Source organism: Rhizobium sp. YJ-22, from assembly GCF_029601685.1.
GTDB lineage: Bacteria > Pseudomonadota > Alphaproteobacteria > Rhizobiales > Rhizobiaceae > Metarhizobium.
Genome location: NZ_JARRIR010000005.1, coordinates 318524 through 375137 on the forward strand (window position 1 = coordinate 318524; position 56614 = coordinate 375137).

At 63.2% G+C, this 56614-nt stretch carries 54 protein-coding genes (1 of these 54 only partly in view); 25 read left to right on the forward strand and 29 right to left on the reverse strand.

The window, feature by feature from the left end; genetic code table 11:
- Positions 1-51 precede the first annotated feature (51 nt).
- The 7 genes from P7F60_RS14610 to P7F60_RS14640 form a co-directional block, all read right to left on the reverse strand.
- Positions 52-672, reverse strand: coding sequence for a 16S rRNA (guanine(527)-N(7))-methyltransferase RsmG (locus tag P7F60_RS14610; protein ID WP_277918462.1), 621 nt, complete (start codon positions 670-672; stop codon positions 52-54).
- Entirely contained in the window at positions 673-2538 is a 1866-nt protein-coding gene (mnmG, locus tag P7F60_RS14615) for a tRNA uridine-5-carboxymethylaminomethyl(34) synthesis enzyme MnmG (protein WP_277918463.1), read from the reverse strand.
- Positions 2539-2605: 67 nt separating this feature from the next.
- Positions 2606-3910 carry a tRNA uridine-5-carboxymethylaminomethyl(34) synthesis GTPase MnmE gene (gene mnmE, locus P7F60_RS14620; protein ID WP_277918464.1) on the reverse strand — a complete coding sequence of 435 codons (1305 nt, stop codon included), beginning with the start codon at positions 3908-3910 and terminating at the stop codon, positions 2606-2608.
- Positions 3911-3980: 70 nt separating this feature from the next.
- Positions 3981-5246 carry a transcription termination factor Rho gene (rho, locus tag P7F60_RS14625; protein WP_277918465.1) on the reverse strand — a complete coding sequence of 422 codons (1266 nt, stop codon included), beginning with the start codon at positions 5244-5246 and terminating at the stop codon, positions 3981-3983.
- Between the two features lie 187 nt (positions 5247-5433).
- A complete protein-coding gene (hemJ, locus tag P7F60_RS14630) occupies positions 5434-5970 on the reverse strand; it encodes a protoporphyrinogen oxidase HemJ (RefSeq protein WP_277918466.1) in 537 nt (178 codons plus the stop codon).
- On the reverse strand, positions 5967-6986 hold the full coding sequence (hemE, locus tag P7F60_RS14635; protein WP_277918532.1) for a uroporphyrinogen decarboxylase: 1020 nt from the start codon (positions 6984-6986) through the stop codon (positions 5967-5969). The genes hemJ and hemE overlap by 4 nt, the downstream gene beginning before the upstream one ends.
- A gap of 83 nt (positions 6987-7069) precedes the next feature.
- Complete coding sequence (locus tag P7F60_RS14640; protein WP_277918467.1) at positions 7070-7429, reverse strand: hypothetical protein; 360 nt, start codon at positions 7427-7429, stop codon at positions 7070-7072.
- Between P7F60_RS14640 and P7F60_RS14645 the strand changes: the two genes are divergently transcribed.
- From P7F60_RS14645 to dnaQ, 5 genes are read left to right on the forward strand one after another with little or no spacing between them, the layout of a single operon-like run.
- Positions 7403-8224: a pyruvate, water dikinase regulatory protein gene (locus P7F60_RS14645; RefSeq protein ID WP_277918468.1), complete on the forward strand. Its 822-nt coding sequence runs from the start codon at positions 7403-7405 to the stop codon at positions 8222-8224. The genes P7F60_RS14640 and P7F60_RS14645 overlap by 27 nt on opposite strands.
- 36 nt (positions 8225-8260) lie before the next feature.
- Positions 8261-8863 carry a Maf-like protein gene (locus tag P7F60_RS14650; RefSeq protein WP_277918469.1) on the forward strand — a complete coding sequence of 201 codons (603 nt, stop codon included), beginning with the start codon at positions 8261-8263 and terminating at the stop codon, positions 8861-8863.
- Positions 8856-9710 (forward strand): shikimate dehydrogenase, encoded by an 855-nt coding sequence (locus P7F60_RS14655; RefSeq protein WP_277918470.1) that lies wholly within the window; start codon positions 8856-8858, stop codon positions 9708-9710. Before P7F60_RS14650 ends, P7F60_RS14655 begins: the two co-directional genes overlap by 8 nt.
- Complete coding sequence (gene coaE, locus P7F60_RS14660; RefSeq protein ID WP_277918471.1) at positions 9707-10309, forward strand: dephospho-CoA kinase; 603 nt, start codon at positions 9707-9709, stop codon at positions 10307-10309. The genes P7F60_RS14655 and coaE overlap by 4 nt, the downstream gene beginning before the upstream one ends.
- 1 nt (position 10310) lies before the next feature.
- Complete coding sequence (gene dnaQ / locus P7F60_RS14665; RefSeq protein ID WP_277918472.1) at positions 10311-11012, forward strand: DNA polymerase III subunit epsilon; 702 nt, start codon at positions 10311-10313, stop codon at positions 11010-11012.
- Between the two features lie 71 nt (positions 11013-11083).
- Here dnaQ and secB read toward each other — a convergent pair whose 3' ends face one another.
- Both secB and P7F60_RS14675 read right to left on the reverse strand, forming a co-directional pair.
- The gene (gene secB / locus P7F60_RS14670) at positions 11084-11542 is read right to left on the reverse strand and encodes a protein-export chaperone SecB (protein ID WP_277918473.1); all 459 of its coding nucleotides are present in this window, start codon (positions 11540-11542) and stop codon (positions 11084-11086) included.
- 114 nt (positions 11543-11656) lie between these two features.
- Positions 11657-12163, reverse strand: coding sequence for an FxsA family protein (locus tag P7F60_RS14675; RefSeq protein WP_277918474.1), 507 nt, complete (start codon positions 12161-12163; stop codon positions 11657-11659).
- Positions 12164-12296: 133 nt separating this feature from the next.
- On the opposite strand from P7F60_RS14675, the gene P7F60_RS14680 reads away from it, so the two are divergent.
- From P7F60_RS14680 to gyrB, 5 genes are all read left to right on the forward strand, one after another.
- Positions 12297-13004 (forward strand): Tim44/TimA family putative adaptor protein, encoded by a 708-nt coding sequence (locus P7F60_RS14680; RefSeq protein WP_277918475.1) that lies wholly within the window; start codon positions 12297-12299, stop codon positions 13002-13004.
- Positions 13001-14119: a murein transglycosylase A gene (locus P7F60_RS14685; RefSeq protein ID WP_277918476.1), complete on the forward strand. Its 1119-nt coding sequence runs from the start codon at positions 13001-13003 to the stop codon at positions 14117-14119. Before P7F60_RS14680 ends, P7F60_RS14685 begins: the two co-directional genes overlap by 4 nt.
- A 4-nt stretch (positions 14120-14123) precedes the next feature.
- Complete coding sequence (locus P7F60_RS14690) at positions 14124-14675, forward strand: Smr/MutS family protein (RefSeq protein ID WP_277918477.1); 552 nt, start codon at positions 14124-14126, stop codon at positions 14673-14675.
- Complete coding sequence (locus P7F60_RS14695) at positions 14672-15037, forward strand: helix-turn-helix domain-containing protein (RefSeq protein ID WP_277918478.1); 366 nt, start codon at positions 14672-14674, stop codon at positions 15035-15037. The genes P7F60_RS14690 and P7F60_RS14695 overlap by 4 nt, the downstream gene beginning before the upstream one ends.
- A 149-nt stretch (positions 15038-15186) precedes the next feature.
- Positions 15187-17622, forward strand: a complete 2436-nt coding sequence (gyrB, locus tag P7F60_RS14700; protein WP_277918479.1) for a DNA topoisomerase (ATP-hydrolyzing) subunit B — start codon at positions 15187-15189, stop codon at positions 17620-17622.
- 125 nt (positions 17623-17747) lie between these two features.
- Here gyrB and P7F60_RS14705 read toward each other — a convergent pair whose 3' ends face one another.
- Positions 17748-18347 (reverse strand): nitroreductase family protein, encoded by a 600-nt coding sequence (locus P7F60_RS14705; protein WP_277918480.1) that lies wholly within the window; start codon positions 18345-18347, stop codon positions 17748-17750.
- 220 nt (positions 18348-18567) lie between these two features.
- On the opposite strand from P7F60_RS14705, the gene P7F60_RS14710 reads away from it, so the two are divergent.
- The 10 genes from P7F60_RS14710 (at position 18568) to P7F60_RS14755 (ending at position 29254) form a co-directional block, all read left to right on the forward strand.
- The gene (locus P7F60_RS14710) at positions 18568-19521 is read left to right on the forward strand and encodes a glutathione S-transferase family protein (protein WP_277918481.1); all 954 of its coding nucleotides are present in this window, start codon (positions 18568-18570) and stop codon (positions 19519-19521) included.
- Positions 19522-19612: 91 nt separating this feature from the next.
- On the forward strand, positions 19613-21022 hold the full coding sequence (locus P7F60_RS14715; RefSeq protein ID WP_277918482.1) for a pyridoxal-dependent decarboxylase: 1410 nt from the start codon (positions 19613-19615) through the stop codon (positions 21020-21022).
- A 248-nt stretch (positions 21023-21270) separates the two neighbouring features.
- Positions 21271-22551 (forward strand): polyhydroxyalkanoate depolymerase, encoded by a 1281-nt coding sequence (locus P7F60_RS14720; RefSeq protein WP_277918483.1) that lies wholly within the window; start codon positions 21271-21273, stop codon positions 22549-22551.
- A 162-nt stretch (positions 22552-22713) separates the two neighbouring features.
- A complete protein-coding gene (locus P7F60_RS14725; protein WP_277918484.1) occupies positions 22714-23157 on the forward strand; it encodes a DUF2852 domain-containing protein in 444 nt (147 codons plus the stop codon).
- Positions 23158-23258: 101 nt separating this feature from the next.
- Positions 23259-24020: a M48 family metallopeptidase gene (locus tag P7F60_RS14730; RefSeq protein ID WP_277918485.1), complete on the forward strand. Its 762-nt coding sequence runs from the start codon at positions 23259-23261 to the stop codon at positions 24018-24020.
- 67 nt (positions 24021-24087) lie between these two features.
- Positions 24088-24762: a phosphoribosylanthranilate isomerase gene (locus P7F60_RS14735; RefSeq protein WP_277918486.1), complete on the forward strand. Its 675-nt coding sequence runs from the start codon at positions 24088-24090 to the stop codon at positions 24760-24762.
- Entirely contained in the window at positions 24759-25979 is a 1221-nt protein-coding gene (gene trpB, locus P7F60_RS14740) for a tryptophan synthase subunit beta (protein WP_277918487.1), read from the forward strand. The genes P7F60_RS14735 and trpB overlap by 4 nt, the downstream gene beginning before the upstream one ends.
- 4 nt (positions 25980-25983) lie before the next feature.
- A complete protein-coding gene (gene trpA / locus P7F60_RS14745) occupies positions 25984-26823 on the forward strand; it encodes a tryptophan synthase subunit alpha (protein ID WP_277918488.1) in 840 nt (279 codons plus the stop codon).
- Positions 26824-26877: 54 nt separating this feature from the next.
- Positions 26878-27807: an acetyl-CoA carboxylase, carboxyltransferase subunit beta gene (gene accD, locus P7F60_RS14750; protein ID WP_277918489.1), complete on the forward strand. Its 930-nt coding sequence runs from the start codon at positions 26878-26880 to the stop codon at positions 27805-27807.
- Between the two features lie 118 nt (positions 27808-27925).
- Complete coding sequence (locus tag P7F60_RS14755) at positions 27926-29254, forward strand: folylpolyglutamate synthase/dihydrofolate synthase family protein (RefSeq protein ID WP_277918533.1); 1329 nt, start codon at positions 27926-27928, stop codon at positions 29252-29254.
- A 59-nt stretch (positions 29255-29313) separates the two neighbouring features.
- On the opposite strand, the gene trxA is transcribed toward P7F60_RS14755, so the two are convergent.
- From trxA to P7F60_RS14815, 12 genes are all read right to left on the reverse strand, one after another.
- A complete protein-coding gene (gene trxA / locus P7F60_RS14760; protein WP_277918490.1) occupies positions 29314-29634 on the reverse strand; it encodes a thioredoxin in 321 nt (106 codons plus the stop codon).
- Positions 29635-29713: 79 nt separating this feature from the next.
- Positions 29714-33259 carry a double-strand break repair helicase AddA gene (gene addA / locus P7F60_RS14765; RefSeq protein WP_277918491.1) on the reverse strand — a complete coding sequence of 1182 codons (3546 nt, stop codon included), beginning with the start codon at positions 33257-33259 and terminating at the stop codon, positions 29714-29716.
- Positions 33252-36446, reverse strand: a complete 3195-nt coding sequence (gene addB / locus P7F60_RS14770) for a double-strand break repair protein AddB (protein WP_277918492.1) — start codon at positions 36444-36446, stop codon at positions 33252-33254. Before addB ends, addA begins: the two co-directional genes overlap by 8 nt.
- Positions 36446-37177 carry a nucleotidyltransferase family protein gene (locus P7F60_RS14775; protein ID WP_277918493.1) on the reverse strand — a complete coding sequence of 244 codons (732 nt, stop codon included), beginning with the start codon at positions 37175-37177 and terminating at the stop codon, positions 36446-36448. The genes addB and P7F60_RS14775 overlap by 1 nt, the downstream gene beginning before the upstream one ends.
- 9 nt (positions 37178-37186) lie before the next feature.
- Entirely contained in the window at positions 37187-38698 is a 1512-nt protein-coding gene (gene tsaE, locus P7F60_RS14780) for a tRNA (adenosine(37)-N6)-threonylcarbamoyltransferase complex ATPase subunit type 1 TsaE (protein WP_277918494.1), read from the reverse strand.
- Positions 38695-41193, reverse strand: coding sequence for a PAS domain-containing sensor histidine kinase (locus tag P7F60_RS14785; protein ID WP_277918495.1), 2499 nt, complete (start codon positions 41191-41193; stop codon positions 38695-38697). Before P7F60_RS14785 ends, tsaE begins: the two co-directional genes overlap by 4 nt.
- Before the next feature lie 302 nt (positions 41194-41495).
- The gene (ahcY, locus tag P7F60_RS14790) at positions 41496-42896 is read right to left on the reverse strand and encodes an adenosylhomocysteinase (RefSeq protein ID WP_277918496.1); all 1401 of its coding nucleotides are present in this window, start codon (positions 42894-42896) and stop codon (positions 41496-41498) included.
- Positions 42897-43053: 157 nt separating this feature from the next.
- The gene (locus P7F60_RS14795) at positions 43054-43326 is read right to left on the reverse strand and encodes an HPr family phosphocarrier protein (protein WP_277918497.1); all 273 of its coding nucleotides are present in this window, start codon (positions 43324-43326) and stop codon (positions 43054-43056) included.
- 20 nt (positions 43327-43346) lie between these two features.
- Positions 43347-43748 (reverse strand): PTS sugar transporter subunit IIA, encoded by a 402-nt coding sequence (locus P7F60_RS14800; protein WP_277918498.1) that lies wholly within the window; start codon positions 43746-43748, stop codon positions 43347-43349.
- Positions 43749-43889: 141 nt separating this feature from the next.
- Positions 43890-44345 (reverse strand): HPr kinase/phosphorylase, encoded by a 456-nt coding sequence (locus P7F60_RS14805; protein WP_277918499.1) that lies wholly within the window; start codon positions 44343-44345, stop codon positions 43890-43892.
- Position 44346: 1 nt separating this feature from the next.
- Entirely contained in the window at positions 44347-46125 is a 1779-nt protein-coding gene (locus tag P7F60_RS14810) for a sensor histidine kinase (protein WP_277918534.1), read from the reverse strand.
- 76 nt (positions 46126-46201) lie between these two features.
- Positions 46202-46927: a response regulator transcription factor gene (locus tag P7F60_RS14815; protein WP_277918500.1), complete on the reverse strand. Its 726-nt coding sequence runs from the start codon at positions 46925-46927 to the stop codon at positions 46202-46204.
- Between the two features lie 336 nt (positions 46928-47263).
- Here P7F60_RS14815 and P7F60_RS14820 point away from each other — a divergent pair, with 336 nt between their 5' ends.
- The 3 genes from P7F60_RS14820 (at position 47264) to P7F60_RS14830 (ending at position 50166) form a co-directional block, all read left to right on the forward strand.
- Positions 47264-48874, forward strand: coding sequence for a phosphoenolpyruvate carboxykinase (locus tag P7F60_RS14820; RefSeq protein WP_277918501.1), 1611 nt, complete (start codon positions 47264-47266; stop codon positions 48872-48874).
- A 145-nt stretch (positions 48875-49019) separates the two neighbouring features.
- Positions 49020-49457, forward strand: coding sequence for an alternative ribosome rescue aminoacyl-tRNA hydrolase ArfB (gene arfB / locus P7F60_RS14825; protein ID WP_277918535.1), 438 nt, complete (start codon positions 49020-49022; stop codon positions 49455-49457).
- 91 nt (positions 49458-49548) lie between these two features.
- On the forward strand, positions 49549-50166 hold the full coding sequence (locus P7F60_RS14830) for an alpha-ketoglutarate-dependent dioxygenase AlkB (protein WP_277918536.1): 618 nt from the start codon (positions 49549-49551) through the stop codon (positions 50164-50166).
- Between the two features lie 54 nt (positions 50167-50220).
- On the opposite strand, the gene coaA is transcribed toward P7F60_RS14830, so the two are convergent.
- From coaA to hisB, 7 genes are all read right to left on the reverse strand, one after another.
- A complete protein-coding gene (gene coaA, locus P7F60_RS14835) occupies positions 50221-51216 on the reverse strand; it encodes a type I pantothenate kinase (protein ID WP_277918502.1) in 996 nt (331 codons plus the stop codon).
- Positions 51213-51536 (reverse strand): phosphoribosyl-ATP diphosphatase, encoded by a 324-nt coding sequence (locus P7F60_RS14840; protein ID WP_277918503.1) that lies wholly within the window; start codon positions 51534-51536, stop codon positions 51213-51215. The genes coaA and P7F60_RS14840 overlap by 4 nt, the downstream gene beginning before the upstream one ends.
- A 9-nt stretch (positions 51537-51545) precedes the next feature.
- A complete protein-coding gene (gene hisF, locus P7F60_RS14845; RefSeq protein WP_277918504.1) occupies positions 51546-52322 on the reverse strand; it encodes an imidazole glycerol phosphate synthase subunit HisF in 777 nt (258 codons plus the stop codon).
- Positions 52323-53063: a 1-(5-phosphoribosyl)-5-[(5-phosphoribosylamino)methylideneamino]imidazole-4-carboxamide isomerase gene (hisA, locus tag P7F60_RS14850; RefSeq protein ID WP_277918505.1), complete on the reverse strand. Its 741-nt coding sequence runs from the start codon at positions 53061-53063 to the stop codon at positions 52323-52325.
- 115 nt (positions 53064-53178) lie between these two features.
- Positions 53179-53829, reverse strand: coding sequence for an imidazole glycerol phosphate synthase subunit HisH (hisH, locus tag P7F60_RS14855; RefSeq protein ID WP_277918506.1), 651 nt, complete (start codon positions 53827-53829; stop codon positions 53179-53181).
- A complete protein-coding gene (locus tag P7F60_RS14860) occupies positions 53829-54308 on the reverse strand; it encodes a DUF2628 domain-containing protein (protein ID WP_277918507.1) in 480 nt (159 codons plus the stop codon). The genes hisH and P7F60_RS14860 overlap by 1 nt, the downstream gene beginning before the upstream one ends.
- Before the next feature lie 33 nt (positions 54309-54341).
- The gene (gene hisB / locus P7F60_RS14865; RefSeq protein WP_277918508.1) at positions 54342-54950 is read right to left on the reverse strand and encodes an imidazoleglycerol-phosphate dehydratase HisB; all 609 of its coding nucleotides are present in this window, start codon (positions 54948-54950) and stop codon (positions 54342-54344) included.
- Between the two features lie 213 nt (positions 54951-55163).
- On the opposite strand from hisB, the gene hslV reads away from it, so the two are divergent.
- Together hslV and hslU are read left to right on the forward strand one after the other, a co-directional pair.
- The gene (gene hslV / locus P7F60_RS14870; RefSeq protein WP_277918509.1) at positions 55164-55688 is read left to right on the forward strand and encodes an ATP-dependent protease subunit HslV; all 525 of its coding nucleotides are present in this window, start codon (positions 55164-55166) and stop codon (positions 55686-55688) included.
- Positions 55689-55739: 51 nt separating this feature from the next.
- Positions 55740-56614, forward strand: the 5' portion of a protein-coding gene (hslU, locus tag P7F60_RS14875; RefSeq protein WP_277918510.1) for an ATP-dependent protease ATPase subunit HslU. Its footprint extends 433 nt past the window's final position; 875 of the gene's 1308 nt are visible here — the first part of the coding sequence; the start codon lies at positions 55740-55742; its stop codon lies off the right edge, out of view.

Below are 56614 nucleotides of genomic sequence, written 5' to 3' on the forward strand. Positions count from 1 at the left end.
AATTGTGATTATCCGGTTCTTCTCATAGGCCATATGCCGCACCTGAAATCGCTATAAACGCCGCAAATTGGAAATTTCGAGGATTTTCGAGTCGGTCTCGACAACACTCTGGTGTTCTACCAGATCGAATCTCCAACTTCCATGTGCATTGCGCAGCTCCTCGCGATATTCCCGTCCTTTGTGGAGAAAAGCGCGACACTGAGGATTGTTTTCAAACCAGGGCGCCGCATAGCCCAGCAACTTATCGACATCGGCCAGCGCCCGCGCAGAAATCCGGTCGCAACCCGGAATCTCCCTTACCGCCTCTTCAATACGGATCGGATGAACACTGCCCCGCGCGCCTGTTTCTTGCAAAGCGATGCGCAAGAAGCCGGCTTTCTTATTATTGCTCTCGACCAGATGCACCCAGCCTTCACCGATTTCCACCAGCCGGATCGCTGTAACGATCCCCGGAAAGCCACCGCCGCTGCCCAGATCGACCCAGCGATGAGGCCCTGGCGCGAGATCATAGAGCTGGTTGCTATCCACGACGTGCCGACGCCAGACATCGACCAAGGTTGATGGCGCGACCAGATTGATGACTTTAGCCCATTTGACAAACAATTCGACGAAATGCGCCAACCGATCGGACGTTTCACGTGAAACGTTCAAGGTCTGGGGATCGAATGCCATTTACGCCGCTTTCCCTTCCAATGACCGCTTGCGCAGGTGAACCAACAGCAACGACACCGCCGCCGGCGTCATGCCATCGACCATCGCAGCTTGGGCGAGATTGTTTGGCCGGAATCTGGATAACTTCTGCTTCAGTTCATTCGACAGGCCGGGCAAGGGGGCATAATCGAAGTCATCCGGAATAACCATCGATTCATCCCGCCGCAGATCCGCGATGTCGCGTGCCTGCTTGTCCATATAGACCGCATACATCGCTTCGATTTCGAGAGCTTCCCCGAGCTTGCGCGGTATCTCTGCCAACTCCGACCAGATTCGCGACAGGCCGACAAGAGACTGATCTGGATATGCCAACAGCTCGTAAGCGGACCGCCTCTGTCCATCCTGGTTCAGCCGCAACCCATGGCGCCCGGCTTCGGAAGGTGTCAGGCCTTTGTTCTTTAGAACGGCTCGATAACGATCAAGATCGTTCTTGAAGCAAGAGAAGGCTTCGCGTCGCGTTGCTCCTACGCAACCGATTTCCACGCCGAGTTCGGTCAGGCGCATATCGGCGTTGTCGGCACGCAGGGAAAGGCGATACTCGGCGCGGGAGGTGAACATACGGTAGGGTTCTGTGATCCCCCGCGATGTCAGGTCATCAATCATGACGCCGATATAGGAGTCGGTCCGGCTGAAGACATAGGCTTCAGAACCACCTGCGGACCGGGCTGCATTCAAACCTGCGACGAGACCTTGTGCGCCAGCTTCTTCATATCCCGTAGTGCCATTGATCTGCCCGGCCAAGAAAAGGCCGGGAACCGCCTTGACTTCGAGGGAAGGGCGCAGTTCGCGCGGATCGATGTGGTCATATTCAATAGCATATCCGGGCTGAAGAATGCGAACATTCTCGAGGCCAGGGATCGAGCGGATAAAGGCGTCCTGCACATCCTCCGGCAGCGACGTCGAGATGCCGTTTGGATAGACTGTATCGTCATCCAGCCCTTCAGGTTCCAGAAAAATCTGATGCCCATCGCGTTCGCCAAAACGAACGATCTTATCCTCGATAGAGGGGCAGTAGCGCGGGCCGATGCCCTCAATCTGTCCGGAATACATCGCTGAGCGATGAATATTATCTTTGATGATCTGATGGGTTTTCGTGACCGTCCGCGTTACACCGCATTCGATCTGCGGGTTCGAGATCGTTTCGGTCAGGAAAGAAAAGGGGCTCGGATCGCTATCCGCCGCTTGTGAGCCAATTTCGGACCAAGCAATGGTTTTGCCGTCGAGCCTTGCGGGTGTGCCAGTCTTCAGACGTCCGAGAGTTATTCCGGTAGATTGCAAGGTTTTGGAGAGACCTGTCGAGGGTTCTTCCCCCATGCGCCCCGCCGGAAACTTTCGGTTACCAATATGGATAAGGCCACGCAAAAATGTACCGGTCGTAAGAACCGCGGCGCCACAAAAATAGACCTCACCGGTGCTGAGAACGACGGCACGGACGGAACCGTTTTCCAGTTGCAAATCGGCGACATCGCCTTCAATCACGGTGAGATTGGCGTAATTATCGATCTCGGCCTGCATGGCTTGGCGATAGAGCTTGCGGTCCGCCTGGGTGCGCGGGCCGCGAACGGCCGGCCCCTTTTTGCGGTTCAGCAGGCGAAACTGGATGCCGGCGGCATCAGCGATGCGCCCCATCAATCCGTCCAGCGCATCGATTTCGCGGACAAGGTGGCCTTTGCCCAAACCACCGATAGCGGGGTTGCAAGACATCACGCCGATGGTGGCGTGCTTATGGGTTATCAATGCCGTCTCGGCACCCATGCGTGCCGACGCAGCCGCCGCCTCGCAGCCGGCATGGCCACCGCCAATGACAATGACGTCAAATTTGGTCATGATCGGTTCTACTGTTTCACGTGAAACATCTGGAAGGACTCGCTCAGGTGGAAGTGTTTCACGTGAGTCATTTCCCGATGCAAAATTGAGAGAAGATTACGTCAAGCAGCTGCTCGACGTCAACACGACCGGTAATCCTGCCAAGCTCATTGCCAGCTTGACGAAGCATCTCAGCTCGCAGATCAAGCGGAAGATGAGGGGAGATACAGGCTTCATCGATGCGTTCTTGAGTCGTACGCAGAGCCGTGAGTTGGCGCTGCCGAGACGCGAGAACCAAGCCGTTCGCGGTCAAGGCTTTAGCATCTTTAACGATTAAGGTTTTCAGCGCTTCCAATCCTTGGCCGGTCTCGGCTGAGATCGCGATTTCAAAATCATCCGGTTTGATGTGAACGTCGGATTTCGCCCAAATATTGATGATGCGGCCTGCCGTTTGGATTGGGGTATTGTCCACCTCCAACTCAGCGCTATGGAGACGCAGAACGACGTCAGCACTCTCTGTTGCAGTTCGTGCACGTTGGACGCCCAGTTGTTCTACGACGTCATCGGTTTCACGCAAACCGGCGGTATCGGTCAGGCGGACAGGAAAGCCGTCGATGACGATATCGGTCTGGAGGATGTCTCGCGTGGTTCCGGGAATGCTGGTGACGATGGCGGCGTCTCGCTGCACAAGCGCGTTGAACAAGGTCGATTTGCCGGCATTGGGTGGGCCGGAGATAACGACCTTGAGACCATCGCGGATGATTTCGCCGCCTTTGCTACGGGTCAGGTGGTCGCCGATCTCGAACGCGAGTTGACGCATATCGTGCCAGACGCGATCCGAAACGGATCCTGGAACGTCTTCCTCGTCAGGGAAATCGAGTTCGGCTTCGATCATGGCGCGGGCGAATTTCAAGCGTTCGGCCCAGCCATCGTAGATCGCGCTGACATGCCCGGCCATCTGCTCCAGCGCAAGGCGACGTTGCATTTCGGTTTCGGCATTGATGAGGTCGGAGAGGCCTTCGACTTCAACCAGATCGATTCGGCCGTTTTCGAAGGCCCGGCGAGAGAATTCACCGGCTTCTGCAAGACGGGCGCCGGGAAATGTCCCGAGTTCGTCCAGCACGGCGGAGACAACCGCCTTGCCGCCGTGGATCTGCAGCTCGATGCAATCTTCGCCGGTAAAGGACGCCGGGGCGGGGAAAAGGAGGACGAGGCCTCGGTCCAGCGGTTGGCCATCGCGCCGGTGCAGCGTGCGCAAAGCGGCTTTTCGTGGCTCCGGTATCGAGTCGACGATTTGTCGACAAATATCGAACGCCGCCGGCCCGCTGAGACGGATGACTGCCACGCCGGACGGAAGACCGCCGCTGGATAAGGCAAAAATCGTGTCGTTCATTTCCTTGCTCGGCTAAAACAAAAAGGTGGGCGAGGCCCACCTTTTCGACTCTGGCTAAGAGAACGGTCTACTATGTGTTCATCGAGTCGAAGAAATCGCCATTGTTCTTCGTCTGTTTGAGCTTGTCGATGAGGAATTCGATTGCGTCGGTGGTGCCCATCGGCGCCAGGATACGGCGCAGCACGAAAATCTTCTGCAGATCCTGGCGCGGCACGAGCAGGTCTTCCTTACGCGTACCGGATTTGAGAATGTCCATCGCCGGGAAGATGCGCTTGTCGGCGACCTTGCGGTCGAGGACGATTTCCGAATTGCCGGTGCCCTTGAATTCTTCGAAGATGACTTCGTCCATACGGCTGCCGGTATCGATCAGGGCGGTGGCGATGATCGTCAGCGAACCGCCTTCCTCGATGTTACGCGCCGCGCCGAAGAAGCGCTTCGGGCGCTGCAGGGCGTTGGCGTCGACACCGCCGGTCAGAACCTTGCCGGAAGACGGCACGACGGTGTTGTAGGCGCGGCCGAGACGGGTGATCGAATCGAGCAGAATGACGACGTCACGACCATGCTCGACCAGACGCTTGGCCTTTTCGATGACCATTTCGGCGACCTGAACGTGGCGCACGGCCGGCTCGTCGAAAGTGGAGGACACGACTTCGCCGCGCACCGAGCGCTGCATGTCGGTGACTTCTTCCGGGCGTTCGTCGATCAGCAGGACGATCAGGTAGCATTCCGGATGGTTTGCGGTGATCGAATGGGCGATGTTCTGCAACAGTACCGTCTTACCGGTGCGCGGCGGCGCGACGATCAGGGCGCGCTGACCCTTTCCAAGCGGCGCCACGAGATCGATGACGCGCGGCGACAAATCCTTCGAGGTGGGAACGTCGAGTTCCATCTTGAAGCGCTCGTTCGGATAGAGCGGCGTCAGATTGTCGAAATGGACCTTGTGGCGGATTTTTTCCGGGTCGTCGAAATTGATCGTGTTGACCTTGAGCAGGGCGAAATAGCGCTCGCCTTCTTTGGGTCCGCGAATCGGCCCTTCAACGGTATCGCCGGTCTTCAGGGAGAAGCGGCGGATCTGCGAGGGAGAAATGTAGATATCATCGGGGCCGGGCAGATAGTTGGCATTGGCGGAACGCAGGAAACCGAAACCGTCCTGCAGCACTTCGACCACGCCTTCGCCGATGATTTCCACGTCCTGGTTGGCAAGAACCTTCAGGATCGCAAACATCAGCTCCTGCTTGCGCATGGTGCTGGCGTTTTCGACTTCCAGTGATTCGGCGAAGGCCAGGAGATCGGTGGGAGTCTTGTTCTTGAGTTCCTGAAGCTTCATTTCAGCCATGAAGAGAGACCATGTCGTATTGTCGAGGGGAAGGCGTGGGATCGTCTGCGATGCTGCGGAAGGGCTCCGCGATCGACGCAATGCTTACACATGCCACGAAGATGAGATGCGCGGAAAATAGCGACTGAAACGGCAAGCCGCAAGGGGGCAGGGAAAAAACCCTGACGAATTCGAAAAATAGTCTGTTTCAGAAGGGTTTGACGATGACGAGGATGACGATGGCGAGCATCAGCAGCGTCGGAACCTCGTTCATCAGTCGCCAGAAGCGCGGGGATTTTTCGCGCCGGTCGGCAGCGAAATCCTTGACCGCCTTCCCCAGGAACTCGTGATAACCCGTCAGAAGCACGACCAGCAGCAGTTTTGCATGCAGCCAGCCGCCGTGGAAACCGTAAATCGTCCAGGCGATGTAGAGCCCGAGCAGCCAGGCAGCCGCCATGGCCGGACGCATGATGACCGACAACAGCCGCTGTTCCATCACCTTGAAGGTTTCCGACTGCTTTGAACCCGGCTCGGAATCGAAGTGATAGATGAAAAGCCGAGGCATGTAGAGCAGGCCGGCCATCCAGGAGATGACGGCGACGACGTGCAGCGCCTTGGCCCAGAGATAGAAATTATCCGGGTCCCAAAGATAAAGACTGCTGAGGATGAGGACGGCGACGGCAAGGGCCGTCATCGCCCTGAGGCGCGCCCGGCGGCCGAGACCGGGATCGGTCTGCTCGATCATGCCGAGCTTCCCTGACGGCCGCGCACGCGGGCGACGAGGGCGGTGACATGCTCGGGATCGGCCTGCGGCGTGATGCCATGGCCGAGATTGAAGATCAGCGGTCCGTTTCCGAGGGCCTGCAGGATAGCGTCGATGCCGTCCTCCAGCGCCTTGCCGCCGGCGACGACCCGCATCGGGTCGAGATTGCCCTGCACCGGCCCGTCCTTCTGCAATTCAGTGGCAAAGGCCAGCGGCACCGACCAGTCGAGGCCAATGGCGTCGGCGCCGGTCTTCTGGCGATAGGATTTGAGCTGATAACCGGCGCCCTTGGCGAAGGCGATGATTTTGGCCTGTGGCCGCCGCGCCTTGACCGACTGGATGATGCGCCGCACCGGCGCGATCGCGAAGGCTTCGAATTCCGCCTCGCCGAGCACCCCGGCCCAGGAGTCGAAGATCTGCACGGCATCGGCGCCGGCATCGATCTGCTCGACGAGATAATCGGCCGAAACCTCGGCGAGGAAGGCGAGCAGATACTCGAAAGCCTCGCGATGGCGATAGGCGAAGAGGCGAGCAGGGGCCTGGTCGGGCGTGCCGTGGCCGGCGATCATATAAGTCGCCACCGTCCAGGGCGCGCCGCAGAAGCCGAGCAGGGTAGTCTTCTCAGGCAGCTCCCGGCGCAGGTTGCGCACCGTCTCGAAGACAGGGGCCAGGTGGGAGATGACGCCATCCGGCTTCAGGGCGTGAATGCCGTCCGCATCGATCGGCGTCATCTGCGGGCCATGTCCCTCGGTGAAGCGCACGTCGCGCTTCAGTGCATCGGGAATGACGAGGATATCGGAGAACAGGATCGCCGCATCGAAGCCGTAGCGGCGGATCGGCTGCAGCGTCACTTCCGTCGCGAATTCCGGCGAATAACAGAGATCGAGAAAGCTCCCCGCCTTGGCGCGGGTTGCCCGATACTCCGGCAGGTAACGGCCGGCCTGACGCATCAGCCACAGGGGAGGCGGCGACAGCGTTTCGCCGTCAAGGACTTTCATGACTGCGCGTTCGACGCTCACGGTTCCATCCATTTAATAAAAGAGATCTTGAAAGGGTTTCTATTTCTTAGAGTCGGTGACTATCAAGGATTAAAGTCAATCCCCAGACGGTACAAATTGCCGCGCGGGTAATCCCTGACAAGGATAAAACCCTGACTTGATGGCGGGAATACGGAAAAACCCTGAAAATCATTGAAAAACAGCAATTTATGAAATTTCCGTATGGAGTTGACCGGTGGACGCGCTGTGGATAAAGCTTGGCGCGCAAACCTTGTCCACAGAACCCACAGGCCAGGAGAGGCAAGAGCCACACGATCGCGCGGTGTGGAAAACCCGGGACTTTTCCCAGCCGCCGCGCCGGTCGCCGGGGAAACCGGTTGCTTATCCCAATTCATCAACAGGCGAGGGAAATTAGCGTGGAGAACCGCAAAAATTTCTTCCATCTGCACCTGATTTCTGACTCCACGGGCGAGACGCTGATGTCGGCGGGCCGCGCGGCCTCGGCGCAATTCAAGCTCAGCCATCCCATCGAGCATGTCTATCCGCTGATCCGTAATCGCCGGCAGTTGATGCCGGTGCTGGAGGCCATCGACCGTGAGCCCGGCATCGTGCTCTATACGGTGGTCGACCAGGAACTGGCGGCGATCGTTCGCGAGCGATGCGCCGAAATGCAGGTGCCCTCGGTCAATGTGCTCGAACCGGTGATGGATATTTTCCAGAACTATCTCGGGGCGCCGTCACGGCGGCGAGTGGGGGCGCAGCATCGCATGGATGCGGATTACTTCGCCCGCATCGAGGCGATGAACTTTGCCATGGACCATGACGACGGCCAGGCGCCGGACGGCTACGAGGACGCCGATGTGGTCATCATCGGCATCAGCCGAACCTCGAAAACCCCGACCAGCATCTATCTCGCCAATCGCGGCATCAAGACCGCCAATGTGCCGATCGTTGTCGGCATGCCCCTGCCGGAAGCGCTGCTGAAGGTGGTGAAACCGCTTGTCGTCTGCCTGATCGCCACATCGGATCGCATCTCGCAGGTGCGCGAAAACCGTATTCTCGGTGCCAGCGGCGATTACAGCAACAGCCAATATACCGACCGGGCGACGATTGCCGAGGAGCTGAAATATGCCCGCGCCGTCTGCGCCCACAACAACTGGCCGGTCATCGACGTCACCCGCCGCTCCATCGAGGAGACGGCGGCGGCCATCGTTGCGCTGCGGCCGAAGCTGCGTTAGAGCGGTCTCATGAAACCTCCGGCGCGACGAGGCGGCATGCAAAACACCTCCCTGATCCTGGCATCCTCCAGCCCGTTCCGGCGCATGCTGATGGACAATGCCGGGTTGACCTTCGAAGCCTATCCGGCAAACATTGACGAGCGCGCCATCGAGGCGCCGCTGGCGGAAAATGGCGCGAGTCCGCAGGAGGTGGCGCTGGCGCTGGCGCAGGCCAAGGCGCTGGATGTGGCCGGGCGTCACCCGGATGCCATCGTGCTCGGCTCCGACCAGACCATGTCCCTTGGCGACCGGGTCTATCACAAGCCGGCTCATCGCGATGAAGCAAAAAGCCATCTCTTGTCCTTGTCCGGCAAAACGCATCAGCTCAACAGCGCCATGGTTCTGGCCCGCGGCGCAGACGTCCTGTGGCGGCATGTTTCCGAGGCGCGGCTGACGGTGCGCGATCTCTCGGAAAATTTTGTCGAGGCCTATCTCGGCCGTGTCGGCGACAAGGCGCTGCAAAGCGTTGGCGCCTATCAGCTCGAAGGCGAGGGGGTTCAACTCTTCACGGCAATCGAGGGCGATTATTTCACCATTATCGGCCTGCCGCTTTTGCCGCTGCTGGCGCAGCTGCGCCGTCTCGGAGTCATCGATGGTTGATTCACGTGAAACAAGACGCGCCTTCGTCTGCGGCCATCCGATCAGGCATTCACGCTCGCCGCTGATACACGGCCATTGGCTGGAGCAGTTCGGCATCGCGGGGCGCTATACGGCCGAGGATGTCGCACCGGAAAACTTTGCCGGCTTCATCGAAGGCCTGCGCTCCGGCGAAGCCGGCTTCGTCGGCGGCAATGTCACCATTCCGCACAAGGAAGCCGCCTGCCGTTTGGTGGATACGCCGGATGAACTGGCGAAGGAACTCGGCGCCGCCAACACGCTCTGGGTCGAGGACGGCAAGGTGCGGGCGACCAATACCGACGGTTACGGTTTCACCGCCAATCTCGATGCCTGCCATCCCGGCTGGGACAAGGGCTTGCGTGCGGTGATCTTTGGGGCAGGTGGTGCTGCGCGCGCCATCGTCCAGGCAGTGCGCGATCGTGGTTTTTCGGAAGTGCATATCGTCAACCGCACCGTCGCGCGGGCGCAGGAACTGGCGGACCGGTTTGGCCCGAAAATTTTCGCGCATCCGCAAGGCGCGCTCGGCGAGGTGATGCGCGGCGCCGATCTCTTCGTCAACACCACCTCGGTTGGCATGGATGGCGAGAATGCCATCGACATCGATTTTACGCCGCTGGTATCCGGTGCGGTCGTCACCGATATCGTCTATGTGCCGTTGATGACGCCGATGCTGATCAAGGCGCAGGCGCAAGGCTTTGCGATTGTCGATGGGCTCGGTATGTTGCTGCATCAGGCGGTGCCCGGTTTTGAAAAATGGTTTGGCCGGCGGCCGGCCGTCGATGAGGCGCTACGGGCATTGATCGTCGCCGATATGGAGCGCCACGCATGATCGTCATCGGTCTCACCGGCTCCATCGGTATGGGCAAGTCGACGACGGCGGCAATGTTTGCCGAAGCCGGCGTGCCGGTCAACGACGCCGATGCCGTTGTTCACGACCTCTATCGCGGCGAGGCGGTGGCGCCGGTCGGTGCCGCCTTTCCCGGCAGCGTTCGTGACGGCGCGGTAGATCGCGTTGAGCTTGCCCGGAAATTGAAGGAGAATCCGGCTAAGTTTGCCGTGCTTGAGGCTATCGTCCACCCGTTGGTGCGGGCGCGCGAACAGGCCTTCCTCGGCCGCCATCGCGCGGCTGGAACGGAGATGGTGCTGCTTGATATTCCCCTGCTGTTTGAAACGGGAGGGGAGAACCGGGTGGATAGGATCGTCGTCGTCACTTGCGATGCGGCGATCCAGCGCCAGCGTGTCCTGTCGCGGCCAGGCATGACGGACGAAAAATTCGAGCTGATCCTGTCGCGGCAGATGCCGGATCGTGAAAAACGCGAACGCGCCGATTATATCGTCGATACCGGCCACGGCATCGAGGCGGCGCGCGAGCGTGTATCCGCCATTATTGCCGATATCCGCAGCCGGCAAACGAAACACGAGGACTGAGATGCGCGAGATCATTTTCGATACGGAAACCACCGGCCTCGACAATAAGACAGATCGGGTCATCGAAATCGGTGGCATCGAGCTGTTCAATCATTTCCCGACCGGCAACACGCTGCATCTCTATATCAGCCCCGGCGAGACCAAGGTCCATCCCGATGCGCTGGCGATCCACGGCATCACAGACGAGTTCCTGAAGGACAAGCCGCCCTTCGCGGATGTGGCCCAGCAGATCGTCGACTTCTTCGCCGGCGCCAAGTGGATCGCTCACAACGCCACCTTCGACATCGGCTTCATCAATGCCGAATTCGGCCGTCTCGGCCTGCCGCCGATCCTGCCGGATCAGGTGATCGACACGCTGTCGATGGCGCGGCGCAAGCATCCGATGGGACCGAATTCGCTGGACGCGCTCTGCCGTCGCTACGCCATCGACAATTCGCACCGCACCAAGCACGGCGCGCTGCTCGACTCCGAGCTGCTCGCCGAAGTCTATATCGAGATGATCGGCGGCCGCCAGGCCGCCCTCGGTCTGGCGCCGGCCGGCAGCGAAGAGGTGATTGTCGGCATCCAGGAAGAAGTGACGGTCACCATTGTGCGCGAACGGCCGCGTCCGTTGGCGGCGCGCGTCAGCGTCGCGGAAGCGGAAGCCCATGCGGCGCTGGTCGCCAAGCTTGGAGACAAGGCGTTGTGGAAGCAATATTCCTGATCCCGCCAAACGATAGACAACAAAAAACCCGGACGCGAAGCTCCGGGTTTTTTGTCGGACATTTCTGCCGATCAGTTCGTGGTCTCGACCTTGGCGCGGGCCTGTTCCTCGGCCATGCGCTGCGTAAACATCTGCGTGAAGTCGATCGGGTCGATCATCAGCGGCGGGAAGCCGCCGTTGCGGGTGGCGTCGGCGACGATCTGGCGCGCGAAGGGGAACAACAGGCGCGGGCATTCGATGAACAGCAGCGGCAGCATGTGCTCCTGCGGGAAGCCGGAGATGCGGAACACGCCGCCATAGACCAGTTCGCAGTTGAACACGACCTTGTCGCCGTCGCGGGCTTCGGTGTTCAGCGTCAGCACGACGTCGAAATCCGTATCCGACAGCGGATTGGCATTGACGTTGACATTGATGTTGATCGCCGGGGCCTGGTCGCGGGACTGCAGGGAGCGCGGCGCGCCCGGATTTTCAAAGGAAAGATCCTTGATGTACTGGGCAAGGATATTGAGGCTCGGGCTGGCATCGGTCATCGGTGGTTTCCTCGCGAAACGATAAAGGCCTGGTGCGCAGACAGGCGACATCAGTGTCGCGCCACTTATCATTTCAGCGGTTTGCTTACAACCCTTCGCCTTTGGCGCCCGATATCACCGGCCGATGCGTGGGCCGTTCGACCAGGGCGAATCCGGATCGTTGTCGCGCTTGAAATCCTCGGCGTCGAGATCGACCACCGGCCCGCCGTTGCGGCGCGGGGCGCCGGAGAAGGGCGAACCCTGCTGGCCAAACCCGCCGGTCGTCACCACCATGCGCGCGCCGATCAGCTTCCAGGCGAGATCGCGCACCGCCGGGATGAAGAACAGCAGGCCGATGATGTCGGTGACGAAGCCGGGCAAAAGCAGCAGGAAGCCGGCGACGACGATCATCGCTCCATGCACCAGCTCGCGGCCGGGCACGACGCCGTTGCGGCCCTCGGCCTGCAGGCGCTTCAAAAGCCCGGTGCCCTGGCGGCGCAGAAGCACGATGCCGAGCAGCGAACTCGCCACCACCAGCCCCAGCGTCGCCAGCACGCCGATGGCCTTGCCGACAACGATAAAGCCGGCGATTTCGATAAACGGCAGCAGGAGGACGAAAAGCGGAAGAACCGAGGGGCGCATGATGATATACCGTTAAAGGTTGGCGGCGCCGTCAGGATCAGGGCCGGATTGCAGTTTGACTATTTGAATGATCGGCGGCTGCGGACTATATGGGGTTTGAAGCGGCGAATTTTAACAGCGGTTCTGGGATAATATGGGCTCTAGCGATTTCGTGACACTGTTTTTTCTGGTAGCGGCGGTACTCATCTTCCTGCAGCTTCGCAGCGTGCTGGGCCGGCGGACCGGAAACGAAAAGCCGCCCTTCGATCCATTCTCTGCGCGCGACAAGGCCGGCAACCCGGATGCGAGCGCCGATAACGGCAAGGTCGTCACCCTGCCGCGACGCGAGCCGGGTGAGGGCGGTGAGGATGCTTTCGCGCCAATCGATGCCGTGGCCCCGGCCGGCAGCGCCTTGAACGCAGCCTTGCGCGATATTGTCCGCACCGATCCCTCCTTCAATCCGAAGGAGTTTTTGAACGGCGCCCGCATGGCCTATGAAATGATCGTCATGGCCTTTGCCGATGGCGACCGCAAGACGCTGAAGGGCCTGCTGTCGCGCGAAGTCTATGAAGGCTTTGACGCTGCGATCACCGAGCGCGAGAAGAACGGCGAAACGGTGAAATCCACCTTCGTCGGTATCGACAAATGCGATTTCACCCATGCCGAGATGCAGGGATCGGAAGCGCAGTTGACCTTGCGCATCGCCAGCCAGCTGATATCCGCCACCTATGACCGCGCCGGGGCGCTGGTCGATGGCGATGCGGAAAATGTCGCCGAGGTCAACGACGTCTGGACCTTTGCCCGCGACACCCGTTCGCGCGATCCGAACTGGAAGCTGATCGCCACCGAATCCGAACAATGAGCGCCGGCCCGATCGATTTCGCGCTTCGGCCGCAAAGTTTTGCCGATCTGCCGGGGTGGGGGGATGACGATCCCTCCGCCCTGTTTGCCGCTTTGCGGGCCTGTCGCCGGCATATTCTTCAGGTGAAACCTTACAAGACGGGATCGCTCGGCCTGACGGTCGGCGATCTGATGCCGCTTCTGGATGCCGCCGAAGCCGCCGAACCCGACAATGCCGCCGAGGCGCGCGCCTTTTTCGAAGTCCATTGCCAGCCTTTCAAGGTCGAGCGCGCCGATGGCGAGCCCGGCTTCGTCACCGCCTTCTACGAGCCGGAAATCGACGTCAGCCCCACACCCGGCGGCGAATGGAGATTCCCCTTCTATCGCCGTCCGGACGATCTGGTCGATCTGGACGACGGCAATCGCCCGTCCTTCCTCGACCCGTCCTATGCCTTCGCCCGGCAGACCGAAAACGGCATCGAGCCCTATGCCGACCGCCTCGCCATCGATAACGGCCATCTCGACGGGCGGGGGCTGGAGATCGCCTGGGCGAAATCCCGCATCGATGTGTTTTTCGTGCACGTGCAGGGCGCGGCGCGGCTGCGCTATCCCGATGGCAGCCTCAGGCGCATCACCTATGCCGCCAAGGCCGGGCATCCTTTTTCGCCCATCGGCCGGCTGCTGATCGATCGCGGCGAGATCGCGCCCGCCGATATTTCCATGCAGTCGATCCGCGCCTGGCTGCGCGCCCATCCCGATGAAGCGGATGCGGTGATGGCGCATAACCGATCCTACATCTTCTTCCGCGAGGCAGCGGTGGAGGACGAGGCGCTGGGGCCGGTGGCGGCGGCCAAGGTGCCGCTGGTGCCGGGACGGGCGCTCGCCGTCGACCGGAGGATTCATACCTTCGGCTTTCCCTTCTATATCCATTCGCGATCTCTAACCCATCTCGACGCCGGCCAACCCTTCCAGCGGCTGATGCTGGCGCTGGAAACCGGCACGGCCATCGTTGGTCCGGCGCGCGGCGATATTTTTACCGGCTCCGGCGATGAGGCCGGCGAACTGGCCGGCACCGTGCGCAACGCCGCCGATTTCCATATCCTCATTCCCCGCCGGGCGGCCGAAAGGTTCCGCTGAGCCGATGGCCAAGGATCGCAAGCTCGATGCCGAAGATCGCATCCTTTGGGGCAAGGTGGCTCGCAGCGTACGCGCCCTGCCGGGCCGGATGCAGGATCTGCTGGCAATCGAGGAAAGCCTGAAGCCGGCCGAGCCGGAACCGATCGCGGCCAAGGCGGAACAGACGCAACCGCCGGCACCGCAGCCGCCGGTGCTGAAATCGAAGGACCATCGCCACCACCCGCTGGAACAGCCGACCAAGAAGAAGCTGGCCAAGGGCCGCCTTGCGCTCGAAGCGCGCATCGACCTGCATGGCATGGTGCAGAGCGAGGCGCATTTCCTGCTGCTCGATTTCCTGATCCGCGCCCATGGGCGGGGCCTGCGCCATGTGCTGGTCATCACCGGCAAGGGCAGTTCGATGGGCAGCGACGGGGCGTTGAAGCGCGTCGTGCCGATGTGGTTTTCCAAGCCGGAATTCCGCCACCTGATTTCCTCGCACGAGCCGGCGGCGCGCCAGCATGGCGGCGAGGGCGCGCTGTATGTGCGGCTGTCGCGCGTGCGGGGCGGCGGCGAATGACGCCGTTCGGCGAAGCGGTGCGGGCGCTGCGGCAGCGCAAAGGCGTGTCGCAGAAGGAGATGGCGGCGGCCATCGGCGTTTCGCCGGCCTATCTCTCGGCGTTGGAGCATGGCCGGCGCGGCACGCCGACCTTCGACCTGCTGCAGAGGATCGCCGGCTATTTCAACATCATCTGGGACGAGGCCGAGGATCTGTTTGCGCTGGCCGGCTTTTCCGCGCCGCGCGTCAGCCTCGATACGTCAGGCCTGCCGGCCCAATACACGGCCTTCGCCAATCGTCTCGCGCGGATGATTCGCCAACTCGATCCCGACGTGATAGAGGAAATGGACAGGCTTCTGACGAAAGCCGCCAATACGCCGTGAATTCGGGCGTTAATCCCCGATTTTCTTGAAGGTTTCATGGCTCGAAATTTGGAAAAATGCCTGTGAAACCTTATATTCATGGGCAAGACTGCGGCTGATTCGCCGCCGGGAAAACGCTGTCTTCTCTGACACATCTGGAAAGACTTTTCATGACCGAAACACCTGAAACCGCCAGCGGCGCGAATGCCGAATACGGCGCCGATTCGATCAAGGTTCTGAAGGGCCTGGATGCCGTGCGCAAACGGCCCGGCATGTATATCGGCGATACCGACGACGGTTCCGGTCTGCACCACATGGTCTACGAAGTCGTCGACAATGCCATCGACGAGGCGCTGGCCGGCCATGCCGACCTGGTGACGGTGACGCTCAATCCCGACGGTTCGGTGACGGTGACCGACAACGGCCGCGGCATCCCCACCGACATCCACAGCGGCGAAGGCGTCTCGGCGGCCGAGGTCATCATGACCCAGCTGCATGCCGGCGGCAAGTTCGACCAGAATTCCTACAAGGTGTCCGGCGGCCTGCACGGCGTTGGCGTCTCGGTGGTCAATGCGCTGTCCACATGGTTGAAGCTGCGCATTCGCCGCAATGGCAAGCTGCACGAGATCGCCTTCACCCATGGCGTCGCCGATGGGCCGCTGGCGGTGATCGGCGAATATGAGGGCCGCTCGGGCACGGAAGTCACCTTCCTCGCCAGCCCCCAGACCTTCACCATGACCGAATTCGACTACGGCACGTTGGAGCATCGCCTGCGCGAGCTTGCCTTCCTGAATTCCGGCGTGCGCATCCTCCTGACCGACAAGCGCCATTCCGACGTCCGCCAAGAAGAGATGTTGTATGACGGCGGCCTCGAAGCCTTCGTGCGATATCTCGACCGCGCCAAGAAGCCGCTGGTCACCCAGCCGATCGCCATCAAGAGCGAGAAGGACGGCATCACTGTCGAAGTCGCCATGTGGTGGAACGACAGCTACCACGAAAACGTGCTGTGCTTCACCAACAACATTCCCCAGCGCGACGGCGGCACGCATATGGCCGGTTTCCGCGGGGCGCTGACCCGGCAGATCACCTCCTATGGCGAAAGCTCCGGCATCACCAAGAAGGAAAAGGTCTCGCTGACCGGCGACGACTGCCGCGAAGGCCTGACAGCCGTTCTCTCGGTCAAGGTGCCGGACCCGAAATTCTCGTCGCAGACCAAGGACAAGCTGGTCTCCTCGGAAGTGCGCCCGGTGGTCGAAAGCCTGGTCAACGAGGCGCTGGCCAACTGGCTGGAAGAACATCCAACGGAAGCCAGGACGCTGGTCGGCAAGGTGGTGGAAGCCGCCGCCGCCCGCGAAGCCGCCCGCAAGGCGCGCGAGCTGACGCGGCGCAAGGGCGCCCTTGACATCGCCTCCTTGCCCGGCAAGCTCGCCGATTGTTCAGAACGGGATCCGGCTAAGTCCGAACTGTTCCTCGTCGAGGGTGACTCGGCAGGCGGTTCCGCCAAGCAGGGCCGCTCGCGCGAAAGCCAAGCCATCCTGCCGCTGCGCGGCAAGATCCTCAACGTCGAGCGCGCCCGTTTCGACAAGATGCTGTCCAGCCAGGAAATCGGCACGCTGATCACCGCGCTCGGCACCTCGATCGGTAAGGACGAGTTCAATCCGGACAAGCTGCGCTACCACAAGATCATCATCATGACGGATGCCGATGTCGACGGCGCCCATATCCGCACCCTGCTGCTGACCTTCTTCTTCCGCCAGATGCCTGAACTGATCGAGCGCGGCCATCTCTTCATCGCCCAGCCGCCGCTTTACAAGGTGACGCGCGGCAAGTCGGTGCAATATGTCAAGGACGAGAAGGGTCTCGAAGACTATCTGATCAGCATGGGCCTCGACGATGCCGCGCTGGAACTGGGCACCGGCGAAGTCCGCACCGGCCAGGATCTGCGCGAAGTGGTGCAGGATGCGCTGCGCCTGCGCGCCCTGGTCGACAGTCTGCATTCGCGCTACAGCCGTTCGCTGGTCGAGCAGGCGGCGATTTCGGGCGCGATGAATGTCGAGCTGGCCGCCGATCCCTCGCGTGCGGAACAGATCGCGACCGACGTCGCCCATCGACTCGACCTGATCGCCGAGGAAACCGAGCGCGGCTGGGTGGGTCATGTCGCCGGCGACGGCGGCCTGCGCTTCGAGCGCATGGTGCGCGGAGTCAAGGAAGTCACCTTCCTCGATATGGCGCTGATCGGTTCTTCCGATGCCCGCCATATCGACCAGATGACGGCGCGGCTGAAGGATATCTATGCCATTCCGCCGAAGCTGCGCCGCAAGGACGGGGTGCAGGAACTCTCCGGCCCGCGCGCGCTTCTCGACGCCATCTTCGCCGCCGGCCGCAAGGGCCTGTCGATGCAGCGCTACAAGGGTCTCGGCGAGATGAATGCCGAGCAGCTCTGGGAAACGACGCTCGATCCGAATGTCCGCTCGCTGCTGCAGGTCCGCGTCGCCGATGCCACCAATGCCGATGGCCTGTTCTCGCGCCTGATGGGCGACGAGGTCGAGCCGCGCCGCGAGTTCATCCAGGAAAATGCGCTGAGCGTCGCCAACCTCGATATCTGATCGAGCCCGGCGATTCACGGCAAAAAAGCCCGCTTCCTTGGGAGGCGGGCTTTTTTCATGGTTAGCCGAAAACCGGGTTTCACGTGAATCATGGTTAATGTGATTCACGTGAAACATCGCGGCCGTTAACCGGCAAACTTTCCTTCGAAAGCCAGTTCCGAAAGCGGCTTGCGCTGGCTCGGCATTTCGCGCGCCTTGAGATCGTCGGGCAGGGTGTCCCTGTCCGCGAGACGGCCGATGGCGACGGCGGCTTCGACGCGGTAATCGTCGGCGGGAATGCCGAGTTCCGCCATCGCTCTGTTGCGGTCGAGGCCGCCCATGCCATGGGCGTGCAGGCCGAGCTTCATAGTCTGCATCGCCAGCGCCATCCAGGCCGCCCCTGTATCGAAGGCATGGGTGTAGATGGCGCGGCGCTCGCCGGTGCTGGTCGAGAGCGAATGGGTGCGAGACACAAGGATGATCAGTGCGCCGGCGTTCTGCGCCCAGCGCTGGTTGCCTTCGTCGAGCAGTTGCAGCAGTGCCGGCCATGCCTCCGTGCCGCGCCGGGCATAGATGAAACGCCAGGGCTGGCCGTTGCCGGCCGAGGGCGCCCAGCGGGCGGCGTCGAGGATGGTCAGCAGCGTTTCGTCGGAAATCGCTTCGCCGGTGAAGGCGCGCGGCGACCAGCGGTCGAGAAACAGCGGATCGATCGGCAGATCGGTGTGGCGGTGGTTGCTGTTGGTCATGGGACGGCCCTGTTTGTTGGAGCATTTCCAGGAAAGGTGGAAACCGGTTTTCCGTTCGGAAATGCGATGAAACAATTGAGAGGAGCGGACCATAATCGCTCGGGCGAAGACTGTGAAACGGTTTGTCGTGTCCGTTTGACACTGTGTCCAGAGATTGGGGTCTGCCGTCGCGCGCGCGAATGGATAGGATGGCCGCCATCGATGAATGACGGAGCACATCATGCTGGTGAATGGAAAATGGTCGGCGGACTGGCATCCGGTGCAGGCCAAGGATGAGAAGGGCGGCTTCGTCCGCCAGGTCTCCGGCTTTCGCAACTGGGTGACCCCGGATGGGTCTGCCGGCCCGACGGGCGAGGGCGGCTTCAAGGCCGAGACCGGGCGCTATCATCTCTATGTGGCCCTGATCTGCCCTTGGGCCTCGCGCACCCTGATCGGCCGCGCCCTCAAGGGGCTGAAGGACGTGCTGAGTGTTTCCATCGTCGAGCCGGTGCTGACCAGGGAAGGCTGGGCCTTCGGCGATTTTCCGGGCGCCACCCGCGACGAGGTCAACGGCGCCACCTATATGCACGAGATCTACACGAAGGCCGATCCGCTCTATACCGGCCGCGCCACCGTGCCGGCGCTATGGGACAAGACGCGGCAGACCATCGTCAACAATGAATCCGCCGATATCCTGCGCATGATGAATGACGGTTTCGGCAGCCTCGCAACGGCAAGGATCGACCTCTATCCGGCAGGGCAGCGCGAGGCGATCGATGCCTTCAACGCTCGTATCTATCCGGCGCTGAACAATGGCGTCTACCGCGCCGGCTTCGCCACCACGCAAGTCGCCTATGAAGAAGCCTTTGCCGATGTCTTCACCTGCCTCGACGATGTGGACGCCGCGCTGGACGGGAAAAAGTTCCTGTTCGCCGATCATCCGACCGAGGCCGATATCCGGCTGTTCGTGACGCTGATCCGCTTCGACGCCGCCTATTACGGCCTGTTCAAATGCAACCTGCGCCGGGTCGCCGATTATCGCAACTTGCGGCCTTTCCTGCGGCGGATGCTGGACTGGCCGGGCATCGCCCCGACCGTCGACATCGACCACATCAAGCGCGGCTATTATTCCATCGCGGCGCTCAATCCCAATGGCATCGTGCCGGTCGGACCGAAACTGGAGGAAATTCTGTAGCGCATGGCCCGACCAGGCAAAAAGCGGAGCTAGCCCCGCTCATGCTTCATGCATTACCCTTCCCCCTCTGAAATGAGGAGGAGCATGAACCATGGACGAGGAGCAATTCCGCCACTGGTCGAAACAGGCCGCGGAGTGGGGTGTCGACTATCGCAACGGCCTGCGCGACAAGCCGGTGCGCGCCCAGACGGCGCCCGGCGAAATCGCGGCGCAGATCGCCGCCACGCCGCCGGAAACCGGTGAAGCAATGGAGACGGTGTTTGCCGATTTCGAGAAGATCGTCGTGCCGGGCATGACCCATTGGCAGCATCCGCGTTTCTTCGCCTATTTCCCGGCCAATGCCGCGCCGGCCTCGGTGGTCGCCGAATATCTGGTCAGCGCCATGGCGGCGCAATGCATGTTGTGGCAGACCTCGCCGGCCGCGACGGAACTGGAAACCCGCATGGTCGACTGGTTGCGCCAGGCGCTCGGCCTGCCCGAAAACTTTTCCGGCGTCATCCAGGATTCGGCCTCGACCGCGACGCTCGCCGCCGTGCTGGTGATGCGTGAAAAGGCGCTGGCCTGGCGGGGCAATGCAGAGGGCCTGTCCGGTCAGGCAAAGCTGCGCATCTATGCCTCGGACCAAGTGCATACGTCCATCGACCGCGCCATCTGGATCGCCGGCATCGGCGAGGCCAATCTGGTGCGCATCCCGACATCAGGCCCGGAGAGGGCGATGGATATCGCCGCCCTGGAAACCGCAATCGCGAAGGACCGTGCGGCGGGCCTGTTGCCCGCCGGCATTATCGCCTGCGTCGGCGGCACGTCCACGGGTGCCTGCGACGACATCGCCGCCACCGTGGCTGTGGCGCGAAAGGAAAATCTCTACCTGCATGTCGACGCCGCCTGGGCCGGCTCGGCGATGATCTGCCCGGAATTCCGCGCTTTATGGGCCGGCGTCGAGGGCGCCGATTCCATCGTCTTCAATCCGCACAAATGGCTGGGCGCACAGTTCGACTGCTCCGTGCAGTTCATCCGCGATCCCGAAGCTTTGGTGCGCACGCTCGCCATCCGCCCCGAATATCTGAAGACGCAGGGGCGTGACGGCATCGTCAATTATTCGGAATGGAGCGTGCCCTTGGGGCGCCGCTTCCGGGCGCTGAAATTGTGGTTCCTGCTGCGCTGCCATGGGTTGGAGGATCTGCGCCGCCGCATCCGCAACCATGTCGACTGGGCGCGCCTCGTCTGCGAGCGGCTGCGGACGGAGCAGGATTTCGAGATCGTCACCGAGCCCTTTCTGTCGCTGTTCTCGTTCCGCCACCGCAGCGCCGCCGAGCCCGACGCACACAATCTGGCGCTCCTGAAGCGGATCAACGATGACGGCCGTATCTATCTGACGCAGACCCGCGTCGATGGGGCGGTCGCCATCCGCTTCCAGGCCGGTCAGTTCGACATGGAAAAGGAGGATGCCGAAGCGGCGATCCGGGTCATTTTGGAGCTTGCCCGGAGCAATAGATCTTGAAAGAGGGTCGGTATTCGATGCAATGCAACAAATGGACAGGGAACGTTAACGCGTTAAGTCCATTATAACAATCGACGGAGAGGCGGGCCAATCAGCCGCCTCCGGGCAACTGCCACGCGTCAATTCTGTTGCTCTGCGGCAGAAACGGTGCTTATCCTTCCTCATTTCGCAGTGCAGCGAGACGGAAGGAAGCGCCGGATTGGGAGCGGCTTTCCCGACAGTCTGTCTCAAGAGAGGTAGCGTGTCCGATGTTTTATCAGTTTTATGAAATGAATCATGCGGCAATGGCGCCGTTCCGGATGTTGGCGGAATTGTCGCTTCTGGCCTATCGCAATCCGCTCAATCCCTTGTCGCATACGGTCATCGGCCGGTCCGTCGCCGCCGGTCTCGAAGTGTTCGAGCGCTCGACGCGCCGCTATGGCAAGCCGGCCTTCAACCTGCCGCAGACGGTAGTCAACGGCCAGAGCGTGCCGGTGGTGGAAAAGATCGTCTGGTCGAAGCCGTTCTGCAATCTCCTGCATTTCCAGCGCATCCTGCCGCCCGGCCATGCGCCCGACCCGAAAATCCTGATCGTCGCGCCGATGTCCGGCCATTATGCCACGTTGCTGCGCGGCACGGTCGAGGCGCTGCTGCCGAACGCCGACGTCTACATCACCGACTGGATCGATGCCCGCATGGTGCCGGTGTCGGAAGGAAGCTTCGATTTCAACGATTATGTCGATTACGTCATCGAGATGATCCATCACCTCGGCGAGCGCACCAACGTGATTGCCGTCTGTCAGCCGTCCGTGCCGGTGCTGGCCGCGGTGGCGCTGATGGAAGCCGATAACGATCCGCTGGCGCCTGCCTCGATGACGCTGATGGGCGGCCCGATCGATACCCGCATCAACCCCACCGCCGTCAACGAACTCGCCAAGAGCAAGTCGCTCGACTGGTTCCGCGACAATGTCGTCATGCCGGTGCCGTGGCCGCAGCCGGGCTTCATGCGTCAGGTCTATCCCGGCTTCCTGCAACTCTCCGGCTTCATGTCGATGAACCTCGACCGCCACATGATCGCCCAGAAGGATTTCTTCTGGCATCTTGTCAAGAACGACGGCGAGCCGGCGGAAAAGCACCGCGATTTCTACGACGAATATCTGGCGGTCATGGATTTGACGGCGGAATTCTACCTGCAGACCGTCGATCTCGTCTTCATGCGCCATGCGCTGCCCAAGGGCGAGATGATGCATCGCGGCAAGCGGGTCGATACTTCGGCCATCCGCCGCGTGGCGTTGCTGACGGTGGAAGGCGAGAACGACGATATCTCCGGCGTCGGCCAGACCCATGCGGCCCAGACGATCTGCACCAATATTCCCGAGGCCATGCGCATGCATTACATGCAGCCGGATGTCGGGCATTATGGTGTATTCAACGGTTCGCGCTTCCGCCGTGAGATCGCCCCGCGCATTGTCGCCTTCGCCCGGGAGCATTCGAAGACCGAAGCCAAGACCGGCATTCAGCAGGTCATCCAGGGCGGCAAGTCTGCCTGACGCCGGGCCGGATTGCCGCCTCGCAGAGCCGTGAAGGCGCTGCCTGTCAAGGTCTGTTTTTCCAATTTCGGTACGCCTGCCGCTTGAAGCGGCGGGCCGGCGTAACCACATGGCGATCAGGGGCAGGCATCCGGCCAGCCTCGGCAGAAAGGGTTACGAACGATGAATCAGTCAGCATTGCTCCGTCCCGACTGGACCCCGGCGACGGTTGCCCTCATGGTTCTGGGCTTCGTGGTGTTCTGGCCGCTCGGCCTTGCCATGCTCGCCTATATCCTGTTCGGCGAACGCTTCAGGGGTTTCAAGCGCGACGTCAACCAGGCGACCGACGGCTTCTTTGCCGGCTGCCGCCGCGGCCGCCATCGTCGCGGCTGGGAACGCGACACCGGTAACGTCGCCTTTGACGACTGGCGCAAGGCCGAACTCGACCGTCTGGAAGAGGAGCGCCGCAAGCTCGACGAAATGCGCGCCGATTTCGACAGCTACATGCGCGAATTGCGCCGCGCCAAGGACCAGGAAGAATTCGACCGCTTCATGCGCGAGCGCCGCAGCAAGCCGCCGGCGACCGGTGACGACAAGGGCCCGGGCGCTCCTTATGAAATGGCATGAACCGGCCAGCCTCATGAATCCTGACACCGGCATCCGCGAGGATGCCGGTTTTCGTTTGCCGTCGATTCCCATTCGGCCGCGCATCGGCTAAAACACGGCTCATGTTCGCGCTTCTGAAAAAGACCCGGAAAAGCCCAAAGCCACTGCCGCCGCCGCTCGAGCGGATGCTCGATGTCGCCGGACGCGCCATGCCGCTGACCATCCGCCAGAACCGCCGCGCCACCCGTATCACCCTGCGCATCGAGCCGGGTGGACGGGCGCTGAAGATGACCATTCCTTCCGGGCTCGCGCAGCGCGAGGTCGATGCCTTCCTCGACCGTCACCAGGGCTGGCTGATGACCAAGCTCGCCCGCTTTCCGCAAAATGCCGGCCTGAAGCCCGGTGCTACCATTCCCCTGCGCGGCATCAGGCATCGCATCGTCCACACCGGAAAGCTGCGCGGCTTGACCGAGGCGCTGGTGCTGGAGGGTGAACCTGTCATCCGCGTTTCCGGCATGGAGGAACATCTTGGCCGCCGCCTCGCCGATTTCCTCAAGAAGGAGGCGCGCGGCGATCTGGAAGCGCTGGTCAGGCGCCATGCCGGCGCGATCCGCAAGCCCTATGCCTCGATCGCGATGAAGGATACCCGCAGCCGCTGGGGCTCCTGTTCCTATGAGGGCAATCTGAGCTTCTCCTGGCGCATCGTCATGGCGCCGCCGCTGGTCATCGATTATCTCGCCGCCCATGAGGTGGCGCATCTGAAAGAGATGAATCACGGGCCGGACTTCTGGGCGCTGTGCCGGAAACTCTGCCCGCAGATGGACGAGGCCAAGGGCTGGCTGAAACGCCATGGCTCGATGCTGCATGCCATCGATTTCGACTGACGCGCGCCCCACCGCGGGTGGCGATTTATCTCGACTCCGCACTGTTTTTCTGTCACTTGGGCAGGCCATGAAGCCCGATATCAAGATTTGCGGACTGAAGACGCCGGAAGCGGTGGAACGCGCGGTGGCGCGCGGCGCCAGCCATATCGGTTTCATCTTCTTCGCCAAAAGCCCGCGCAACATCGAGCCCGATCTGGCCGGCCAGCTTGCCGATGCCGTGCGCGGTCGGGCAAAAATCGTCGCCGTCACCGTCGATGCCGATCCCGATGATCTCGACGAGATCGTCGCCCTGCTACGCCCCGATATCCTGCAACTGCATGGCAAGGAAAGCCCCGAACGGGTGCTGGAAGTCCGCGCCATGTACGGCCTGCCGGTGATGAAGGCATTTTCCGTGCGCGAAGCTGCTGATCTCGAACGCATCGATCCCTATATCGGGATTGTCGAGCGTTTCCTGTTCGACGCCAAGCCGCCTGTCGGTTCCGAGCTTCCGGGCGGCAATGGTGTGTCCTTCGACTGGCGGCTGATGCAATCGCTTGACGCAAGCGTGGATTACATGCTTTCCGGGGGATTGAACAAGGACAATGTCGACGAGGCGCTGCGGGTGACGCGCGCCCCCGGCCTCGATGTGTCCTCGGGGGTCGAAAGCGCGCCGGGTGTCAAGGATCTGGCGATGATCGACGCCTTTTTCGATGCTGTTAGAGAGGCGACTGGCGCTAGCGCGGTTGCAGGGAGCAAGAAGTGAACGAGACGCCCAAACCCAATTCGTTTCGCGCCGGGCCGGATGAAGACGGCCGTTTCGGCATTTTCGGCGGCCGCTTCGTCGCCGAAACCCTGATGCCGCTGATTCTCGACCTGCAGGACGAGTGGAACAAGGCCAAGACCGATCCCGAATTCCAGGCGGAACTGAAGCAGCTCGGGGCCCATTACATCGGCCGCCCCAGCCCGCTCTATTTCGCCGAGCGCCTGACGGAGCATCTCGGCGGCGCAAAAATCTACTTCAAGCGCGAGGAGTTGAACCACACCGGCTCCCACAAGATCAACAATTGCATCGGCCAGATCCTGCTGGCCAAGCGCATGGGCAAGACGCGCATCATCGCCGAGACGGGTGCGGGTCAGCATGGCGTCGCCTCCGCGACCGTCGCGGCGCGCTTCGGTTTCCCTTGCGTCGTCTACATGGGCGCGACCGACGTGCAGCGCCAGGCGCCGAACGTTTTCCGCATGAAGCTGCTTGGCGCCGAGGTGCGCCCGGTCACCTCCGGCAGCGGCACGCTGAAGGACGCGATGAACGAGGCGCTGCGCGACTGGGTCACGAATGTCGACGACACCTATTATCTGATCGGTACCGCCGCCGGCCCGCATCCCTATCCGGAACTGGTACGCGATTTCCAGGCCGTCATCGGCCAGGAAGCCCGCGAACAGATTCTCGAAGCCGAGGGACGTTTGCCGGATCTGGTGGTTGCGGCTGTCGGTGGCGGTTCGAACGCCATCGGCATCTTCCATCCCTTCCTTGATGACGAGGGCGTGCAGATCGTCGGCGTCGAAGCCGGTGGCAAGGGCCTGCAGGGCGAGGAGCATTGCGCCTCGATCACCGCCGGTTCGCCCGGCGTGCTGCATGGCAACCGCACCTATCTGCTGCAGGACGGTGACGGCCAGATCAAGGAAGGACATTCGATTTCCGCCGGTCTCGATTATCCCGGCATCGGCCCGGAGCATTCCTGGCTGCACGATATCGGCCGCGTCGAATACGTGCCGATCATGGACGAGGAAGCGCTGGAAGCTTTCCAGCTGCTGACGAAGCTCGAAGGCATCATCCCGGCGCTGGAGCCCTCCCACGCGATTGCCGAAGTGATCAAGCGTGCGCCGAAAATGCGCAAGGACCAGATCATCGTGATGAACCTCTCCGGCCGCGGCGACAAGGATATTTTTACCGTCGGCAAGATCCTCGGTATGGAGCTTTAAGATCATGACCGCACGTATGGACAAGCGTTTCGCCGAGCTGAAGGCCGAGAACCGCCCGGCGCTGGTCACCTATTTCATGGGCGGCGATCCCGATTACGAGACCTCGCTGCAGATCCTGAAAGCCTTGCCGGCTGCCGGCGCCGATGTGATCGAGCTCGGCATGCCCTTCTCCGATCCGATGGCCGACGGCCCGGCGATCCAGCTCGCCGCGCAGCGCGCGCTGAAGGGGGGCCAGACGCTGGCCCGCACGCTCGATCTGGCGCGCCAGTTCCGTGAAGGGAACCAGACGACCCCGATCGTTTTGATGGGCTACTACAACCCGATCTACATCTACGGCGTCGAACGTTTCCTTGACGACGCGCTGGCTGCCGGCATCGACGGCCTGATCGTCGTCGACCTGCCGCCGGAAATGGATGACGAGCTGTGCATCCCGGCGCTCGCCAAGGGCATCAACTTCATCCGCCTGTCGACGCCGACCACCGACGACAAGCGCCTGCCGACGGTGCTGAAGAACACCTCCGGTTTCGTCTATTACGTCTCGATGAACGGCATCACCGGCTCGGCCTTGCCCGATCCGTCGCTGATTGGCGGCGCGGTCGAGCGCATCAAGGCGCATACGCCGCTGCCCGTTTGCGTCGGCTTCGGCGTCAAGACGGCCGAGCATGCCCGCCTGATCGGCGCGTCCGCCGATGGCGTCGTCGTCGGCACGGCCATCGTCGCCCAGATCGCCGGCAGCCTGACGGCGGACGGCAAGGCATCGGCCGATACGGTCAATGCCGTCGTCACCCTCGTGCGCGGGCTTGCCAGCGGCGTACACGCCGCTCGCCTCGTTGCTGCCGAATAATCCTGCCAAGAACCAAGACAGCCGATTCGGCCTGACCAATCAGGAGTGTAAATCGTGAACTGGATCACCAATTATGTGCGGCCGCGGATCAACTCCATGCTCGGCCGCCGCGAAGTGCCGGAAAACCTCTGGATCAAATGCCCGGAGACCGGCGAGATGGTCTTCCACAAGGATCTGGAAGACAACAAATGGGTTATTCCTGCCTCCGGCTATCACATGAAGATGCCCGGCAAGGCGCGTCTGGAAGACCTGTTCGACGACGGCGTCTACGAAGCCTTGCCGCAGCCGAAGGTGGCGCAGGATCCGCTTAAATTCCGCGATTCCAAGCGCTATATCGACCGCCTCAAGGATAGCCGGCTCAAGACCGAGCAGGAGGATACGATCCTCGCCGGTCTCGGCAAGGTGCAGGGGCTGAAGCTCGTCGCCGTCGTGCATGAGTTCAACTTTATCGGCGGCTCGCTCGGCATGGCCGCCGGCGAGGCGATCGTGAAGGCCTTCGAGCGGGCGATCGCCGAGAAATGCCCGCTGGTGATGTTCCCTGCCTCCGGCGGCGCGCGCATGCAGGAAGGCATCCTGTCGCTGATGCAGCTGCCGCGCACCACGGTCGCCGTCGACCTGCTCAAGGAAGCCGGCCTTCCCTATGTCGTTGTGCTGACCAACCCGACCACCGGCGGCGTCACCGCATCCTATGCGATGCTGGGCGATATTCACCTGGCCGAGCCGGGTGCGGAGATCGGCTTTGCCGGCAAGCGCGTCATCGAGCAGACCCTGCGCGAAAAGCTGCCCGAAGGTTTCCAGACCTCGGAATATCTGCTCGAACATGGTATGGTCGATATGGTGGTCAAGCGCCATGATCTCGCCGATACGCTGGCGCGGCTCCTGAAAATCCTGATGCGCGTTCCCGCCGAAACCATGCCTGTCGCAAACGGCGCTGTACCCAAGGCGCTGAACGGCGCAAAATCGGAAGCCCAGGCCGCCGTCTGACGGCCTGAAGCGATCGGACTTTTTGTTTGACGCAATTCCCGACACGAAACCGCTCCACACTTTCGCTGGAATTGCCTTAAGGAGACGCGGGATGCTGCCCACGAACCACCCCGCATCGATGAGCGAGGCCGCCCGCGAAATCGAGGCGCTGCTGGCGCTGCACCCCAAGGGTTTCGACCTGTCGCTGGAGCGCGTCACGCGGCTGCTCGAAACGCTTGGCAATCCGCAGGACAGGCTGCCGCCGGTGATCCATGTCGCCGGCACCAACGGCAAGGGCTCGGTCACTGCCTTCTGCCGGGCGCTCCTGGAGGCGGCGGGCCTTTCCGTGCATGTCCACACTTCGCCGCATCTGGTCAACTGGCATGAGCGATACCGGATCGGCCGCAAGGGCGAACCCGGCCAACTTGTCGAGGACGCCGTCTTCGCCGATGCCGTGCGCCGCGTCGCCGCTGCCAATGGCGGCCAGCAGATCACCGTCTTCGAGATCCTCACCGCCGTCACCTTCCTGCTGTTTTCCGAACAGCCGGCCGATGTCGCGATCATCGAGGTCGGGCTCGGTGGCCGTTTCGACGCCACCAATGTCATGAAGTCCCCGGCGGTGTCGGTCATCATGCCGATCTCGCTCGACCACCAGGCCTATCTCGGCGACAGTGTCGAGCTGATCGCCGCCGAAAAGGCCGGCATCATGAAGCGCGGCGTGCCCGTGGTCATCGGCCAGCAGGAATTCGAAGCGGCGCGTGCGGTGCTGATCGAGACCGCCGAACGCCTCGGCTGCCCGCTGCAGGTTTTCGGGCAGGACTTTTTGGCCTTCGAACAATATGGCCGCCTCGTCTATCAGGACGAGAGCAGGCTGTCCGACTTGCCGCTGCCGCGCCTGCCCGGCCGGCATCAATATGCCAATGCCGCCGCCGCCATCCGCGCCGTGCGCTCGGCTGGCTTCTCGCTCACCGATACCGAGATCGAGGCGGCGATGCGCTCGGTCGAATGGCCGGCGCGGCTGCAGCGGCTGACCGACGGCGCTCTGGTCGCGGAAGCGCCCGAAGGCGCCGAAGTCTGGCTCGACGGCGGGCACAATCCCGGCGCCGGCGAGGTCATTGCCGAGGCACTGGCCGGCTTCGAGGAAAAGCAGTCGCGGCCGCTGTTCCTGATCGTCGGCATGATCAACACCAAGGACCCCATCGGCTACCTGCGCGCCTTTGTCGGATTGGCCGAATATGTCTTCACCGTGCCGATCCGTAATAGCGATGTCGGCATCGATCCGGTGGCGCTGGCCAGTTCCGCCTATGACGCCGGCCTCGTCGCCGAGCCGGTGTCGAGCGTGGCCGAAGCGCTCGCTGGCATTCGTCGGCTCAGCAAGCCGGACAAGGCGGCGCCGCGTATCCTCATCGGCGGCTCGCTCTATCTTGCGGGCGATGTGCTCGCCGACAACGGCACGCCGCCGACCTGAAACCGATACAAAAAAGCCCGGCAGAGACCGGGCTTTTTCATGCGGTAATGTCGGCGGTATCAGGCGGCGCCGGAAATCCAGCTCGTCAGCGCGGTCTTCGGTGCGGCGCCGACCTTGATGTCGGCGACTTCGCCGCCCTTGAAGATGGCGAGCGTCGGGATCGAGCGCACGCCGAACTTGGCGGCCAGATCCGGGTTCTCGTCGATGTTCAGCTTGGCGATCTTGACCTTGCCGGCAAGCTCGGACGAGATTTCCTCAAGGCTGGGGGCGATCATCTTGCACGGGCCGCACCATTCGGCCCAGAAATCCACGACAACCGGTTCGGCGGAGTCGAGGACTTCGGATTGGAAATTGGCGCTGTCGACTTTTACGGTAGCCATGTGAGGGCTGCTCCTTTGCGGAAGAATAGGGTCGGGTACTATGTGATCGCGGAAGCCGCGGATTTCAATGCCCTAGATGTCACTTTGTCTTGATGGCGGCAAGGCTGTCGTCCAGCAGTTCCGCCGGCAGCCGGATCGCCGCTGCCGTCTCGGTATAGACCAGCACGCAGTCGAATTGTTTTCCGGGATAAAGCGGCTTCAGGATCTCACGATAGATGGCGAGCTGCGCCTTGTGCGACAGCGATACCGCCTCGGCATTGGCCGGCGGCACCCGGTTGGTCTTGAAATCGACGAGAATGACACGATCCTCCGCGACCGCCAGCCGGTCGATGCGGCCGGAGACGGCATAATCCTGCCCGTTCAGCCTCAGCGTGCCCATTACCGAGACTTCGGCGCGGCTGGCCGGCGAAAACACTGCCTCTAACCCGGGATGATCGAGCACGGAAAGCACTGCCCGCGCCAGGCTGTCGCGCTCGGCCGCGGGCCAGTAGCGCGCCGCCCGCTCCAGATAACGCTGTGCCGCCGCCTGCCGTTCTTCCGGCGGCATGCCGGGCAGGCTCTGCAACATACGGTGCGTCAGCCGCCCGCGCTCCAGCGAGCGGTCGCTGGCCTTCTTTTCGGAAAACAGCGCCGAAGGTACGATCAGGTCGTCGGCCTCGTCATCGAGAACGAGGGCGGCACCGGAAGGGCTGAGCGGGCGCGGCAGGTAGCGCTGCGGCGGCAGCGGCCGGCCGAGCGCCTCGGGCAGGCTTTCTTCTGCGCGTTGGATGTCGATACCGTCATGCTTTGCAATCGGCTTGCCGACGGTCGGCACGCGCCATGCATAACCCTGCCATTCGCCGTCCGGCCCGGAAAAGACCTTTGGCTTGCAATGTTCGGTGTCGGCGGTCAGCGCCGTCTCGACCATCCGGTGCCAAGTGGTGCCGGGATCGCGGCTGCCGCGATAGCCGCAGACGATCAGCCGGTCGGCGGCGCGCGTCAGGCCGACATAGAGCAGGCGGCGATATTCTTCCTCCGCCTGCGCCCGGATATGGGCGGTATCGGCCTCGGTCAGCGGATTGGACAGCGCCTTGATCGGCACCCAGACGGGCACCGGGCCATCCTCCCCACCGATCATGCGGAATTTCGGCAGGTGGCTGTGGTTGAACGGCTTGCCGCCGCCATCGACGAGGAAGACGACCGGCGCCTCCAGCCCCTTGGCGGCATGCACGGTCATGATGCGCACCTCGTTTCGGCCCTTGTCCTGCTCGCGCTTGACCTCGGGCGCCTCCAGCTCCAGCGTCGAGACGAAGGATTGCAGGCCGGGCAGGCCGGATTTTTCGTGGTCGAGCGCGAAGGTCAGGAATTCGTCGAGGATGTCGCTCGCCTCGCTGCCGAGCCGGGCCAAAAACTGTCGCCGCCCGCCAAGACTGCCGAGAATCCGCGCATAGAGATCATGCACCGACAGCGTCCGCGACAGCGTCAGGAAGGTTTTCAGCCGCTCGACGGCGGCGGCAATCGCGGCATCACCCTCCGCCAGCCGTTGCAGATGCGCCCAGACGCCTTCGTTCTCCTCGCGCCGCGCGGCAATCTCGAAAATCGTCTCTTCGGACAGATTGAACAACGGGCTTTTCAGCACCGCCGACAGCGACAGGTCGTCAGCCGGCAACAGTAAAAAGCGCCCGAGCGCCAAAAGATCCTGAACGGCGATATGGCTGGTGAGTTTCAGCCGGTCGGCACCGGCGACGGGGATATTGTCGCGCCGCTTCAGCGCCCGCGTCAGCGCATTGACGAAATTGTCGCGCTTGCGCACCAGCACCAGAATATCGCCGGCTTCGATCCGCCGTTCGACATCCTTCTCGATGACGGTGCCGGTCTTGATCATCGTCTCGATGGTCGAGGCGATGCGCCGCGCGAGAATCGCGGCTGGGGCGCTTTCGGGCGTGGCGTCGAAGGGGGCGGTCCAGTCCTCTTCGGGGGCGGCCGGTTCCGGCACGATGGTCTCCCAGAGATCGACGGCGCCGGGATGGCCGATGCGGCTGGAGCGATGCACCACCGGCTCGGCCCGGGCGCTCAGGCCCCGCGCATTGTCCTCCAGCGTGAACACCTGGTCGACGGCGGCCAGCACATCCGCCGTCGAGCGGAAGGAAAGCGGCAGGCGCACCGGCGAAAATGTCTGGCCGCCGGCCCGCACCCGCTTAGCCGTCGCCTCGCTTTCCTGTGAGAAGCGCTCGGGGCGGGCGCCTTGAAAGGAGTAGATCGACTGCTTTTCATCGCCGACCGCAAACAGCGTGCGCCGGCCGCCCCGCGCACTGGCGCCGGAGAAAAAGTCCTCGGCCAACGACTGGATCACCGTCCATTGCACCGGGCTGGTATCCTGTGCCTCGTCGACAAGGATATGGTCGATGCCCTGGTCGAGCTTGTAATGCACCCACGGGCCGACGCCGCTGCGGGTCAAGAGCGTTGCGGCGCGGTCGATCAGATCTTCGAAATCGAGTTGGCTGCGCACCTTCTTCAGATCGTCGTAATCCTGGTTCAGCCGCTGCGCCAACGTCAGCGCCGCGCGCGTGGCGGCGAACATGCGGATGAGGCGCAGGCGGTCGCGGCAGTTTACCACATGGCGGCGCGCCGCATCGACGGCCTCGACCAGCTCCGGCGCCGCATCCTTCATCGCCTTGGCGACCAGCGATGAATCGGCCTTCGGCTCGCCCGCCTTGGTCAGGAAAACGCCCTCCAGCAGCTCCAGCCGTCTGGCCGGATCGCGCTCTTGCGCCACCAGCCGCAGGCCATAGGCGACTTCCTGTACCTTGACACCGCCCTTTTCGGTGGCGAGCGTCAGATAGAGATCGAGCGTCAGCCCGGACAATCCCGGCAGCGGCCAGCAGCCGGCCAGCGCCGAGGCCTCGTCCTCATCGTCTTCCAGCCCGAAGCGATCGCGCAACACCGCCTCCAGCGAACCGCCGCTCTGCTCGACGCCTTGCAAAAAGTGGCGCACGGCGTTGCGATTGGCGACGATATCGCCGAGCAGGGTTTCGAGGCCGGTATCGTCGGCGAGGTCGAGCACATGTGCGAAGGCTTCGGCGAGATCCGTGTCGTTCTCCGCCGAGGTGGCGGTCAGTAGCGAGCGGCGGGCATCGGCCAGCAGGGTTGCGGCCGCGCGGTCGTCGAGCACCGAAAAATGCCCGGCGACATTGGCCTCTAGCGGAAACTGGTGCAGCAGCGCCTCGCAGAAGGCGTGGATGGTCTGGATCTTCAGCCCGCCCGGCGTTTCCAGCGCGCGCGCGAACAGCCGCCGCGCCTCCGCCAGCTTGAAGAGATCGGGGGCGACGCCTTCGATGACCTCGATGCGCTTTGCCAGCTCCTCGTCCGGCAGCGTCGCCCAGTCGGCAAGCCGCTGGAAGACGCGGTTCGACATTTCCGACGCCGCCGCCTTGGTATAGGTGAGGCAGAGGATCGCCGAGGGCCGGGCGCCCGAGAGCAGCAGGCGGATGACGCGCTGGGTCAGCACATGCGTCTTGCCGGAGCCGGCATTGGCCGAGACCCAGGCGGAACGGGCGGGATCGGAGGCCAGCGCCTGCTGGCGGGTGGTCCAGCCGATCCAGACGCCGGGATCGTCGCCCTCGGGCAGAAGCGCGGCATCACTCATCGCCGTCCTCCTCCTGTGCTTCGGCCGTCGCCCATTCGGCGACGCGGGCCAGATGATCGTATTCGCCGCCGTAATCCTGCTCGCGCATCGGCACCAGGCGCGAGACGAAGCCGCGCTCGCCGCTCTGCAACAGGCTCACGAATTTGACGAACTGGTCCATTGCCTCCTCGGCAAGATCGATAGCCGACTTTGCATTGTTCTTGTCGCGGGCCGAGAATTCGTTGTTGACCGTCTCGACATGGAAACGGTCGCCGGGGCGCAGGCGGATATAGGTAAGCTTATCCGGCGTCAGTGCGCCGGTGTTGCGGAAGGCGCCGGCGCGCAAGGCGGCGGCTTCCAGCGCCAGTTGCGGGTCGAGCAGGGTGCGTGCCTGTTTTGGCGAGGGGTTGGAGCCGGTCTTGTAGTCGAGGATATCGGCGCTGTCGGGACCGGTGACGTCGATGCGGTCAGCGATGCCGGTGATGTCGATGCCGACGGGCGCCACCGCCAGCCGGGCCGGAACCTCGGTGAAGGTCTTGCGGATCTCCGGCCTCCGCGCCGCTTCCCAGCGCAGGAAGGCGCGGGCAACCTCGCGAAAGCGCGGCCGCCAGACGGTATCGATATGCGCCAGCAGCTTTTCGGCGTCGAAAAGGTCGTTGAGGATGGTTTCCATGGCCCGGATGCCCTCCGGCGTGCCGGCGTCATGACCCTCGCGCACGAAGCGGTCGACGATGGCATGGTAGAGCGTGCCGCGCTCGGAGGCGCCGGGATCGCTGTTGAAGGCATCGACGGGATCGAGCTTCAGCACGCGCCTCGCATAAACGGAATAGGGGTCGCGCCGCAGCCGCCCGACCTCGCTGAAGGAATATTTGACCGGCTGCAACTCTTTCGGCGGCTTCGGATCGGGGCGTTTCGCCAGTGTCTGGCGCTCGCCGCGGTCGATCAGCCCGGCCCATTGGCCATAGCGCTCGCCGCGTTGCGTCAGCGTCTCGGCAAACTCCTGGCCGGTCAGCGCCAGCAGCCGTTGCAGCCAGCGCGAGGCAACGGTTGGCGTCGAGCCCTGGCGCAGCGCCCGGCTGTAGATCAGTTTTCGCGTGCCGTTGGCCATCTCGAAGTCGTGGGCGAGCTGGCCGATGCGCTGCTCCGGCGGCGGCAGGCCGATTTCGGTTTTCATGGTGCGCGAAATGAACGGGTTGTTGGAGGCCTGATCCGGCCACGACCCCTCGTTCAACCCGCCGAGGATCAGCGTATCGACGCTTTGCAGGCGCGCTTCCAGCGTGCCGAAGATGAAGACGCGCGGGTGGCTCATCGCCTTGGGTTTCACCGCCTGTCCGGTGGTGAAGGCGGCCATGATGTCGATCCATTGCGGCCCGTCCGCCTCGATCTGGCCGTCGGTCTCGACGATGCCCTTCAAAAGCTCGGCCAGCGCATCGCCGGCTTCGCCGGACCAGAGTGCGGCGAGATCGCCACGCGCATCGGCGGCGACGGCCTCGAGAACGCGCCCGGTGCGCAAGGCCCATTCGCTGAGCGTGAAGGCAGTGGTCAGCCCGCGCCCGTCGCGGCGGCGCTTGACCAGCGCCGAGGCCAGCGGCTCGGTAGCGGCGGCGATGCGTTTGGCGAGATCGCGGGCTTCGCCAGCGGCGGTCTCGGGCAGGGCGGTGCGCCAGCGCGGGGCGTGGCGGTCCTCGGCCAGTTCCTGAAGCCGCAGGTCGAGCAGCGGCTCCATCTCGCCGATATCGACCTCGCTGACGCCGCCGCGCAGCGCCAGCAGTTCCAGCGCATCGACGGCGCGGGAAAGCGCCTCCGGCGTCAGCCCGAAGCGGGCGAGGGGATGCTTGAGCAGCGAGACGATGGCGACGGGATCGCCGGGCCGCAAAGTCGCTTCGAGGGTGAGCTGCAACAGCGTGCCCTGCGGCGTCGCCGAGAGCGGCGTGCCGGCGGAATCGTCGGCGGTGATGCCGAAGCGGGCAAGCTCGGCGGCGACGCGGCGGGCGAGCGCCCGGTCCGGAGTGATCAATGCTGCCTGCGATTCGCCATGCCGGCCCGGCTCCTCCAGCGCCAGCCTGAGCGCGATGGCGATGGCCGTCGCCTCCTCGCGCTCATTGGCGGCCTCGATCAGGGCGACGTCGGCGAAGGCTTGCGCGACGGCTTCAGGGTCCAGCGCATTGCGCCAGCCGCTCCAGCGGTCGGTGCTGCGCGACGGGGCCATGGCGTGCGACAGGATTTTGGCACGCAAGGAGAGGTCGGCCGATGGTTCGTCCAGCGGCAAGACATCCTCGCGCGTCAGGCCCAAGCGTTTCAGAAGCTGGAACAGGCCGAATTGCGGATGGGTGCAATGCGCCGGATCGGCCCGGCCGCCGGGCGGCAGCGCGGGATCGATCTCGGCCCAATCGGTTGCATCCATGGTGAGATCGAGACCGGGAAGAACGACGACGCCCTGCGGCAGTTTCGCGACCGCGCCGATCAACTCGCAGGCGGCGGGGATCGAGCCGGTCGAGCCGGCGACGATCACCGGGCCGCTGGCTTGCAGACTGGCGAGGCGCTGGGCCTCGGAACGTAGCAGCGCATTGCGGTGGCGTACATTCGAGGAACGGCCGAGTTCCTCCAGCCGGGCGGGCCAGAAGGCGCTGGCGATCTTCAGGAATTCCGTGGTGAGCTGCCACCAGAGCGCATGATCCTGCGCCTCCAGCTTCTGCACGTCCTCCCAGTCGCGATCCTCGTTTTCGAGCGAATCGATGAGATCGGCGAGATCGCGGGCGAGCCAGATGGCGTCGGCGGGGCTGGCGGGCGCGACCAGCGGCGAATCCGAATGGATGTCGCGGACGATCTGCGGCAGGCGGTTGCGCCAGGCGAGCACCAGGCGGGCAAGCTCCAGCAGCCGCGCGGTCCCCGGCAGCGGCTGCGCCAGATCCATGATGACGGGCGAATCGATTTCGAAATAACCGCTGTCGTCGTCGGTCTCGCCAAGCGGGCGGATGACCGGCAGGATGGCGGAACGGCCGCCGAGCAGGTCGACGAATTCCGAGCGCAGCACGCGCGCGGCGCGCCGCGTCGGCACGAAGATGGTCACCGAGGCCAGCGACAGCGGGTCGGTCTCGTCATAGCGGTAGCCCGGCGCCAGTCGGCCGTCGCACAGCGCCTCGGCCAGCACGCGCAGGAAGGGCAGGCCGGGGGCGATGGTCCAGACGGGATTGGCGGCGCCCGCCATCAGGCCGGCTCGTGGAAACGGGCAATCGCCGCCTCCGCCTCGCCGATGGCCTCCGGCGTGCCGACCGTCAGCCAATGGCCGGACATAACCAAGCCGAAGAGGCGGCCGGCGGCGACGGCGCGGTCGAAATAGATGTTGAGGTTGAAGGCGTCGTCCGGCGCGTCGTCAAACAGCGCCGAGGTCATGGCGATGGCCCCAGCATAGACGACGGGGTTGGGATCGCCGTCGCGATAGCGCGTCAGGCGGCCGTCTTCGGCAAGGCTGAAATCTTTTTTGCCGTTATGGCCGGTGGTGCTTTCCAGCGGCACGCAAAGCAGCGCCATGTCCATGCTATCAGGATCGAAGAAGGCGGCGAGCTTCTGTAGGTTGGTTTCTTCGCCGGCTTTCTCGCCGATCCAGAACAGGTCGGCATTCATGACGAGCAGCGGGCCGGGTTCAAGCAGCTTCAAGCCCTTGGCGAGGCCGCCGCCGGAATTCATCAGTTTTTCGCGCTCGTCGGAGATGGTGATGTCGAGCTTTTGGTAGCCGGCAAGATGCGCCTCCATCTGCTCGGCATGGTGATGGACGTTGACGACGGCGCGGGTGACGCCGGCTTCCGCCAGCGCATCCAGCGCATAGTCGATCATCGGCTTGCCGGCGATTTTCACCAGCGGCTTCGGCATGGTTTCGGTGATCGGGCGCATCCGGGTGCCGAGGCCGGCGGCCAGCACCATGGCTTGGGTGATGGTCATCGAAAAAGCCTATGATTCGAGGTTGCCTATTCCAGCCTCCGCGCACCAGTCGCGCAAGGGGGTGAGCGCCGGATGGGCCAGCGCCGTGCGCAGATAGGTCAGCGTGCGCGGCATATGCTTCATGTAGCCGGGTTTCTTGTCGCGCTGCATCAGCCGCACCCAGAGGCCGGCGAGCTTGCAATTGCGCTGCGCCGCCATGATCGCATAGGTCGCCGCAAAGCTTTCCGCATCGAAGCCCGGCGCTTGCGCCCGCCTCTCGTCAAGATAAGCCTGCATCAGCCGTGCGCCAAGGGCGGGATCGATGGTGACGCGCGCATCCTGCACCAGCGAGGCGAGGTCATAGGCCGTCGGGCCGATCATCGCATCCTGGAAATCGATGAGGCCGATGCGCTGTAAGCCGCTTTTCCGTCCCCGCCAGATGAGATTGGGCGAATGGAAATCGCGCAGCAACAGATGGGTTTCCGCCGTCTCCAGCCGGTCGATCAAGCCGTCCCAGATCGCCTCATAGGCGCGGCGCTCACTGTCGCTTGCCGGCTCGCCGTCGCGTTTCCACGGCAGATGCCAGTCGATCAGCAGCCGCGCTTCCATCTTCATCGCGGTGCGGTCGAAATCGGGAATGCGGTGGGTGTGATCCGCCGTCACCGCGATTTCGCGCGGGCGCGGCGCGGCGTGCAGGGCGGCGAGGCAGCGGGCGCTTTCGAGATAACGCTCGGCAATCGGTTCGCCGTCCGCGTCCAGCACGCCGTCCTGGCCGAGATCGTCCATCAGCAGGAAGCCGCGCGCATAGTCCACCGCCAGGATCTCCGGCGCGGCAAAGCCGTTTTCGCGGAGATAATGGTCGATGGCGACGAAGGGGTAGGCGTTTTCGGCGATATGCGCCACTTTCGGATAGGGTTTTCCATCCAGCACCGGCGGACTTTCCGGCAGCGGCGGCCAGTCCATCAGGATCAGGCGTTCGCCGTTTTCCACCGGCAGGTATTCATAGGCGCGCATCGAGGCGTCGCCGGTGAGATAGCGGCGCGGCGTCTCGGCATGGCCGTTGGCGGCAAGAAAGGCTCGCATCGCCAGCACCCTTTCGATGCGGGAATGCTGCGGCTCGGATGCCTCGATCACCGCCAGACGGCCGTCGCCGTCCTGGGTCAGCGTCAGACGAATCCGGCTAAGCGGCAACTCGTCGCCGGCCATTTCCGGCCATTCCACCAGGCAGATGCCGAGGCCAAGCGCCTCCTCGAAGCCGAGTTCGTCGATCTCCGAGGCGTCGCCCATGCGGTAGAAATCGAAATGCGAGACGGGGATGCGCAACTCGTAGGACTGGACGAGCGTAAAGGTCGGGCTCGGCACTTCCAGATCGGCATCGTCGGCCATGGCGCGCAGGAAGGCGCGCGCCAGCGTCGATTTCCCGGCCCCGAGATCGCCCGTCAAGGCCAGGCAATCGCCGGGCTTCAAGGCCAGCGCCAGGTCTTCGCCGAGCCGGATGGTCGCGGCTTCGTCGGCAAGGCGGATACACAGCGCTTCGGTCATTCGGCGGCCGCGACCTGCGACAGCTCGCCGGAGGGAATGCGGCAGGTGACAAGCGTGCCTTCGCCGGGCTGGCTGTCGATGCCGACCTTGCCCTTGTGCAGGCTAACGAAGCTTTCGACGATGGACAGGCCGAGGCCGGCGCCGCTGCGCTTGCCGCCGCGATTTCCAGTCGAAAAGCGGTCGAAGACCGCTTGCAGAATTTCCTTGGGAATGCCCGGGCCCTTGTCGGCGACGGTGAATACGAAATCCGTGCCCTCGCGCCAGCAGGTCAGCGCAACCGACGAGCCCTCAGGGGCGAAATTGGCGGCATTGGTGAGCAGCTTGAGCAGGATCTGCTTCAGCCGTTGCTGGTCGGCGACCAGCGTGCCGAGATTGGCGGGCGCGGTGATTTCCAGCGTCACGCCGCTTTCCTGCAGCCGGTCGGCGATCTGGATCGAGACGTCGTCCAGCATGTCGTCCAGCGAGATCTGCGCATAGTTGAGCTGCATGATGCCGGCATCGACGGTGGCAAGGTCGAGAATGTCGTTGACGATGGTCAGCAGCACTGAGGACGAGGTGGAGATATGGTCGACATATTCCGCCTGCCGGGCATTGAGATCGCCGACCCCCGGCGTCTTCAAAAGGTCGGTGAAGCCGATGATGTTGGTCAGCGGCGAGCGCAGCTCGTAGGAGACGTGCTGCACGAAATCGTTCTTCAGCGCGTCGGCCTTGCGCAGCGCTTCGTTCTTTTCGGTGAGTGCCCGCTCGGCGCGGACGCTGTCGGTCATGTTGACGAAGGTCAGCATGGTCTGGGCGTTCGGCAACGGAATGACGGCATAGTCGAGCACCAGACCGGTATACAGCTCCAGCGTGCCCTGCAGCGAAGGCCGCTCATCATCGAAACTGGTGATCATCTGGCCGAAGCGGCGCCAGCCATCCGGCTGGTCGTAGGAGGGCGTGCAGGCGGCCTCGACCGCGCGGATATGGGTGCCGGGCTTCGAATCGGCCTCGGTGACGCCCCACAGCGCCCGGAAGGCGGGATTGCAGAGCTTGATCCGGCCATCGGGGCCGAACACGGCAACGCCTTCGGAGAGGTGGTCGATGGTTTCGCCCTGAACCTTCACCAGGGTATTGTAGCGGGTTTCGAGATCGACCTGTTCGGTGAGGTTTTCGAACACCCAGGTGGCGCCGCCCTGCGGATGGGCGGTGGCGAAGACGCGCAGCGTCTGGCCGTTCGGCAGGTGCCAGAGGTCCGATTGCGTGTCGAGCGCGCGATAGACCGAAAGGGCGTTTTCCTTCCAGGTTTTCCAGCTCAGCTGCTCCGGCAGCTTGTGGGCGGCGCGCAGCCGGTCGAGCAATTCGCTGTTGTCCGGCTTCGATTCGAGGAAGGCGAAATCAAGCCCCCAGAGCTGTACGAAAGCCTGGTTGTAGAATTGCAGACGGCGGTCGCCGTCGAAAATGGCGACGGGTGTCGCCAGATGGTCGAGCGTCTCGGCATGGGCCTTGAGGGTACGCTTCAATTCCTCGCGCACGGCTTCGACTTCGGAAACGTCGACCGCCATGCCGGCGGAGCCGTCGCGGCTCTTGACGTCGACGACATCGAAGAAGGTGCGGTTGCCGCGCACCACGGTGGAAATCTTGTCATGGAAGGGCGATTCGGGGGTGGCGGAGGCGCGGATGCGCTCGCGCGCCACGGCGCTGAGGAATTCGCGGCCCTCACGGATCGCATCCTGTGGCGAGGGTGCCTCGACGGCCTCGCCATAGGCCTCGTTGACCCAGATCAGATTGCCGTCCTGATCGCGCTGCCAGACGGGAAGGTCTATGGCGTCGAGCAGGGTCTGGAAGGCGTTCATCGAGGCGAGCAGCCGGTCGCGCTCGATCTTCAGTTCGGCCAGTTCCGCGCGCAGGTTGTTGAGTGCGATGAAACGGACAAAGGCGCGGCCTCCGGAAACCCGGCCTTGCGCCTCCAGCACTTCCTCGCGCTGGGTCTCGACCACCATGTCGAAGCTTTCGGCCTGGCCGCGCAGGCGCTCGATCGCCTTTTCCAGCTCGCCGGCCGAATGGCTCTTCAGCCAGCGGCCGAAGGCGAGGAAATCGCGATCCTGCTGTGGCGCGCCGGTTTCGACCGGAAGCTGGCCGAGGAATTCCGGGGAAGCGCCGGCGCCATCCCAGACGACGATGCGGCGGTTCTTGTCGGCGATCAGCGAATGGTAGCGGGAAATCGTCTGGTTGGCGTCGGAAAGCGCTGCCCGCGTCTCGCGGCTTTCGTTCTCGATATTGCCCTTCTGGCGGATCAGCCAGATAGCGGAGAGCAGCGCGGCGGAAATCACGCCGATGACCAGCGACGAGGTGACCATTTCGGCGGAGGTGAACAGCCGGGCCGTGACCGCCTCCTCGACCTCGACGGCGGCAAAGGCGACGCCGGAGAATCCCGACAGCGCCGTCGCGGACAGGAAGCCGGTCCGCAGACGCTTGCGCCAACGCATCCAGCCACCGCTGCGGGCGGCCACGCGCATACGGGACGGAGACTTTCCGTCCTGAGCGCCCACACCCTCGCAAGTGTCGTCACCCAAGCCTGCCCGCATGGACAGGCAGCTTTTCACATCCGCCATTTCCGGTCTGTCTCCGTCCTTCGTGCCGCATCATCCGACAAGACATCCGATTGCCGCGACACCGGTCGAAAAGACCGATTCCCGCGAATCAAGTCCCAAAACAATACTGTTTCGCGCCATGGGCGGGAAGGGATTCGTCCAAAAAAGAGGCCGCCTTCCCGTTTCGGGAAGGCGGCCACCAGATGTTGTTCATGGATCGTTAGCGATCAATATCTGTAGTGTTCGGCCTTGAAAGGACCCTGCTTTTCGACGCCGATATAGGCGGCCTGGGTGTCGCTCAGTTCGGTGAGCCTTGCGCCAAGCTTTTCGAGGTGCAGGCGGGCGACCTTCTCGTCGAGATGCTTGGGCAGGATGTAGACCTGGTTCTTGTATTCTGCCCCCTTGGTGAACAGCTCGATCTGGCCGAGCACCTGGTTGGTGAACGACGCCGACATCACGAAGGACGGGTGGCCGGTGGCGTTGCCGAGGTTCAGCAGGCGGCCTTCCGAGAGAAGGATCATGCGGTTGCCCTTGGGGAACTCGATGAGGTCGACCTGCGGCTTGACGTTGGTCCATTTCAGGTTGCGCAGCGCGGCGACCTGGATTTCATTGTCGAAGTGGCCGATATTGCCGACGATCGCCATGTCCTTCATCTCGCGCATATGCTCGATGCGGATGACGTCCTTGTTGCCGGTGGTGGTGATGAAGATATCGGCGGACGAGACGACGTCTTCGAGCTGCACGACCTCAAAACCGTCCATGGCGGCCTGCAGGGCGCAGATCGGATCGATTTCCGTGACCTTGACGCGAGCGCCGGCGCCGCGAAGCGAGGCAGCCGAACCCTTGCCGACATCGCCGTAACCGCAGACGACGGCGACCTTGCCGGCCATCATCACGTCGGTGCCGCGGCGGATGCCATCGACCAGCGATTCCTTGCAGCCGTACTTGTTGTCGAACTTCGACTTGGTGACCGAATCGTTGACGTTGATTGCCGGGAAGGGCAGCAGGCCCTTTTCGGCAAGCTGGTAGAGGCGATGCACGCCCGTGGTGGTTTCCTCGGTCACGCCCTTGATGGCGTCGCGCTGCTTCGTGAACCAGCCCGGCGATGCCTTGAGGCGCTTCTTGATCTGGGCGACGAGGATTTCTTCTTCCTCGGAGCCGGGGCTCGACAGCACGTCCTCACCGGCTTCGGCGCGGGCGCCGAGCAGGATGTACATGGTGGCGTCGCCGCCATCGTCGAGGATCATGTTGGAGACGCCGCCGTCCGCCCACTGGAAGATCTTGTCGGTATATTCCCAATACTGCTCAAGCGTTTCGCCCTTGACGGCGAAGACCGGAACGCCGGTCGCGGCGATGGCGGCGGCGGCATGGTCCTGGGTCGAGAAGATGTTGCACGAGGCCCAGCGAACCTCGGCGCCGAGCGCGGTCAGCGTCTCGATCAGCACGGCGGTCTGGATGGTCATGTGCAGCGAGCCGGAGATGCGCGCGCCCTTCAACGGCTTGGAGGCGCCGAATTCGCTGCGGCAGGCCATCAGGCCCGGCATTTCGGTTTCGGCGATATCGAGTTCCTTGCGACCGAAATCGGCAAGGCCGATATCCGCGACGATGTAATCCTTGTCAGTGCTCATGAAGCGCTCCCACTGGGCTGGCCGCCGTCGCGCTTCATCGATGAGCGGACGCGGCAATTCCTTCCGTCGAAACGGACGATGCGTCCCGTCTATCAGGCTTTGGGGATCAAGGCAATATTGATATAAAGAGGTCTTTATATGTTTATATGGCTAAGGTTTATATCTCTTCACCGAACCGGTCGCGGATCAGCGCGTCGATGGCTTCCAATGCTTCGGCGGCCTGGTTGCCGCAGGCATTGACGAGAATGGTGGTGCCGGGACTGGCGGCGAGCATCATCAGCCCCATGATCGAGGTGCCGCCAACGGTCATGCCGTCCTTTGAAACCGTGATGGTGGCGTCGTAGCCGTCGACCGTCTGAACGAATTTGGCGGAGGCGCGGGCGTGCAGGCCGCGTTTGTTGATGATCAAAAGTTCCCGCGTATGCGTCATGGAGCTCCGTCGTTCGTCCGTTATTTGCCGCTGAGAACGCGGCTTGCCACGTTGATGTACTTGCGTCCGGCTTCGGAAGCCTCCACCAGCGCCTTTTCCATATTATTCTCGCCGCGCACGCCGGCAAGCTTGATCAGCATCGGCAGGTTGACGCCGGCGATGACCTCGATATGGCCGCTGCTCATCGCCGAAATCGCCAGATTGGACGGGGTGCCGCCGAACATGTCGGTCAGAATGACGACGCCGAAACCTTCATCGGCCCGTCCGACCGCGTCGAGGATATCCTGCCGACGCTGGTCCATGTCGTCTTCCGGGCCGATGCAGATCGTCTCGATCAACTTTTGTGGACCGACCACATGCTCCACGGCATGACGAAACTCCTCTGCCAGCTTGCCATGAGTGACAAGCACAAGTCCGATCATGATTATTCTGCTCCCTGCATCCGCAAACAGGTGGCTGAGATATCGCAATGCAACAATCTCGTCCACCGCCGGGCGCACATCTTGGCAGCGAAAAGCCGAAGTGCAAGCCCAAAAGCATGAGTCGAGACCTTCGTCGGGGCCTCAGGAGGGCGCTTTGCCGTTAAACGGAATGAAGGCGGCCAGTATCGCCAGCGGGTCGGGAGCGCGCCCCGAAAGGCGGATCAGCGGCAGGATCGCCTCCGGCGTCAGCTCCAGATCCTCCGCCTCCGGTGGCAGCCGCTCTGCCTCGGCAAGGTCGACGGGCAGCACCGCGTAGTGCAGGACGGCCGGCGCCAGCGTCTCGACGGTGACGATGCCGCTGCCGCGCAGTTCGATCAGGCCGGCGATGGTGGCGGGCGGGCGGGCGAGCACCTGTCCGTTGCGAACCGAAACCATCGTCTGATCGTCGGCGACCAGCGCCGAAAACAGCCCGAGCCGACGCGCGGCCGCCAAACAGGTGAAGGCGAGGGTGGATTTGCCGCTGCCCGCGGGACCGACGAAGATCAGGCCTTGCGTGCCGACGACGATGGCGGTGCCGTGAATATTGACCTCGGCCATGTCACGCCACCTGCTCGGCCGGCAGCGTCAGGGTGAAGCGTGCGCCGCGCACCGCGCCGTCCTGGTCGACGACGTTTTCCGCCTTCAGCGTGCCGCCATGCGCCTCGGCGATCTGGCGGCTGATCGACAGGCCGAGGCCGGAATTCTGCCCGAAACCTTCGGATTCCGGACGGTCGGTGTAGAAACGTTCGAAGATGCGGTCGATGTCCTCGGCCTGGATGCCGGGACCGTTGTCCTCGACGACGACGATGCAGCGGCTGCGCGAGCGCGACAGGCGCACCGAGATGCGGCCGCTGTCGACCGGCACGAAGGAGCGGGCGTTCTCGATCAGGTTGGTGACGATCTGGCCGAGGCGCAGGTCATGGCCGCTGACGGTGAAGCCGGCCTTGACGCCCGGCTTGCGCTCCACAGTGAAATCCACCGTCACCGGTTTCTTGCTGGAGCGGATCTGGCGGGAGATTTCCACGAGATTGCCGAGCAGGATTTCGAGATCGACGCTCCTCGCATCGGAGCGCGCCAGCTCCGCATCGAGGCGCGAGGCGTCGGAAATGTCGGAGATCAGCCGGTCGAGGCGGCGCACATCGTGCTGGATGACGTCCATCAGCCGCTGCTTCGATTCGTCGCTGCGCGCGAGCGGCAGCGTTTCGACGGCGCTGCGCAGCGAGGTCAGTGGGTTCTTCAGCTCGTGGCTGACATCGGCGGCGAAACTTTCGATGGCGTCGATGCGGTCGTAAAGCGCCGTCGTCATCTCGCGCAAGGCCACGGAAAGATTGCCGATTTCGTCCTGGCGGGCGGAGAAGTCGGGGATTTCCTCGCGCGTCTTCGCGCCGCGCCGCACGCGCACGGCGGCAGCGGCCAGACGGCGCAGCGGCGTGGCGATGGTCGAGGAGAGCAACAGCGACAGCACGACGTTGACCAGCGTCGCGACCCCGAAGACGCGCATGATGGCAAGGCGCTCGGCATGGACGATCTTGTCGATATCGCCGGCCTGCGTCGACAGCAGCAGCACGCCGAGCACGGCGCGAAACCGCTGGACCGGCACGGCGACCGAGACGATCAGCTCGCCCTTTTCGGTGACGCGCACCACGGCGCCGCGCACGCCGGTGAGCGCATTCATCACTTCCGGATAGATCGAGCCGTCGCCGCCGGGCATTTCCTTGTAGAGCGGCAGGTTGCCGGGCTGCAGGATCTTGTTGAACCAGCCGGCCGCCCAGGCGCCCCAGCCGGCCTGCTCGTCCTCGACCGGCGGCAGGTCGAAGCGCAGCACCTGGCCGCGCGAATAGAGATGGCGCGAATCGAGCAGCAGGTTGGCGTCGGCGTCGAAGATGCGGGCGCGCGTGCGCGTCGGCGAGATCAGCCGGCGCAACACGGGGGCGACGCGCTCGGGATCGATGGGGAATTCCAGATCCTCGTCGTTGGGGATCGGGGTGATGCTCTGGCCGGCCTGCAGTTCGAGCAGCTTTTCCGGGTCGATGGTGATCGAATTGGTATCGACCGAGGCCGAGGCCGAAATCGCGCCGGCGATGATTTCGCCCTGGGTCAGCAGACTCTCGACGCGGGCGTCGATCAGGCCTTCGCGGAACTGGTTGAGATAAAGAATGCCGCCGACCAGGACCAGGAGCGCCGCGAGATTGAAGAACAGGATGCGGCGCGTCAGGCTGGAAAAGACGGCATTGCCGAAGACGCGGCGGATCAGCGTGAAGGGATGCGCCCAGTAGCGCCGGCCGCCGCGTGGCGGCGCAGCCCCTTCATTGTCGTCGATATCGCTGTCCAGCGGCACGGTTGCCAAGTCGAATGCCTCCCGCAGCAGCCTGTCTCATATCGCTGCCGCTGCGTGCATGAAAAATCTGCCGGTGTCAGGCGGCTTCGCGGAAGCGGTAGCCGACGCCGTACAGAGTTTCAATCATATCGAAGTCGTTGTCGACGATTTTGAACTTCTTGCGCAGCCGCTTGATATGGCTGTCGATGGTGCGGTCGTCGACATAGACCTGCTCGTCATAGGCCGCATCCATCAGCGCGTCACGACTTTTCACCACGCCCGGGCGCTGCGCCAGCGAATGCAGGATGAGGAATTCCGTGACCGTCAGCGTCACCGGTTCGCCCTTCCAGGTGCAGGTGTGGCGTTCCTGGTCCATGACGAGCTGGCCGCGCTCGAGCGAGCGTGCCTGCTGCGGCTGGCCAGGCTTGGGGCTGGCTGCGGCAGCAGCCGCGTTCTCGCGGTTCTGGGCGCGGCGCAGCACCGCCTTGACGCGCTCGACCAGCAGCCGCTGCGAGAACGGCTTGGTGATGAAATCGTCGGCGCCCATCTTCAGGCCGAACAATTCGTCGATCTCCTCGTCCTTGGAAGTGAGGAAGATCACCGGCAGATCGGACTTTTGCCGCAGGCGGCGCAGGAGTTCCATGCCGTCCATGCGCGGCATCTTGATGTCGAAGATCGCGAGCTGCGGCGGCCGGGCCAGCAGGCCGTCGAGGGCGGAGGCGCCGTCCGTATAGGTTTCCACCTTGTAGCCTTCCGCTTCGAGGGCAATCGATACCGAAGTCAAAATGTTTCGGTCGTCGTCAACGAGCGCGATGGTCAGCATGATCAGGGTCTCCGTCTGGAATATGGCCTCGCCATTGCACCCGGCAGAGTGCGTGCATCACGGCGATTGCGCGCTTCATGGGGATAAAGGTGGAACAAATTGTGGCGGAGGGGAAGAGGCAACAGCGTCGCCGGGCGCAACCCTGTTCTGAAAAGCCCCGGATTCGACGCGACGGCGGCTCGGATGTAAACGATTTAAATGAAACAAATTTTTTTTAAATCGATTAATATATTGATTTTACTGTATTTTTCTCAAAGCTATCTTGTCATGTTTTAAATCTGCTTCTATTTTCGCGGCAGATTTTCAATCAGCCATCGTGTTGGCGGAGGAAGCAGCATGCAAGAAATCGGCGTTCACAATCCCGATCACAAGATCGCACAGGCAGGTCTCGGCGGCGCCGCGCATGTCTTCTACAACCTCACCGAGGCCCCGCTCTACGAAGAAGCGATTCGCCGCGGCGAGGCGGAACTGACGGCGGACGGAGCGCTGCGGGCGCTCACCGGCCAGCATACCGGCCGCTCCGCCAAGGACAAGTTCGTCGTGCGTGACGATGAGACGGAGAACGTCATCTGGTGGGACAACAACAAGCCGATGTCGCGCGCCCATTTCGAGGTGCTGCATCGCGACATGCTGGCCCATGCCGAAGGCGCCACGCTGTTCGTGCAGGATCTCGTCGGCGGCGCCGATGCCGGCCACGCGCTGCCTTCGCGCATCGTCACGGAATTCGCCTGGCATTCGCTGTTCATCCGCAACCTGCTGATCCGCCCGGAGCGTGAGGCACTGAAAAGCTTCGTGCCGAAGCTGACGATCATCGACTTGCCGAGCTTCCGCGCCGATCCCGAGCGCCATGGCTGCCGGACGGAAACGGTGATCGCCTGCGACCTGACCAACGGTCTCATCCTGATCGGCGGCACCTCCTATGCCGGCGAGATGAAGAAGTCGGTGTTCACCGCGTTGAACTACCTGCTGCCTGCTAAGGGCGTGATGCCGATGCACTGCTCCGCCAATGTCGGTCCGGCCGGCGATACCGCGGTATTCTTCGGCCTGTCCGGCACCGGCAAGACGACGCTGTCGGCCGACCCCTCGCGCACGCTGATCGGCGACGACGAGCATGGCTGGAGCGAAGAGGGCGTCTTCAATTTCGAAGGCGGCTGCTACGCCAAGACCATCCGCCTCTCGGCCGAGGCCGAGCCGGAAATCTACGCCACGACCAAGCGTTTCGGCACGGTGCTCGAAAACGTCGTCCTCGACGACGAGCGCCGCCCGGACTTCGACGACGGCTCGCTGACCGAGAACACACGCTGCGCCTATCCGCTGTATTTCATCCCGAATGCCTCGGACACCGGCCGCGCGCCGCATCCGAAGACGATCATCATGCTGACGGCCGATGCCTTCGGCGTGCTGCCGCCGATCGCCAAGCTGACGCCGGAACAGGCCATGTACCACTTCCTTTCCGGTTACACCGCCAAGGTCGCCGGCACGGAAAAGGGCGTGACCGAGCCGGAGGCCACCTTCTCGACCTGCTTCGGCGCGCCGTTCATGCCGCGCCACCCGGCTGAATATGGCAACCTGCTGAAGGAACTGATCAGCCGCCATGGCGTCGATTGCTGGCTGGTCAACACCGGCTGGACCGGCGGCGCCTACGGCACCGGCCGCCGCATGCCGATCAAGGCGACGCGCGCCATGCTGGCCGCTGCCCTTGACGGCACGCTGAAGAATGCCGAGTTCCGCACCGACGCCAATTTCGGCATCGCGGTTCCGCGTTCGCTCGACGGCGTCGACGGCGCCCTGCTCGATCCGCGCTCGACCTGGGCCGACGCCGCCGCCTACGACGCGCAAGCGCGAAAACTGGTCGACATGTTCGTCGCCAATTTCGCCAAGTTCGAATCCCATGTCGACGGCAAGGTGCGCGACGCCGCGCCCGCCGTGCGGATCGCCGCCGAATAAGCCGGCCAAGCCAGGTGATTCACGTGAAACTCGGTCGCGAAAGCGGCCGGGTTTTTGCGTCTGGCGGCAATTTTGCCGGATTGCGTGAAACCGGCAGATGTTTTACGCGATTCTCTTCGACAAGGACAACGAACAGACTACGGCCATGGCAAGCGAACCGCTCTATATCGACGACCGCATCACCATCGCGGGCTGGGAACTGACCGAGCAGTTCGTGCTGGCCGGCGGGGCGGGGGGACAGCACGTCAACAAGGTTTCGACCGCCGTCCAGTTGTTCTTCAACATCGCCAATTCTCCCGCGCTCAACGAGCGCGTCAAGCGCAACGCCCTGGTGCTCGCCGGCCGGCGCGCCTCCAAGGACGGCACGCTGATGATCGAGGCCAGCCGTTCCCGCAGCCAGGACCGCAACCGTGAAGAGGCGCGCGAGCGTCTGAAGGAGTTGATCCTCGAAGCCGCCAAGCCGCCGCCGCCGCCGCGCAAGAAGACAAGGCCGACGCGCGGCTCGGTCGAGCGCCGGCTGAAGGAAAAGGCCGGCCGCTCCGACGTCAAGAAGATGCGCGGGCGCCCGAGCGGCGGCGATTAAGGCATTTCCAGCAGAAGTGCGAAGCGTTTTCGCGTTCGTTGCGCAAGACAGGGTTTGGAATCCGGCTAGGATGGATAGGGACCAGAAATCGATGATCGTTTTGCCGGGTGGCGTCCGCCGCTATCCCGGCTATCTCGACCGCGCCGAACAGGAGGCGCTGGTCGAGGTGGTCCGGCAGGTGGTCTCCGTGGCGCCGCTCTATGTGCCGGTGATGCCGCGCAGCGGCCAGCCGATGTCGGTGCGCATGACCAATTGCGGGACGCTCGGCTGGGTGACGGATCGCGATCGCGGCTATCGCTACCAGGAGACCCATCCAGTGACCGGCGCTCCCTGGCCGCCGCTGCCGCAGCGCCTCATGGAGATCTGGCGCGATGTCGGCGAGACGCCGCTGGAGCCGGAAGCCTGCCTGGTCAATTTCTATTCCGACGAAGCGCGCATGGGCCTGCACCAGGATCGCGACGAGCGCGAATTTTCGGCGCCGGTCGTGTCGATTTCGCTGGGAAATGCCTGCCTGTTCCGCATCGGTGGCCTGGAGCGCAAGGACAGGACGACGTCGGTGCGGTTGGAAAGCGGCGATATCGTCGTGCTCGGCGGCGACAGCCGCCTGCTGTTTCACGGCGTCGACCGCATCTATCCCAACACCTCGACGCTGCTGAAGAATGGCGGCCGGATCAATCTCACCCTGCGGCGGGTGAATCCAGCTCAATAAAGCAATTCCGGAAAAAGCGTGAAGCGGTTTTGTGCCCGTAATGGCGTAAAAGGTTTACAGCTTGCGCAACGCCACCGTCTCGATCAGGTGGTTGTCGCCCTTGCGCAGGATGAGGTCGGCGCGCGGCCGGGTCGGCAGGATGTTGCGGCGCAGGTTTTTCAGGTTGATGTTCTGCCACAGGCCTTCGGCCGTCTCCAGCGCATCCTCCTCGCTGATCGAGGCATAGCGGTGAAAGTAGGAGGAGGGATCGCGGAAGGCTGTCTGGCGCAGGCGCATGAAGCGCGTCACGTACCAGTCGTGAATCCGGTCCTCGTCGGCATCGATATAGATCGAGAAATCGAAGAAATCCGAGACCATCGGCACGATCTTGCCATCGGCCGGCAGGTCGCGCGATTGCAGCACGTTGATGCCTTCGAAGATCAGAATGTCCGGCCGGTCGATGGTGCGGAATTCGTCCGGCAGCACGTCATAGGTCATGTGCGAATAGAGCGGCGCCTGCACGTTCGGCTGGCCGGCCTTGATCGCCGAAAGGAAGCGCAGGATCGCGGTCGTGTCGTAGCTTTCGGGAAAACCCTTGCGGTTCATCAGATTGTCCCGCTGCAAAATGGCGTTCGGGAACAGGAAGCCGTCGGTGGTGATCAGGTCCACTTTCGGGCTCGACGGCCAGCGCGCCAACAGCTCTTTCAGCACGCGGGCGGTGGTCGATTTTCCCACGGCCACTGAGCCGGCAATGCCGATGACGAAGGGCGTCTTGGCCGCGCCGGAGAGATTGAGGAAGCGATTGCGCTGCTGGAACAGCAGTTGCGAGGATTCCACATGCGAGGAGAGCAGTCGCGACAGCGACAGGTAGATGCGCCGCACCTCCTTGAGATCGATCGGGTCGCCGAGGGATCGCAGCCGGCTCACTTCATCCGCCGTCAGGGTCAAAGGCGTGTCGGCCCGGAATTTCGCCCATTCGTCGGATGTGAAGAAATGATAGGGCGAAAAACTGTTGGCCTGGAAGTGATCGAGCGCTTCGGGCACTGCGATATCCTTGGTGACGATGGTCATGACGGTTGCCGGCCTGCCTTTTCCGTGAGGCCGGATTGTCCGGTGCGCCGTTCTAGCTCCGCCAGCACTGCGGCGAGCGGAATATCGGCGATCTTCAGCACGACGAGCAGGTGATAGAGCAGATCGGCCGCCTCGTATCTGAGATTGTCGCGATCGTCGGCGATGGCGGCGATCACCGTTTCGACCGCCTCCTCGCCGAGCTTCTTGGCGGCCTTGGGCTGGCCGGCCGCGACAAGTTTCGCCGTCCAGGACTCTTCCGGCGGCGCCTTGGCGCGCTCCGCGACGATGGTTTCCAGGTCGGAAAGGGAAAATCCGCTCATGATCGCGCCTCAATCCAGCCGCATGGGAATGCCGTGATCGGACATATATGCCTTGGCCTGGCCAATGGTGAATGTTCCGAAGTGGAAGATCGATGCGGCGAGCACCGCGGTCGCATGGCCGTCGCGCACGCCGGCGACGAGATCGTCGAGCGAGCCGACGCCGCCGGATGCGATCACCGGCACGCGCACCGAATCGGCGATGCGCCGCGTCAGCTCGATATCGTAGCCGCTCTTGGTGCCGTCGCGGTCCATCGAGGTGACCAGCAATTCGCCCGCGCCGCGCTCCACCATCTTGATCGCAAACTCGATTGCGTCGATGCCCGTCGGCTTGCGGCCGCCATGGGTGAAGATTTCCCAACGCGGTGCTTCGTCGGCTACCGAAACCCGCTTCGCGTCGATGGAAACGACGATGCACTGGTTGCCGAACTTGTCGGCGGCTTCGGCCACGAAATCCGGGTTGTTCACCGCCGCGGAATTGATCGACACCTTGTCGGCGCCGCAGAGCAGCAGCCTGCGGATATCGGCAGTGGCGCGCACGCCGCCGCCGACCGTCAGCGGCATGAAGCAATGCTCGGCGGTGCGGGTGACGACGTCGAAGATCGTGTCGCGATTGTCGGAGGAGGCGGTGATGTCGAGGAAACAGAGCTCGTCGGCCCCGGCAGCGTCATAGGCCTTGGCCGCCTCGACCGGATCGCCGGCATCGATCAAGTCGACGAAATTGACGCCCTTCACGACGCGGCCGTCCTTGACATCGAGACAGGGGATGACACGGGCTTTGAGGGTCATTTACGCGGCCTCCCTTGCGGCCTTGATCAGCGCCAGCGCTTCGGCCGGATCGATGCGGCCATCATACAGCGCCCGGCCGGAAATCGCGCCTTCCAGTTTGGCGGCATCGGGCTGAATCATCCGGCGGATGTCGTCCAGCGAGGCGAGTCCGCCGGAGGCGATCACCGGGATGGAAACGGCATCGGCCAGTTCCAGCGTCGAGGCCCAGTTGATGCCGGCGAGAATGCCGTCGCGGTCGATGTCGGTATAGATGATCGCGGCGACGCCGGCGCCCTCGAATTTCTTCGCCAGCTCGATGACGCCGAGCTCGGAGCCTTCCGCCCAGCCTTCGACCGCCACCTTGCCGCCCTTGGCGTCGATGCCGACGGCGACCTTGCCGGGAAAGCGCTTGCAGGCTTCGATGACGAGTGCGGGATCGCGCACGGCCACCGTGCCGAGGATGACGCGGGCGAGACCGCGCGCCAGCCAGCGTTCGATATGCTCCAGCGTGCGGATGCCGCCGCCGAGCTGCACCGGATTTTTGGTGGCCTTGAGGATCGCGTCGACCGCATCGCCGTTGACCGACTGGCCGGCAAAAGCGCCGTTGAGATCGACCACATGCAGCCATTCGAAGCCCTGATCCTCGAAGGCTTTCGCTTGTGCTGCGGGATCGGGATTGTAGACGGTCGCCTGGTTCATGTCGCCGAGCTTGAGGCGCACGCACTGGCCGTCCTTGAGGTCGATGGCGGGGAAAAGGATCATGTCTTGGACCTCGCTTAGAGCATTTCCAGGAAAAGTGGATACCCGTTTCCGACCGGAAATGCGATAAAACAAAGAGTTGGAGCGTTTTCGCGATTCGAAGAAAAGAGGAAATGCTCTAGGGCGCCCAGCGCAGGAAATTGGCGATCAGGTCGAGCCCGAGTTTTTGGCTTTTCTCGGGGTGGAACTGCGCGCCCGCCTTGTTGTCGCGGGCGACGAAAGCGGTCATCGGCCCGCCGTAATCGGTGGTGGCGACGACATCTTGCGGCTGGGCGGCGGCCAGATGGTAGGAATGCACGAAATAGGCGTGCAGCCCGTCCGGGCCGGTCGGGATGCCTTCGAACAGCGGATGGGCGCTCGCAAGCGTAAGCGTGTTCCAGCCGATCTGCGGGATTTTCAGCGTGGGATCGGCGGGCGTCATCTCGACGACGTCGCCCGCAATCCAGCCGAGGCCTTGGGTGATCGTCTTTTCCAGCCCGCGCGACGACATCAGCTGCATGCCGACGCAGATGCCGAGGAAGGGGCGGGCCTTGGCCTCGACCGCCTCGATGAGCGCTTGGCTCATGCCGTTGACGGCATCGAGGCCGCGGCGGCAATCGGCATAGGCGCCGACGCCGGGCAGCACGACGCGGTCGGCGATGGCGACGTTTTCCGGCCTGTCCGTCAGGTCGATATGGGCGTCGATCCCGGCTTCGCGGGCGGCGCGCTCGAAGGCCTTCGTCGCCGAGCGCAGGTTTCCGGAACCGTAATCGATGATTGCGACGCGCATCAGCGTCCTCCGTCAAAATCGAGTAGGCCGAGCGCGGAACTGGCGGCGCGGCGTGCGTTGTTCGGCGCGGGCAACGCGCTCCAGTCGGGGCCGGATGGCGTGGCGGCTGCCGTTGCCGGATCGTTGAAATAGAGTTCCTCGGCCGTGTCGATATCGTCGGCGACGACGATTCCGTCGAGCGTCCAGTCCTTGCGTTCGAGATCGCCGGCGACAAGGCTCGGCCCTTCCAGTGCCACGAGCATGGACACGGCCACGGCCAATGCCAGGCCGGCAAAGAAAAGACCGGGCTGCCGGGCGATGGTGATCGCCAGCACCTGCAGGATCAGCGCCAGAGCGCCGCTGAACCAAAGCCGTTTGCCCAGCAGCCAGAGCCCCGGAAACAGGAAGGCGATCAGCGAAAAACCGTCACGGACGAAACGGGTGCGGGCGTGATCGGCTTCCGGCCCGCCCGGCGGCGTCAAGACGAGATAGCTTGCCATGTCGTTGCCTTGCCCCGTGTGTCACGGATTGCTTCAGACAAGCGTGCCCTTCGTGGAAGGAACGCGCCCTGCCTGGCGTGGATCGATCTCCGTCGCGGTGCGCAGCACGCGGGCGACGGCCTTGAAGCAGGTTTCGGCGATGTGATGGTTGTTGGCGCCGTAATGGTTCATCACATGCAGCGTCATGCCGGCATTCTGGGCCAGCGCCTGGAAGAATTCGCGCACCAGCTCGGTATCAAAGGTGCCGATCTTCGGGGCGCTGAAATTGACGTTCCAGACGAGGAAGGGGCGGCCGGAAAGATCGACGCCGGCCTTGGTCATCGTCTCGTCCATGACGAGGTCGAGCGAGGCATAGCGCGTGATGCCGCGCCGGTCGCCGAGCGCCTTGGCGATGGCCTGGCCGATGGCGATGCCGGTGTCTTCGACCGCATGGTGGTCGTCGACATGCAGGTCGCCCTTGGTCTCGATTTCCATGTCGATGAGCGAATGTCGGCAAAGCTGGTCGAGCATATGGTCGAAGAAGCCGACGCCGGTCGAAATCCTGGCGATGCCGCTGCCGTCGAGATTGACGGAGACGGAAACCGAGGTTTCGTTGGTCGTGCGGGAAATGCTCGCGCTGCGGCTTTGCTTGTTATCGGCCATCGCAGACTCCACTGATAGACGGTTGCCGCTCCATATCAGGCACCGCCCCAAGAATCCAGCGCGAAGGGGCAAAAGCGGTACGGTTGCGAGGATGGGATTGTGACGGACGTTTTTCAACGGATTGTAATCGCGCCGGCACCGCTTACATAGGCCTCAAACGCTGCCCTGTCGGGCGGCAGGAAGGGCCGGCAGGACCGGCGGAAAAGGTGTTCGATGACAACGATTATTACGGTTCGAAAGGGCGGCAAGGTGGTGCTGGCCGGCGACGGCCAGGTCAGCCTCGGCCAGACGGTCATGAAGGGCAATGCCCGCAAGGTGCGGCGCATCGGCAAGGGCGACGTGATCGCCGGTTTCGCCGGTGCGACGGCCGATGCCTTCACGCTGCTGGAGCGCCTCGAAAAGAAGCTCGACCAGTATCCAGGGCAATTGATGCGCGCCGCCGTCGAGCTTGCCAAGGACTGGCGCACCGACAAATACCTGCGCAATCTCGAAGCGATGATGATCGTCGCCGACAGGACGATAACGCTTGCGATCACCGGCAATGGCGACGTGCTGGAGCCCGAGCATGGGGTGATGGCGATCGGTTCGGGCGGCAATTATGCCCTCGCCGCCGCGCGCGCGCTCATCGATACGGACCAGTCGGCCGAAGAAATCGCCCGCAAGGCCCTCGATATCGCCGCCGATATCTGCGTCTATACCAATCACAATCTGGTGGTCGAAACGCTCGACGCCGAATAACTTCTTCTTTTGAGGCGATTGCCGCTTTCGGGATCGCCGGAGACAGACGATATGACGACTTTTTCCCCCCGCGAAATCGTGTCGGAACTCGACCGTTTCATCATCGGCCAGCATGAGGCCAAGCGCGCGGTGGCGATTGCGCTGCGCAACCGCTGGCGCCGCCAGCAGCTCGACGCGGATCTGCGCGACGAGGTCATGCCCAAGAACATCCTGATGATCGGCCCGACCGGCGTCGGCAAGACCGAGATCTCGCGCCGCCTCGCCAAGCTGGCCGGCGCGCCCTTCATCAAGGTTGAAGCCACCAAGTTCACCGAGGTCGGTTATGTCGGCCGCGACGTCGAGCAGATCGTGCGCGATCTCGTTGAGATCGGCATCGGCCTGGTGCGCGAGAAGAAGCGCGCCGACGTCCAGGCCAAGGCCCATGCCAGCGCCGAGGAGCGCGTTCTCGATGCGCTGGTCGGCTCGACGGCTTCGCCTGCCACCCGCGACAGCTTTCGCAAGAAGCTGCGCGACGGCCAGCTCGACGATAAGGAAATCGAGATCGAGATCGCCGACAGCGGCTCCGGCATGCCGGGCTTCGAGATTCCGGGCATGCCCGGCGCCAATATCGGCGTGTTGAACCTGTCGGACATGTTCGGCAAGGCGATGGGCGGGCGTACCAAGCGGGTCAAGACCACGGTTCGTGAAAGCTACAAGGAACTGATTCGCGACGAATCCGACAAGCTGATCGACAATGAGGCGATCAGCCGCGAGGCCGTGCGCTCGGTCGAGAACGACGGCATCGTCTTCCTCGACGAAATCGACAAGATCGCCGCCCGCGATGGCGGCATGGGCGCCGGCGTCTCCCGCGAAGGCGTGCAGCGCGACCTGCTGCCGCTGGTCGAGGGCACCACGGTTTCGACCAAATACGGGCCGGTGAAGACCGA

Bases quoted from the DNA above. Each gene is read 5' to 3' on its own strand.
- P7F60_RS14610 (WP_277918462.1), bottom strand. From the start codon at position 672: ATGGCATTCGATCCCCAGACCTTGAACGTTTCACGTGAAACGTCCGAT.
- mnmG (WP_277918463.1), bottom strand. From the start codon at position 2,538: ATGACCAAATTTGACGTCATTGTCATTGGCGGTGGCCATGCCGGCTGC.
- mnmE (WP_277918464.1), bottom strand. From the start codon at position 3,910: ATGAACGACACGATTTTTGCCTTATCCAGCGGCGGTCTTCCGTCCGGC.
- rho (WP_277918465.1), bottom strand. From the start codon at position 5,246: ATGGCTGAAATGAAGCTTCAGGAACTCAAGAACAAGACTCCCACCGAT.
- hemJ (WP_277918466.1), bottom strand. From the start codon at position 5,970: ATGATCGAGCAGACCGATCCCGGTCTCGGCCGCCGGGCGCGCCTCAGG.
- hemE (WP_277918532.1), bottom strand. From the start codon at position 6,986: ATGAAAGTCCTTGACGGCGAAACGCTGTCGCCGCCTCCCCTGTGGCTG.
- P7F60_RS14640 (WP_277918467.1), bottom strand. From the start codon at position 7,429: ATGGAAGAAATTTTTGCGGTTCTCCACGCTAATTTCCCTCGCCTGTTG.
- P7F60_RS14650 (WP_277918469.1), top strand. From the start codon at position 8,261: ATGCAAAACACCTCCCTGATCCTGGCATCCTCCAGCCCGTTCCGGCGC.
- P7F60_RS14655 (WP_277918470.1), top strand. From the start codon at position 8,856: ATGGTTGATTCACGTGAAACAAGACGCGCCTTCGTCTGCGGCCATCCG.
- coaE (WP_277918471.1), top strand. From the start codon at position 9,707: ATGATCGTCATCGGTCTCACCGGCTCCATCGGTATGGGCAAGTCGACG.
- dnaQ (WP_277918472.1), top strand. From the start codon at position 10,311: ATGCGCGAGATCATTTTCGATACGGAAACCACCGGCCTCGACAATAAG.
- secB (WP_277918473.1), bottom strand. From the start codon at position 11,542: ATGACCGATGCCAGCCCGAGCCTCAATATCCTTGCCCAGTACATCAAG.
- P7F60_RS14675 (WP_277918474.1), bottom strand. From the start codon at position 12,163: ATGCGCCCCTCGGTTCTTCCGCTTTTCGTCCTCCTGCTGCCGTTTATC.
- P7F60_RS14680 (WP_277918475.1), top strand. From the start codon at position 12,297: ATGGGCTCTAGCGATTTCGTGACACTGTTTTTTCTGGTAGCGGCGGTA.
- P7F60_RS14685 (WP_277918476.1), top strand. From the start codon at position 13,001: ATGAGCGCCGGCCCGATCGATTTCGCGCTTCGGCCGCAAAGTTTTGCC.
- P7F60_RS14690 (WP_277918477.1), top strand. From the start codon at position 14,124: ATGGCCAAGGATCGCAAGCTCGATGCCGAAGATCGCATCCTTTGGGGC.
- P7F60_RS14695 (WP_277918478.1), top strand. From the start codon at position 14,672: ATGACGCCGTTCGGCGAAGCGGTGCGGGCGCTGCGGCAGCGCAAAGGC.
- gyrB (WP_277918479.1), top strand. From the start codon at position 15,187: ATGACCGAAACACCTGAAACCGCCAGCGGCGCGAATGCCGAATACGGC.
- P7F60_RS14705 (WP_277918480.1), bottom strand. From the start codon at position 18,347: ATGACCAACAGCAACCACCGCCACACCGATCTGCCGATCGATCCGCTG.
- P7F60_RS14710 (WP_277918481.1), top strand. From the start codon at position 18,568: ATGCTGGTGAATGGAAAATGGTCGGCGGACTGGCATCCGGTGCAGGCC.
- P7F60_RS14715 (WP_277918482.1), top strand. From the start codon at position 19,613: ATGGACGAGGAGCAATTCCGCCACTGGTCGAAACAGGCCGCGGAGTGG.
- P7F60_RS14720 (WP_277918483.1), top strand. From the start codon at position 21,271: ATGTTTTATCAGTTTTATGAAATGAATCATGCGGCAATGGCGCCGTTC.
- P7F60_RS14725 (WP_277918484.1), top strand. From the start codon at position 22,714: ATGAATCAGTCAGCATTGCTCCGTCCCGACTGGACCCCGGCGACGGTT.
- P7F60_RS14730 (WP_277918485.1), top strand. From the start codon at position 23,259: ATGTTCGCGCTTCTGAAAAAGACCCGGAAAAGCCCAAAGCCACTGCCG.
- P7F60_RS14735 (WP_277918486.1), top strand. From the start codon at position 24,088: ATGAAGCCCGATATCAAGATTTGCGGACTGAAGACGCCGGAAGCGGTG.
- trpA (WP_277918488.1), top strand. From the start codon at position 25,984: ATGACCGCACGTATGGACAAGCGTTTCGCCGAGCTGAAGGCCGAGAAC.
- P7F60_RS14755 (WP_277918533.1), top strand. From the start codon at position 27,926: ATGAGCGAGGCCGCCCGCGAAATCGAGGCGCTGCTGGCGCTGCACCCC.
- trxA (WP_277918490.1), bottom strand. From the start codon at position 29,634: ATGGCTACCGTAAAAGTCGACAGCGCCAATTTCCAATCCGAAGTCCTC.
- addA (WP_277918491.1), bottom strand. From the start codon at position 33,259: ATGAGTGATGCCGCGCTTCTGCCCGAGGGCGACGATCCCGGCGTCTGG.
- addB (WP_277918492.1), bottom strand. From the start codon at position 36,446: ATGGCGGGCGCCGCCAATCCCGTCTGGACCATCGCCCCCGGCCTGCCC.
- P7F60_RS14775 (WP_277918493.1), bottom strand. From the start codon at position 37,177: ATGACCATCACCCAAGCCATGGTGCTGGCCGCCGGCCTCGGCACCCGG.
- tsaE (WP_277918494.1), bottom strand. From the start codon at position 38,698: ATGACCGAAGCGCTGTGTATCCGCCTTGCCGACGAAGCCGCGACCATC.
- P7F60_RS14785 (WP_277918495.1), bottom strand. From the start codon at position 41,193: ATGCGCGTGGCCGCCCGCAGCGGTGGCTGGATGCGTTGGCGCAAGCGT.
- ahcY (WP_277918496.1), bottom strand. From the start codon at position 42,896: ATGAGCACTGACAAGGATTACATCGTCGCGGATATCGGCCTTGCCGAT.
- P7F60_RS14795 (WP_277918497.1), bottom strand. From the start codon at position 43,326: ATGACGCATACGCGGGAACTTTTGATCATCAACAAACGCGGCCTGCAC.
- P7F60_RS14800 (WP_277918498.1), bottom strand. From the start codon at position 43,748: ATGATCGGACTTGTGCTTGTCACTCATGGCAAGCTGGCAGAGGAGTTT.
- P7F60_RS14805 (WP_277918499.1), bottom strand. From the start codon at position 44,345: ATGGCCGAGGTCAATATTCACGGCACCGCCATCGTCGTCGGCACGCAA.
- P7F60_RS14815 (WP_277918500.1), bottom strand. From the start codon at position 46,927: ATGCTGACCATCGCGCTCGTTGACGACGACCGAAACATTTTGACTTCG.
- P7F60_RS14820 (WP_277918501.1), top strand. From the start codon at position 47,264: ATGCAAGAAATCGGCGTTCACAATCCCGATCACAAGATCGCACAGGCA.
- arfB (WP_277918535.1), top strand. From the start codon at position 49,020: ATGGCAAGCGAACCGCTCTATATCGACGACCGCATCACCATCGCGGGC.
- P7F60_RS14830 (WP_277918536.1), top strand. From the start codon at position 49,549: ATGATCGTTTTGCCGGGTGGCGTCCGCCGCTATCCCGGCTATCTCGAC.
- coaA (WP_277918502.1), bottom strand. From the start codon at position 51,216: ATGACCATCGTCACCAAGGATATCGCAGTGCCCGAAGCGCTCGATCAC.
- P7F60_RS14840 (WP_277918503.1), bottom strand. From the start codon at position 51,536: ATGAGCGGATTTTCCCTTTCCGACCTGGAAACCATCGTCGCGGAGCGC.
- hisF (WP_277918504.1), bottom strand. From the start codon at position 52,322: ATGACCCTCAAAGCCCGTGTCATCCCCTGTCTCGATGTCAAGGACGGC.
- hisA (WP_277918505.1), bottom strand. From the start codon at position 53,063: ATGATCCTTTTCCCCGCCATCGACCTCAAGGACGGCCAGTGCGTGCGC.
- hisH (WP_277918506.1), bottom strand. From the start codon at position 53,829: ATGCGCGTCGCAATCATCGATTACGGTTCCGGAAACCTGCGCTCGGCG.
- P7F60_RS14860 (WP_277918507.1), bottom strand. From the start codon at position 54,308: ATGGCAAGCTATCTCGTCTTGACGCCGCCGGGCGGGCCGGAAGCCGAT.
- hisB (WP_277918508.1), bottom strand. From the start codon at position 54,950: ATGGCCGATAACAAGCAAAGCCGCAGCGCGAGCATTTCCCGCACGACC.
- hslV (WP_277918509.1), top strand. From the start codon at position 55,164: ATGACAACGATTATTACGGTTCGAAAGGGCGGCAAGGTGGTGCTGGCC.